This is a genomic window from Streptococcus sp. 27098_8_134 (genome assembly GCF_041431675.1).
Classification (GTDB): domain Bacteria; phylum Bacillota; class Bacilli; order Lactobacillales; family Streptococcaceae; genus Streptococcus; species Streptococcus sanguinis_R.
Genome location: NZ_JAPVYD010000006.1, coordinates 57,672 through 98,489 on the forward strand (window position 1 = coordinate 57,672; position 40,818 = coordinate 98,489).

The 40,818-nt window shown below is 44.1% G+C and carries 45 protein-coding genes and 1 tRNA gene (1 of these 46 cut by a window edge); 10 read left to right on the forward strand and 36 right to left on the reverse strand.

Annotation, left to right across the window (positions count from 1 at the left end):
- From nagA to O3620_RS11585, 11 genes are all read right to left on the reverse strand, one after another.
- On the reverse strand, window positions 1-969 hold the 5' portion of the coding sequence (nagA, locus tag O3620_RS11535; protein WP_032913043.1) for an N-acetylglucosamine-6-phosphate deacetylase. The gene continues 183 nt to the left of window position 1, outside the view; the window shows 969 of its 1,152 coding nt (coding positions 1-969); it begins with the start codon at window positions 967-969; the stop codon falls past the left edge of the window.
- A 238-nt stretch (window positions 970-1,207) separates the two neighbouring features.
- A complete protein-coding gene (gene rbfA, locus O3620_RS11540) occupies window positions 1,208-1,558 on the reverse strand; it encodes a 30S ribosome-binding factor RbfA (protein ID WP_002908941.1) in 351 nt (116 codons plus the stop codon).
- 175 nt (window positions 1,559-1,733) lie between these two features.
- On the reverse strand, window positions 1,734-4,526 hold the full coding sequence (infB, locus tag O3620_RS11545; protein ID WP_002920084.1) for a translation initiation factor IF-2: 2,793 nt from the start codon (window positions 4,524-4,526) through the stop codon (window positions 1,734-1,736).
- A 19-nt stretch (window positions 4,527-4,545) separates the two neighbouring features.
- Complete coding sequence (locus O3620_RS11550; protein ID WP_002893557.1) at window positions 4,546-4,842, reverse strand: YlxQ-related RNA-binding protein; 297 nt, start codon at window positions 4,840-4,842, stop codon at window positions 4,546-4,548.
- Window positions 4,835-5,131: an RNase P modulator RnpM gene (rnpM, locus tag O3620_RS11555; RefSeq protein WP_315686709.1), complete on the reverse strand. Its 297-nt coding sequence runs from the start codon at window positions 5,129-5,131 to the stop codon at window positions 4,835-4,837. Before rnpM ends, O3620_RS11550 begins: the two co-directional genes overlap by 8 nt.
- A 10-nt stretch (window positions 5,132-5,141) precedes the next feature.
- Window positions 5,142-6,398, reverse strand: coding sequence for a transcription termination factor NusA (nusA, locus tag O3620_RS11560; RefSeq protein ID WP_315686711.1), 1,257 nt, complete (start codon window positions 6,396-6,398; stop codon window positions 5,142-5,144).
- 59 nt (window positions 6,399-6,457) lie between these two features.
- Window positions 6,458-6,946, reverse strand: coding sequence for a ribosome maturation factor RimP (gene rimP, locus O3620_RS11565; protein WP_032912391.1), 489 nt, complete (start codon window positions 6,944-6,946; stop codon window positions 6,458-6,460).
- A 199-nt stretch (window positions 6,947-7,145) separates the two neighbouring features.
- Window positions 7,146-7,784, reverse strand: coding sequence for a tRNA (guanosine(46)-N7)-methyltransferase TrmB (gene trmB, locus O3620_RS11570; RefSeq protein WP_002920086.1), 639 nt, complete (start codon window positions 7,782-7,784; stop codon window positions 7,146-7,148).
- Window positions 7,781-8,575 (reverse strand): cell cycle regulator CcrZ, encoded by a 795-nt coding sequence (gene ccrZ, locus O3620_RS11575; RefSeq protein WP_371601758.1) that lies wholly within the window; start codon window positions 8,573-8,575, stop codon window positions 7,781-7,783. The genes trmB and ccrZ overlap by 4 nt, the downstream gene beginning before the upstream one ends.
- Window positions 8,576-8,625: 50 nt before the next feature.
- Window positions 8,626-9,672, reverse strand: a complete 1,047-nt coding sequence (locus O3620_RS11580; protein ID WP_002920087.1) for an ABC transporter permease — start codon at window positions 9,670-9,672, stop codon at window positions 8,626-8,628.
- Entirely contained in the window at window positions 9,669-10,400 is a 732-nt protein-coding gene (locus O3620_RS11585) for an ABC transporter ATP-binding protein (protein ID WP_032913044.1), read from the reverse strand. Before O3620_RS11585 ends, O3620_RS11580 begins: the two co-directional genes overlap by 4 nt.
- 68 nt (window positions 10,401-10,468) lie before the next feature.
- Between O3620_RS11585 and O3620_RS11590 the strand changes: the two genes are divergently transcribed.
- Window positions 10,469-10,879, forward strand: a complete 411-nt coding sequence (locus O3620_RS11590) for an HIT family protein (protein WP_002920089.1) — start codon at window positions 10,469-10,471, stop codon at window positions 10,877-10,879.
- Between the two features lie 9 nt (window positions 10,880-10,888).
- Window positions 10,889-11,176, forward strand: a complete 288-nt coding sequence (locus tag O3620_RS11595) for a hypothetical protein (RefSeq protein ID WP_002896907.1) — start codon at window positions 10,889-10,891, stop codon at window positions 11,174-11,176.
- A 120-nt stretch (window positions 11,177-11,296) separates the two neighbouring features.
- Here the strand turns inward: O3620_RS11595 and O3620_RS11600 are convergent, their stop codons facing one another.
- The 5 genes from O3620_RS11600 to O3620_RS11620 all read right to left on the reverse strand — a co-directional run bounded on the left by O3620_RS11600 (window position 11,297) and on the right by O3620_RS11620 (window position 15,839).
- A complete protein-coding gene (locus O3620_RS11600) occupies window positions 11,297-12,535 on the reverse strand; it encodes an LCP family protein (RefSeq protein WP_002920090.1) in 1,239 nt (412 codons plus the stop codon).
- A gap of 7 nt (window positions 12,536-12,542) precedes the next feature.
- A complete protein-coding gene (locus O3620_RS11605) occupies window positions 12,543-13,064 on the reverse strand; it encodes an N-acetyltransferase family protein (RefSeq protein WP_371601759.1) in 522 nt (173 codons plus the stop codon).
- Complete coding sequence (tsaE, locus tag O3620_RS11610) at window positions 13,057-13,497, reverse strand: tRNA (adenosine(37)-N6)-threonylcarbamoyltransferase complex ATPase subunit type 1 TsaE (protein ID WP_002908925.1); 441 nt, start codon at window positions 13,495-13,497, stop codon at window positions 13,057-13,059. The genes O3620_RS11605 and tsaE overlap by 8 nt, the downstream gene beginning before the upstream one ends.
- 145 nt (window positions 13,498-13,642) lie before the next feature.
- A complete protein-coding gene (locus O3620_RS11615; RefSeq protein WP_002908917.1) occupies window positions 13,643-15,064 on the reverse strand; it encodes an NCS2 family permease in 1,422 nt (473 codons plus the stop codon).
- 145 nt (window positions 15,065-15,209) lie between these two features.
- Complete coding sequence (locus O3620_RS11620) at window positions 15,210-15,839, reverse strand: DUF1361 domain-containing protein (protein WP_083842606.1); 630 nt, start codon at window positions 15,837-15,839, stop codon at window positions 15,210-15,212.
- Window positions 15,840-15,935: 96 nt separating this feature from the next.
- Between O3620_RS11620 and O3620_RS11625 the strand changes: the two genes are divergently transcribed.
- The 6 genes from O3620_RS11625 to O3620_RS11650 all read left to right on the forward strand — a co-directional run bounded on the left by O3620_RS11625 (window position 15,936) and on the right by O3620_RS11650 (window position 21,685).
- On the forward strand, window positions 15,936-16,748 hold the full coding sequence (locus O3620_RS11625; RefSeq protein WP_002908111.1) for a Cof-type HAD-IIB family hydrolase: 813 nt from the start codon (window positions 15,936-15,938) through the stop codon (window positions 16,746-16,748).
- Between the two features lie 217 nt (window positions 16,749-16,965).
- Entirely contained in the window at window positions 16,966-17,985 is a 1,020-nt protein-coding gene (gene adhP / locus O3620_RS11630; protein WP_002916361.1) for an alcohol dehydrogenase AdhP, read from the forward strand.
- A gap of 460 nt (window positions 17,986-18,445) precedes the next feature.
- The gene (locus O3620_RS11635; RefSeq protein ID WP_002893577.1) at window positions 18,446-19,441 is read left to right on the forward strand and encodes a PTS sugar transporter subunit IIB; all 996 of its coding nucleotides are present in this window, start codon (window positions 18,446-18,448) and stop codon (window positions 19,439-19,441) included.
- Window positions 19,442-19,485: 44 nt separating this feature from the next.
- The gene (locus O3620_RS11640; RefSeq protein ID WP_002916362.1) at window positions 19,486-20,292 is read left to right on the forward strand and encodes a PTS mannose/fructose/sorbose transporter subunit IIC; all 807 of its coding nucleotides are present in this window, start codon (window positions 19,486-19,488) and stop codon (window positions 20,290-20,292) included.
- A gap of 18 nt (window positions 20,293-20,310) precedes the next feature.
- Complete coding sequence (locus tag O3620_RS11645; protein WP_002893579.1) at window positions 20,311-21,252, forward strand: PTS system mannose/fructose/sorbose family transporter subunit IID; 942 nt, start codon at window positions 20,311-20,313, stop codon at window positions 21,250-21,252.
- A 70-nt stretch (window positions 21,253-21,322) separates the two neighbouring features.
- Complete coding sequence (locus O3620_RS11650; protein ID WP_002920098.1) at window positions 21,323-21,685, forward strand: DUF956 family protein; 363 nt, start codon at window positions 21,323-21,325, stop codon at window positions 21,683-21,685.
- 186 nt (window positions 21,686-21,871) lie between these two features.
- Here the strand turns inward: O3620_RS11650 and O3620_RS11655 are convergent, their stop codons facing one another.
- The 3 genes from O3620_RS11655 to O3620_RS11665 are packed head-to-tail and all read right to left on the reverse strand — an operon-like array spanning window position 21,872 to window position 23,646.
- Window positions 21,872-22,504, reverse strand: a complete 633-nt coding sequence (locus O3620_RS11655) for a GNAT family N-acetyltransferase (RefSeq protein ID WP_002920101.1) — start codon at window positions 22,502-22,504, stop codon at window positions 21,872-21,874.
- Between the two features lie 13 nt (window positions 22,505-22,517).
- Window positions 22,518-23,096, reverse strand: a complete 579-nt coding sequence (locus tag O3620_RS11660) for an NAD(P)H-dependent oxidoreductase (protein ID WP_002893583.1) — start codon at window positions 23,094-23,096, stop codon at window positions 22,518-22,520.
- Window positions 23,089-23,646, reverse strand: coding sequence for a TetR/AcrR family transcriptional regulator (locus tag O3620_RS11665; protein ID WP_002920111.1), 558 nt, complete (start codon window positions 23,644-23,646; stop codon window positions 23,089-23,091). Before O3620_RS11665 ends, O3620_RS11660 begins: the two co-directional genes overlap by 8 nt.
- A 310-nt stretch (window positions 23,647-23,956) precedes the next feature.
- Between O3620_RS11665 and serS the strand changes: the two genes are divergently transcribed.
- Complete coding sequence (gene serS / locus O3620_RS11670) at window positions 23,957-25,234, forward strand: serine--tRNA ligase (RefSeq protein WP_125402562.1); 1,278 nt, start codon at window positions 23,957-23,959, stop codon at window positions 25,232-25,234.
- A gap of 120 nt (window positions 25,235-25,354) precedes the next feature.
- On the opposite strand, the gene O3620_RS11675 is transcribed toward serS, so the two are convergent.
- The 16 genes from O3620_RS11675 to O3620_RS11750 all read right to left on the reverse strand — a co-directional run bounded on the left by O3620_RS11675 (window position 25,355) and on the right by O3620_RS11750 (window position 38,896).
- Window positions 25,355-26,272, reverse strand: coding sequence for a TDT family transporter (locus O3620_RS11675; protein WP_371601760.1), 918 nt, complete (start codon window positions 26,270-26,272; stop codon window positions 25,355-25,357).
- Window positions 26,273-26,345: 73 nt separating this feature from the next.
- On the reverse strand, window positions 26,346-27,410 hold the full coding sequence (locus tag O3620_RS11680; protein WP_002920118.1) for an acyl-CoA dehydrogenase family protein: 1,065 nt from the start codon (window positions 27,408-27,410) through the stop codon (window positions 26,346-26,348).
- An 18-nt stretch (window positions 27,411-27,428) separates the two neighbouring features.
- Entirely contained in the window at window positions 27,429-27,977 is a 549-nt protein-coding gene (locus O3620_RS11685) for a carboxymuconolactone decarboxylase family protein (RefSeq protein WP_009659051.1), read from the reverse strand.
- Window positions 27,978-28,176: 199 nt separating this feature from the next.
- Window positions 28,177-28,947, reverse strand: coding sequence for an acetyl-CoA carboxylase carboxyl transferase subunit alpha (locus tag O3620_RS11690; RefSeq protein ID WP_002920120.1), 771 nt, complete (start codon window positions 28,945-28,947; stop codon window positions 28,177-28,179).
- Complete coding sequence (gene accD / locus O3620_RS11695) at window positions 28,944-29,807, reverse strand: acetyl-CoA carboxylase, carboxyltransferase subunit beta (RefSeq protein ID WP_002901174.1); 864 nt, start codon at window positions 29,805-29,807, stop codon at window positions 28,944-28,946. Before accD ends, O3620_RS11690 begins: the two co-directional genes overlap by 4 nt.
- 99 nt (window positions 29,808-29,906) lie before the next feature.
- Window positions 29,907-31,274: an acetyl-CoA carboxylase biotin carboxylase subunit gene (locus tag O3620_RS11700; protein WP_002920124.1), complete on the reverse strand. Its 1,368-nt coding sequence runs from the start codon at window positions 31,272-31,274 to the stop codon at window positions 29,907-29,909.
- A gap of 18 nt (window positions 31,275-31,292) precedes the next feature.
- Entirely contained in the window at window positions 31,293-31,715 is a 423-nt protein-coding gene (gene fabZ, locus O3620_RS11705; protein WP_002896886.1) for a 3-hydroxyacyl-ACP dehydratase FabZ, read from the reverse strand.
- Complete coding sequence (gene accB, locus O3620_RS11710; protein WP_002920125.1) at window positions 31,712-32,200, reverse strand: acetyl-CoA carboxylase biotin carboxyl carrier protein; 489 nt, start codon at window positions 32,198-32,200, stop codon at window positions 31,712-31,714. The genes fabZ and accB overlap by 4 nt, the downstream gene beginning before the upstream one ends.
- Before the next feature lie 6 nt (window positions 32,201-32,206).
- Complete coding sequence (fabF, locus tag O3620_RS11715; protein WP_002893606.1) at window positions 32,207-33,439, reverse strand: beta-ketoacyl-ACP synthase II; 1,233 nt, start codon at window positions 33,437-33,439, stop codon at window positions 32,207-32,209.
- Window positions 33,440-33,503: 64 nt separating this feature from the next.
- Entirely contained in the window at window positions 33,504-34,238 is a 735-nt protein-coding gene (gene fabG / locus O3620_RS11720) for a 3-oxoacyl-[acyl-carrier-protein] reductase (protein WP_002920126.1), read from the reverse strand.
- Between the two features lie 12 nt (window positions 34,239-34,250).
- The gene (fabD, locus tag O3620_RS11725) at window positions 34,251-35,171 is read right to left on the reverse strand and encodes an ACP S-malonyltransferase (protein ID WP_002920127.1); all 921 of its coding nucleotides are present in this window, start codon (window positions 35,169-35,171) and stop codon (window positions 34,251-34,253) included.
- Complete coding sequence (gene fabK / locus O3620_RS11730) at window positions 35,164-36,138, reverse strand: enoyl-[acyl-carrier-protein] reductase FabK (RefSeq protein ID WP_002902460.1); 975 nt, start codon at window positions 36,136-36,138, stop codon at window positions 35,164-35,166. The genes fabD and fabK overlap by 8 nt, the downstream gene beginning before the upstream one ends.
- Before the next feature lie 136 nt (window positions 36,139-36,274).
- Window positions 36,275-36,499 carry an acyl carrier protein gene (locus O3620_RS11735; protein ID WP_002893611.1) on the reverse strand — a complete coding sequence of 75 codons (225 nt, stop codon included), beginning with the start codon at window positions 36,497-36,499 and terminating at the stop codon, window positions 36,275-36,277.
- A gap of 55 nt (window positions 36,500-36,554) precedes the next feature.
- Window positions 36,555-37,529, reverse strand: coding sequence for a beta-ketoacyl-ACP synthase III (locus O3620_RS11740; RefSeq protein WP_002916382.1), 975 nt, complete (start codon window positions 37,527-37,529; stop codon window positions 36,555-36,557).
- Window positions 37,529-37,963 (reverse strand): MarR family winged helix-turn-helix transcriptional regulator, encoded by a 435-nt coding sequence (locus O3620_RS11745; RefSeq protein ID WP_032913131.1) that lies wholly within the window; start codon window positions 37,961-37,963, stop codon window positions 37,529-37,531. Before O3620_RS11745 ends, O3620_RS11740 begins: the two co-directional genes overlap by 1 nt.
- A gap of 141 nt (window positions 37,964-38,104) precedes the next feature.
- Window positions 38,105-38,896 (reverse strand): enoyl-CoA hydratase, encoded by a 792-nt coding sequence (locus O3620_RS11750; protein WP_002920133.1) that lies wholly within the window; start codon window positions 38,894-38,896, stop codon window positions 38,105-38,107.
- Between the two features lie 250 nt (window positions 38,897-39,146).
- Between O3620_RS11750 and O3620_RS11755 the strand changes: the two genes are divergently transcribed.
- Window positions 39,147-40,511 (forward strand): aspartate kinase, encoded by a 1,365-nt coding sequence (locus O3620_RS11755; RefSeq protein WP_002901191.1) that lies wholly within the window; start codon window positions 39,147-39,149, stop codon window positions 40,509-40,511.
- A gap of 229 nt (window positions 40,512-40,740) precedes the next feature.
- Here O3620_RS11755 and O3620_RS11760 read toward each other — a convergent pair.
- Window positions 40,741-40,814: transfer RNA gene (locus O3620_RS11760), tRNA-Asn, on the reverse strand.
- Window positions 40,815-40,818 lie beyond the last annotated feature (4 nt).

Genomic DNA, 40,818 nt, shown 5'->3' on the forward strand with positions numbered 1-40,818 from the left:
TTTGACCACATTTTTCAATCCGTCCTTGAGCTTGAGGATAGAGCCAGCTAGATTGCCCGTTGACTTGAGCCGAGCTGTTCCATCCGCCACAACCACTGGAAATTCTCCCAGCATGTAGTCACCATCTTCAAGACCTCCTGCGGTCATACAGTCAGTAATGAGGGCAATATTTTCATGTCCCTTCTGCTTGAGCAAGATGTCACAGGCCTTAGGATCCACATGGTGGCCGTCACAAATCAGTTCCGCATAGGTGTGGGGCAACTCATACATGGCACCAACCATGCCCAGCTCCCGGTGGGTCAAGCCCCGCATGCCATTATAAGCATGCACCCAAACGCTGGCACCAGCTTCGACCGCAGTCTTAGCTTCATCAAAGGTTGCGTTAGAATGCCCCAGAGCAACGGTCACACCTTCATCAGTCAGCGTGCGGACAAATTCCTCTACGCCTTCACGTTCTGGTGCGAGAGCTATCTTATTGAGCAAGCCATTTGCGGCTTTCTGCCAAGCACGAAACTCATCCATACTAGGATCTTTCATATAGGCCGGATTTTGAGCGCCTTTATACTTTTCGGTGAAATAAGGCCCTTCAAAATAGAGACCGCGAATCTTGGCTCCGCTGGCTTCTTGATAGCGTGCACCGATATTTTCAGTAACCGCCAAAAGCCGCTCATAGGACGATGTCAGGGTTGTTGGTAAAAAGCTGGTCACACCGGTAGTCAAGAGACCCTCACTCATGGTATGAAGAGTTCCTTCAATGTTATTGTCCATCACATCAACACCACCAAATCCGTGAATATGAGTGTCCACCAGACCTGGTGCAATCGAGTAGCCACTGTAGTCTATGACCTCTGCATCCTGCGGAACAGACTGCACCAGCTTGCCAAACTTACCGTCAATCAGCTCTAAATAACCGCCCTGACGGATTCCCTGAGGATAGAAAAATTGATCTGCTTTAATATATGTAGGCATAAGACTGCCTCCCTTGTCTTGACTTCTGTATTCTCTGCCATTCAAAGCGGAATTCTGTGATAGAGCTAGCATCTTTCTATAGCTGCTTTCTAACTCCCGCTTTTGAATCTCTGAGTTTTCTTGACTATATTATAACTCTTTCTTTTTTATTTGTAAATGGTATATACCTATTTTTATGAAAAATTGTTATATTAAATTAAAAAACAGAAAACCCAGCCATAACAGCTGAGTTTCTGCTTTATTTTTTATCTAAATCGCGCAGCATCTGGTCGATTTTATTGCCATACTCGATGGATTCGTCCTTGACAAAGGTCAAATCTGGAATCTTGTACATCTTCAGATTGTGGCCCAGCTCCCGCTTGATGGTACCGGTCGCTTTTTCCAGACCGGTCTGAGCTTTTTGATTATCAGAGGCCAGATTGCTCATAATCGTGTAGTAGACCTTGGCCATGGATAGGTCGCCCAGCATTTGGACATCGGTAATGGTTACTCCCTGTACCCGCGGGTCACGAACTTTCTTCTGCAAAATTTCATTGACTTCGCGCTTGATTTCCATGCCCACACGGTCTGTACGAAAATTATTTGCCATGAGATTTCCTTTCTAATTTTTCTCTTCTGCAATATAAGCTAGGCCTAGCCTAGCTTATATTTTAGTTTTAATGAATGAAATTCGATCTAAACTCTTTGTGAAAAAGATGTGGGACTAAAAATATCAACTTCCACCAAATATGATTTCACTGCGAGTTTTTAACCTACTTCTTATCTTATTTCTTAATTTCTTCCATGATATAAGCTTCGATCGTGTCATCTACTTGGATGTCATTGTAGCCATCAATCATGAGTCCACCTTCACGGCCGTTGGTAACTTCCTTAACATCATCCTTGAAGTGCTTGAGGCTGGCAAGTTCCCCATCGTAAATCACGACGCCGTCACGGATAACACGAACCTTGGAATCACGGGTAACTTTACCGTTGATAACCATAAATCCACCGATAGTACCAACCTTGGAAACCTTGAAGGTCTCGCGGATAAGAGCTTCCCCGATGATTTTTTCTTCGTATTCTGGGTCCAGCATTCCCTTCATGGCATCTTCCATTTCTTCGATAACCTTGTAGATAATGCTGTGGAGACGGATTTCGACATCATCAGCTTCTGCCTGTTGGCGAGCCTGAGATGTTGGACGAACGTTAAATCCGATGATGAAAGCATTTGAAGCTTCCGCCAGTGTCACGTCAGATTCATTGATAGCACCAACCGCTGAGTGGACGATGGTAATCTTAACGCCTTCCACTTCAATCTTCTGTAGGGAAGCAGACAGGGCTTCTACAGAACCTTGCACATCAGCCTTGATGATAACATTGACAGACTTAACTTCACCAGCTTTGAGGGTATCAAAGAGATTTTCCAGACTAACGCGATGAGTAGCTTGACGCTGCTTGAGAAGAGCACGTTTGGCACGTTCTTCACCAGCTGCACGCGCAGCTTTTTCATCTTCATAAACCGCAAAGTGGTCACCAGCCATCGGAGTTTCATTGAGACCAGTGATAGAAACCGGTGTAGATGGTCCTGCCACCTTAACACGACGGCCCAAGTCATTGGTCATAGCCCGAACCCGACCGAAAGTATTACCAACAACGATTGGATCCTGCACATTCAGAGTTCCCTGCTGAACCAGAAGGGTTGCGACAGCACCTTTTCCTTTATCCAGACGGGCTTCAATGACTGTACCAATCGCTCGAACAGTAGGATCTGCCTTGAGCTCTTGAATTTCAGCCACCAAGAGGACTGTTTCTAGCAAGCTGTCGATATTTTGATTGAATTTCGCTGAGATTTCAACAAATTCAGAATCTCCGCCCCAAGCTGTTGACATGACACCATGCTCAGCCAATTCACCAATCACGCGCTCAGGATTCGCTCCTGGCTTATCAATCTTGTTGATGGCTACGATGATTGGGACATCAGCCGCTTTAGAGTGGTTGATAGCTTCGATGGTTTGCGGCATAACACCGTCATCAGCCGCTACGACCAGGATAGTGATATCCGTAACAGAGGCACCGCGGGCCCGCATAGAAGTAAAGGCCGCGTGTCCAGGCGTATCCAAGAAAGTAATCTTCTTGCCGCTTTCCTCAATCTGGTAAGCACCGATGTGTTGAGTAATACCACCTGCTTCACCTGTAGCTACGCGAGAGTTACGCAGGGTATCCAAGAGGGTTGTTTTACCATGGTCAACGTGTCCCATGATGGTGACAACTGGCGGACGCTCTACCAAGGCATCTTGGTTGATATAACCTTCTTCTACGAAGAAGCGCTCAATGTCAGCTGTGTCAACTTCCACCTTCTTCTTAGCTTCGATACCGTAGTCCACCATAAGGAGTTCAATAGTATCGCCGTCAAGAGATTGGTTTTGCGTTGCCATCACGCCCATCATAAAGAGTTTCTTGACAATTTCAGCTGGTTCGCGCTTGATCCGTTTTGCAATTTCTGCAACGGTCATTCCGTCTGTATATTCAAATTCAGTTGGCAACTCATGGAACTTACGTTCTGTAACAGGTTTTGGTGCCTGATTATTGTTGCCCTTTCCTTTTTTATTTTTCTTGTTTTTATTCCAATTACTATTTCTTTGATTTCTCACTTGATTTTGACTGCTTCGATTCTTTTGTTGTTTTCTTGGACCTTCTTCTTCGCGATCAAAATCATCGCGCTTCTTATCTGGTCGAGCTTGCTTCTTACGACGCGTATCCACGGCGGCTGGAGCTGGGCTTGGATTCGCTGCTGGTGCAGATGGAGCTGGTGCAGGCTGAACTGGTGCACTTGCTTCTGCCTTAGGCTGCTCCTTGCGGCGATTTTGCCGTTCCAACACTTCTTTAGCTTCTTGTGCTTGCTTAAAGCGTTCCTCGCTGGAGCGAGCGTATTCAGCATTCTGCTCTGCTTTCAAAGCTGCTGCTCGGGCCTTAAAGTCAATCTTTGGTCCTTGAGGCTGTTGGCGGTTTTGACCGTTAAATCCTTGATGATTCTGACCATTGCGGCGGCCATCTTGACCACGATTATCGCGACGGTCATTTGGACGATTGCCCCTATCTCGGTCGTTGCGGTTTCCGCGATTCTTATTTCGATTATCACGGTCCTCACGCTTGCCTTGCTCTTTATTTTGTGGTTTGCGGTTGCCTTGCTGCTTCCGACGCTCTGCCTCTTCCTTGGCTCTCGCTTCACGTTCTGCCTTAAAGTTCCGGCTTTGCGGGCGCTTGACTGGCGCTACCGTTTCTGCTTTCGCTTCTGGCTGAGCTGCTGCTTTTGCTTCTGTCTGTTCTGCCTTGACTGGTGCCGCCTCTTTGGCAGGAGTTTTTTTCGGTGATGGTTGGGCTGCTACAGGCTTTTCTGCAGCAGCTTGAGGTGCGGCTGCTTTTGTAAAGCTGGATTTGATTCGCTCACCAGCGTCAGCTTCTACGCTGGATGAATGACTTTTGACATCCAGTCCCAGCTCCTTCGCACGAGCCACTACCTCCTTGCTTTCTTTTCCCAGTTCTTTGGCGATTTCATACAATCTTACTTTAGACAAATCTTGTCCTCCTCTTCTATTACATAAGAGACCTCATTTTCTTTGTAAAACCAGCATCTGTCACGGCGAGCACTTTTCTGGCCTTGCCAATGGCAGAGCTTAATTCCAGTGTTGAAAACACGGTTGATACTTCTACTTGGTAGTAACGACTTTTATCAGTGATTTTCTTGCTGAGATTAGGAGCTGCATCCTGGGCCAAAAAGACCAGATGTGCTTTTCCCTCCTGGATAGCCTTGACGGTCAGCTCCTCACCAGAAATGATGCGGCCAGCCCGCTGAGCCAGTCCCAGCAAATTTGCAAGTTTCTCTTTATTCAAGACCTAACTCTCTTCTTTTGACCTTATGATCGACATAAGCGATTAACTCATCATAGAAAGCCTCGTCCACTTCCATACTAAAGCTGCGGTTAAAAACCCGCTTCTTCTTAGCTTGAAGGGCTTCTTGATTGTCCAGCTTGATATAAGCTCCACGGCCATTGGCCTTTCCTGTCGGATCGATAAAGACTTGACCTTCCTTGTTCTTGACAATCCGCAGCAAATCACGCTTGTCAATCACTTCGTTGGACACCACTGATTTTCTTAAAGGGATTTTTCTTGTTTTTACCATTCCAGCCCCCTTAATCTAGTTCTTCAGCTTCGCTTTCTAAACCAGCTGTTTCTAGTACAGTTTCCTCTGCTACTGCGTCAAAGTCTGTTGCTTCTGCTGCTGAAACTTCTGTCTCTAGGACATCTGCATCCGCAAGAATTTCTTCTGCTTCCTGAGCAAATCCACCCAGTTCATTGGCTGCTTCCATTTCTTCAAACTCTGTGGCAGACTTGATATCGATTCTAAAGCCTGTCAAATGAGCTGCCAAGCGTACGTTCTGTCCACGACGGCCAATAGCCAGAGAAAGCTTGTTGTCTGGTACGACAACCAAGGCCCGCTTGTTATCTTCTTCGTTAAAGATAACTTGGTCAACCTCGGCAGGAGCAATAGCATTGTAGATAAATTCAGCTGGATCTGCTACCCACTCGATGACGTCGATATTTTCTTCAGTCGGCACCATACGGCCACTCTTTGGATCGTATTTGGCAGGATGGAACTTGCTCGTAATTTTCTTGATATTGGCTCCACCGCGTCCAACGATTGTACCGATGGCATCCACATTAGGGTTGTGGCTGCGAACCGCTACCTTGGTCCGATCGCCTGCTTCCCGTGACACGCTCATGATTTCCACAGTTCCGTCATAGACTTCAGGGATTTCCTGCTCCATCAAGCGCTTGATCATTTCTGGATGGCTGCGGCTGACAAAGACATTGACACCGCGAGGATTATCTTCTACCTTGTAGACAAAGACTTCGATGCGGTCATGAGAGGCAAAGACCTCACCAGGGATCTGGTCTTGCTTCGATAATTGTGCTTCAATGCTACCAAGATTGACATAGATAAAGCGATTGTCAAAACGCTCCACCGTTCCTGACATGATTTCATTTTCATGCTCTTTATAGGTATTGTAGGTGATTGCTCGGGTCTGCTTGCGCATCTTTTCCATGATGGTTTGCTTAGCAGACTGAGCAGCGACTCGGCCAAATTCAGCTGGCGCTTCTTCAAACTTAATCTTATCTCCCAACTCATAGGCTGAACTGATAGCCAAGGCATCTTTGAGACTGATTTCCAAACGGCTGTCAAAGACCTCGTCCACGACTTCGCGAACAGTATAGACACGGAAATCTCCTGACTTTTCGTCAAACTCAATGGCCGCGCTATCTGCCTGACCATAGCGACGACGATAGGCTGAGCGGAGTGACTCAGTTACTGCGTCAATGATATCTTCTTTCTTGATTCCTTTGTCTTCTTCCAAAATGCGGAAGGCCTCTAGCATTTCTTTACTCATTTTCATGTGACTTTTGCCGAAACAAAAGTGTTCCTTTCTTTTCTATATTGCTTCTGCGGCTAAAACTTAACGGCTAATCTGGCTTTGGAAACCAGACTGTAGGGAATTTCGACTTCTTTTCTGCGAGTCTTGTCCAGATATTCCATGTGCAGAACATCCTCTTCAAAGCTCAGCAAGGTGCCTTCAAAGACTTTCTGCTTGTCAACAGCCTTATAGAGACTGACATGGATATAACTGCCGACTGCATCGGATAGCTGTTCCTTGGTCTTGAGCGGACGCTCCAAGCCCGGACTGGTCACTTCCAGAAAATACTGTTCTGGGAAGGGATCTGGTTTGATTTGATCCAAGAGCGGACTGATAATATCCGTCAAATCCGCTGTATCATTGACCGTAATGCCCTCAGGCTTATCTACAAAGACACTGAGAACGTAGTCCCCGCCCATCTTTCCGTACTCAATATCGACTAATTCATAGGGGGCCAGAATGGCTGGTTCAATAACCTCCCTCACCAATTCAACAATCGTTGCGATATGACGACACCTCCTCACAGATAAGAGGCGAAGATACTTCCTCGCCTCTCTTTCCTTATTCATTATTAGTATTATAGCACGACAAGTCCCAGAATGCAAGGGAAATATGCTGTACAAGCTTTTAAAGACGGAATCCCACTTAAAACGATCTTATTTTTAAGCAAAATTCTTTCCTAATAATAAAGTCTTCAAGGAGTATTTCCTAGAAGACTCTTTCTTATTCAAACGCTGCTTCCACCCGATAGATGACTTGTCCCTTGTTAGCAAATTTCTGCTCATACTCAGTCAGGACATTGTCTTCAAAGTCGCTGGCATGCAAGTCTAACCACACGCCCTTTAACTTCATACCATACTGCGAAAAGCTTACTAAGCTATACTCAAAAAGACCACGATTGTCCGTTTTGAAGTGGATTTCTCCATTTTCTGGCAGAATCTGCTGATAGGTCGCCAGAAAGGACTGATAGGTCAGACGGCGCTTTTCATGACGTTTCTTGGGCCAAGGATCCGAGAAGTTCAGATAGAGGCGGTCAATCTCGCCCTCTTCAAAATAATCAGTCAGATCCGAACCGTCCACCCATAGAAGCTTGATATTGGGCACATCCGTTGCTAGCACCTTGTCCAAGGCATAGCTGAGAACCGATTTCTGAATATCAATCCCAATGTAGTTGATATTCGGATTGGCCTTGGCCATACCGGACACAAAGGCTCCTTTGCCGCTGCCAACCTCTACATGAATGGGGTGATCATTGCCAAAAATCTCCTGCCATCTGCCCTTGGCGTCTGCCGGATTCAAAATAACATACTGGGGATGCGCCTCCAGCAGTTCCGTCGCTCCCTTACGATTCCTTACTCTCATTGTCCTCTTCCGTATTTAGAACGGAAGTTTCGTAATGCGTAAATCTCCCGGTTCACATTTTCTAAATCATTGTTTTCATAGTATTTGGCAATCTGCATCAGATAAGAATACTGACCAAACCAGTATAGCTTATTGAAAACAGTCTGATTATACTTATAGCCATATGCGCTCAGCCACTCTTGCCAACCTGAATCAGGCACATAATGGCTCAAAATATGTGCTACATCCATCATCCTGTCTGTCAGGCGCACAGAATCCCAATCCACCAAGTAAATAAGCCCGCTGTCGGTCTCTACACAGTTACTGTGGCGCACATCTCCGTGAACGATGGTCGCATAATCCTCACGAAAGGCCGGCACAGTCTGTCGCAGGTCGCGGATAACTGATTGCAGATATTGATTATTCCTCAAAGCAAGCGGCACTTGATTGAGCCAAGCATTCAGCAAATCAGTCGGCGTTTCCAGTGTATAGCCCAGCTTGGTCAGCTGCGTCATCAACGGGCGCGAGCGATGCAGCCGAGTCAAAATATTGATTACTTGCTTTTTGGACATATCATTTGGGGTCAGAATAGTGCCTGAAAGCCATTCCTGCCCGCTCATTACGTTTCCGTCCGGCATCCGGCGGCTCCACAAAAGCTGCGGTGCGATTTGTTCTCGAGCTAAGCCTGCTAAGATAGGGGTTGTATTCATCTTGACGAAAACGCGCCCCCCGTCCGGATAAGTCCCCATATAGGCCTTTCCGCTCTTACCAGCTATCGGTGTCAGGGTCAGCTCGTTATCAACCAAGTCCATGTTTCCCCTCCGTAAAAAGTTTCTTTATCATTTTACTAGTTTTACCTCTTTTAGTCAACCAATCTCCGTAACTTGAACGGCAGATAGAACAGATAGAGTAGGGCAGTTGCTCCCAGCACGGCCAGCACTGCTGTCTTGTCTTGGAAAAAGAGCAGAGCAGTCAGCACTTCACCCAAAAGGACACAGCTGCCAATAGATGTGATAATTTGTCTTGCTCCCTTCAGCTTTTCCCCTCTTTCTATCGGAAAAAGTTGGGTCAAAAACTGATAGTCAAAAGCTTCATACAAAGCCGTCAGCTGGAAGAGCAAGAGGTAATTGAACAAGACCGCAAAAGCCGCAGCAATCCAAGCTTGACTGACAAAAATCAAGGCCAAAAGAGCTAGAAAGAGTAGTCTTAAGGTTAGAGCAAAGAAGTCTCCATTTCGCAAGTAAGAGCGCAAAAAGAGATTCTGCCAGGTCTTGCTATGCTGCTTGCCCACAAGTCTCGTCAAACCATCCAGATAGGCCCTGCGCTTGACACTGTTTGAAATGCCTTTAACATTGGTAAAGAGAGCAAAGAAGCGCAGAATCGTCTGCTTTCGAGCAGCTTCATAAGCCACCAGAGCCTGCCAATCTAGGCCATTTTCAGTAAAGAATTTCTTGGCCTTAGCCTGAAACAAAAACCATTTCAAGACTAGCATAAAGAGGCAGTAGAGCCCGAAGCCCCAAATAGGCAATCCCAGAGCCAGAAAAAGCGGAGCTAACAGTAGCAATAGCCCAGTCTGTAAGACTGCGTACAAGAGATAGGAACGCAGAATCTGAGCCTTGATAAAAGTCCTGACTTCTGCTTCTCTGACCAAGAGAAAGAGAGCATCCGGCTTTTCCAGATAGGTCGCAATCCGTCCAAAAGGCAGGATAAAGACCGATAGAATAACCAGACTGGCAATAATGGGTAGGTGATTGGTCGGAAAATGCCGCAAAAGCTGACTGTACTGAACACCTAAAAATCCCATAAAAATCAGCAGAAAGAGCACGAAATGATCATTAAAAACATAACGCAGGTACTTCAGGCACTGCTGACGAAAATCCTGCTTTCGTTTAGCAAATAATTCTTTCATAGCGTCGCCTCTTCTGTCAGGGCCAGATAGATGTCATTCAGACTAGCATCCGGCATTTGAAATTGGGCCCGCAACTCAGTCAAGCTGCCCTTGGCCCGTACTTGACCCTTGTGCAAGATTACAAAACTATCGCACATCTTCTCGGCAGAGTCCAGAACATGGGTGCTCATCAGAATGGACTTGCCCTTCTTCTTTTCCTCATCCAAGAGCTGGATAAGGTCTGCAATAGCTACCGGATCCAGCCCCAGAAAAGGCTCATCTACGATAAAAAGGCTGGGATCAACTACAAAAGCACAGATAATCATCACTTTTTGCTTCATCCCTTTTGAAAAGTGAACAGGGAACCAATCCAGTTTTTCCTTGAGTCGGAACATTTCCAATAACTTATCCACGCGCTTAAAAGCTGTTTCCTGCTCAATGTCGTATGCCATAGCTACCGTTTCAATGTGCTCGCGCAGGGTTAATTCTTCATAGAGACTAGGCGTTTCCGGAATAAAACCGATCTTCTTGCGGTAATCGTTGGGATTGGTCCGCAGCTCCAGTCCATCAATCTGAATCTGCCCCTTATAAGGGGTCAGAAGACCGATAATCTCATTGATAGTCGTGGACTTGCCTGCACCGTTGAGACCAATCAGACCAACCAGCTGCCCATTGCCCACTTCAAAGCTGACATCCTTTAAAACCGGGATATTAACATAGCCGCCCGTAAGCTCTTTGATTTCTAACATATTTTCTCCGAATTCTGGTATAATGGTTCTTATATTATAACAAAATCTAGCGAATAGAGGTACCATTTATGGCTGATTGTATTTTTTGTAAAATTATTGCCGGAGAAATACCTTCTTCAAAAGTCTATGAAGACGAGAAGGTCCTTGCTTTTCTGGATATTTCCCAGGTAACACCAGGTCATACCTTAGTTGTCCCTAAAGAGCATTTCCGAAATGTGCTGGATATGGATGCCGACAACACCAGTCAGCTCTTTGCTCGCGTACCTGACATTGCCCGTAAGGTGATGAAAGCCACAGGTGCAGCTGGTATGAATATCATCAACAACAACGAAGAAATTGCTGGACAGACTGTCTTTCATACCCATGTGCATTTGGCACCGCGCTATAGTGATGCAGATGACCTCAAGATTACTTTCGCAGCCCACGAACCAGACTTTCCGGCTCTGGCTGAATTAGCTGAGAAGATTGCACAAGCTTAAGGAGGGACTATGAAACTTTCAAATATTTTCCTATTTATCGGTGCCGCAGCAGCCAGCTACAAACTGGTTGAAAACCGACAAAAAATTCAAGAAGAAATCATTGAAACAACAGATAGTCTAGACAAAGTAAAGGACAGTCTAGCAAATATTCAACGAAATATTGCCATCATTCAAGAGCAAAAAGAGCAAGTCAAAGACATCGCTCAAGATCTTACTTATAAATATAAAGTCCTTGAAAACCAAGCTCAAGTGCAGATCCAGCAAGTCAAAGACATCTGGGAAAAGTACGAGTCGTGATAGAGTAAAGATGGATGATAGGGAACAAAAATTCCAATCAGCCATCGCGTTAAGGGCTTCCTGCCATAACCAAAAGAGACCGAGACATTTTGTCCCGGCCTCTTTTTATATTTAACCTTTTTACTCTGTAGTCGCATTGACTACTGGCTGACTTTGTGGGGTGCTGACACTGACATCTGCAGCTGGGGCAGAGGAAGCCGCTGGAGCAACCGGAGTCGTATTCGTAGTTCCAACTGTTGTATCTGTCGTCGGATAAGAGTAATTCTCATAACCATTATTATAAGTAGGCTGACTATAAGAATTCTGGTAACTGCTATAGCTTTCTGTGCTACTAGATGTACTACTGCTATTGCTGCTTCTTAGACTGTTGCCACCCATAATATCTTCATAGAGAACAGCATTGGTCTTCAGACTCTTAACTGTTTCCAAGCCCAGAGACTTGCGGATTAGATTCTGCATGCTCAGCAAATGCTCTGACGTCACCAGCTGATAGCTTCCACCATCAGGCAAGGTCGCATCTTCTCCACGTAGCTGCTCAGACTTAATGTTCTTAAAGGCATCCTGATAGCCTAGCAGTTGAGGAATGCTTTTTGAATCAAGCGCGATATTGGTCTGCATGTTGCTGCTGACAGCTTTTAAAATAGCCTGATAATGGCTGACACTGTTGAGACTGAGAACTTTTTCAACCACTTTCTTAATTACTTCACGTTGACGCTTTTGGCGGCCATAGTCACCCTCTGGATCCTGATAGCGCATGCGAGCATAGACCAGCGCCTGATCACCATTGATGGTTTGCTTGCCAGGTTCCACCTTAGCAGTATACTCAGGCTCATTATCCTCAATAGAAATTGGGAAGTCAAAGGTATTATTGACCTCAATACCGCCTACTGCGTCTACTAGTTGAACCAAGCCCTGCATATTGATCATCACATAGCGGTCGATGTGGATATTCATCAAGCCCTCAATAGTCGAAATGGCTAACTCTGCTCCGCCTGTCGCATAGGCAGCATTCAGCTTGGCTTCAACTGTTTGACCATTTTCATCAATCTGAGTCAGAATATCACGTTCCAAACTCATCATGACTGTTTTCTTAGTCTTTGGATTGACGCTCAGGAGAATCATGGTATCGCTGTTCCCGACCCAAGTATCCTCGCGGGATCCGCTCCCTGTATCTACACCCATCAGTAAGATAGTCATGGGCTTAGTCGCAGAAATAACATCTGTCTCATTTCCCAACCCCTTATAAGTCTTGGACAGTTCATCTGTTGACTGACCATAGATCGTCCAAGCATAAGTACCGATACCAGCTGTCGTTACGACAAGGAGACTGAGAAACATCATTATAATCTTTTTAAACATATCTTTTTTAGTCTATCAGTTTACCCATCAGGTAAACATCAAGAAATTTCCCTTCTTTTAAATAGGCTCCTCTTCTTTGTAAGCCTTCAATTTCAAATCCTAAATCTTTATAGAGATGAACTGCTCGTTCATTTCTAACCTGAACACTCAATTCCAAACGTCTAATAACTTGAGAATCTTCTGCCCAAGTCAGTGCCTCTTCCAGCAATATGCGTCCCAGTCCTTGGTTCCAGAAAGCCTTCTTCACCACAACAAAGACTTGACCAATATGGCGAATTCGCTCATGGAAATCGGCTGTGATGCAGACAAGGCCAGCAATCTGACCATTTAAAAACGCCAACAGATAAAGCTGATTACTAGAAGCAGCCTGATGCTCAATGAATGAAGCCATCTCATCTTTATTCATCAAGATTCCAGCCTCATCAAGCGTCATATAATCTGACTCAGACCCGACCTGATTGAGGAAGGCAATCAGCTCAGCTGCATCTGTTTTTTCCGCTTCACGCAAGCACAATTCATATTCAGTCATTCTGCAGTCCCTCAAGTAGCTCTTGGGCTCGCTTTCCTTGGGCTTCAAAAACCAATTCACGCCCGTCTTCCTTTTTCAAGAGGCTTAATTTGAGATAGTCTTCAGGCAGATTTTCTCCCAGCAGCTCCCCCCATTCAATGACCGTCACACCCTCCCCGAAGAGAAAGTCATCCAAATCAATGGAATCTGGATCGTCTCCGATGCGGTAGACATCCAGATGATAGAGCGGCAAGCGCCCCTCGTATTCCCGAACAATGGTATAGGTTGGACTTTTAATCATCTGACTGATGCCTAAACCTAGAGCCAGACCCTTAGTAAAGGTTGTCTTCCCTGCTCCTAAATCTCCCGTTAAAACCAGTACATCCCCTGCCCGAAGCAATTTGCCCAGACGCTGACCCCACTGGATTAATTCTTCCTCATTATGACTAAACATTCTCTTATTATACCAGAAAAAATTTTTTTCTGCTTAATTTTGCAAAAGAAAAATCAGCTACTAAAAGCCGATTTTTTATACTGAAAATATAGCCTATTTCTATATAAAGGGTACTAAACTCAAGGAAATCCAGCAATGTTTAGACCTAATTTAAAGCCAGATTAACGAAATTCAAAATAAAGAGAAGATCCAAAATCCAAATCATAGAATGTACATCCTTGGCTTGACCTTTGAAGATTTTGACCAAAGTGTAGGTGATAAACCCAGCTGCTATCCCGTGAGTGATAGAATAGGCAAATCCCATAAAAATAGAAGTAAAGAAAGCTGGAATAGCCTCCGCCATATCATCCCAATGGATATTTTTCAGACTAGCCAGCATCATAATCCCCACGATAATGAGAATCGGTGCAGTTGCAGCATTAGGAACAATAGCCAAGAGTGGGCTAAAGAAGCTTGACACCGCAAAGCAGATGGCTACGACCAAGGCGGTCAGACCTGTTCGGCCTCCAGCTCCGATACCAGCTGCAGACTCCACATAAGTCGTCACGTTAGAGGTTCCAGCAATGGCGCCAATAGAAGTTCCGATGAGATCCGAGTAAAGCGCCTTATCCAAACCTTCTGATTCATGGTTTTCCCCAGAAGTCGCCACAATCCCGACCTTTTCGCCTGTACCGATTAAGGTACCAATGGTATCAAAAATATCTGTCAAGGAGAAAGCCAGAATGGCCATACATGTCTGAGGCCAGCGAGCCGAATCTGCTAAGAGGGCACCCAGACCTTTCGGACCTACTGCCACCCCAAAAATCTGCCCCAGTTCACTAACAGCAGTGCCAATGTTATTCTGCCCAAAGTCAATGGCTGACAAATCAACCAAGCCAACCAGAATAGCTACCACTGTCGTTACTAGGATGGATAGGATAACACCACCCTTGATATTTTTCACGATAAAGAAGATTGTGATGGCCAAACCGACCAGGGCTACTAGGACCGCTGGATTGTTAAAGTCTACCAGACCTGGAGTTGCTGCTGAATTAGCCGTAATAGCCGCTGCAGCCTTATCTGCTCCCTTGCCAGCTACTGTATAATTGCCCGGATCGATTGAAAACTTGAGCAAGCCGGCATTTTTAATACCTACATAAGCCAGAAATACTCCGATCCCAGCTGAAATAGCTGCGCGCAAGGAGCCAGGAATTGACTCGATGATCATCTTACGCACCTTGGTCAGAGTGATAATGAGCGAAATAATTCCGCAGATAAAGACCATAGCCAAGGCTTCCTGCCAAGTGTAGCCCAAGGCAAAGACGACCGTAAAAGTGAAAAAGGCATTCAACCCCATACCCGGCGCCTGCGCATAAGGCAGGTTGGCAAAGAAGGCCATCATCAAGGTGCCGGCAACAGCCCCGATAATCGTAGCTAGAAAAACACCCTGCTTAGGCATACCTGTCTGAGCCAACATAGCCGGATTGACAAATAAAATGTAGGACATGGCAAAGAAAGTCGTCAGACCAGCCAAAACTTCTGTCCGGACATCTGTCCCTTTTTCGGTCAGTTTGAAAAATTTATCCATTTTTCAATAAATCTCCTTTTGAGTAAAATTTCTAACATCTAGTTCAATAACAAATAAAAACATATTGAATTTCGTTTATTTGCGAACGATATTTTAAATTATAATAAAAAACATTCACTTTTTCAAGGTGAATGTCTCACTGTTCTTATTTTTTATTATCTCTCATCAGAAATACCAAACTCATAAACTGCAAAAAAGTAAAACCAAGAATGAAAGGCAGTCGATCAGGCTGCAAAGTTTGCAAGAGCTTCTGTAGAACCATCTGAGGATGAAGCAATAAATCCCAGCTATTGAGGCGATCATAACGTCCTATGTAGATAGCCAGACTGGACACAGCCGACAGAGCTGCCGTCAGCAACAAGTCCAAATACCAGTTAAGCTTCCAGCCTTCCTTGATGACATACCAGCTCTCCATCCCACAGAAAATCGCGAATAAAATACTGGAAACAAAAGCTAAAAAGAGCATGAAAACACTTGGCTTACTCAGAACATCTGCCACCCAAGTCATGTGAATCAAATCTGTAATCATATAGAAAGTGTTGGGGAAGAAAAGCAACCACAAGAGGAAAAGAAGAGGATAGATCCATTTCTGTTTCTTGAATAAAAGTGTCAAGACAGCTACATCATAGCTGATTAAGGCCAAGGTCATATTCCAAATGAGATAGGTCGGACCGCCATTTAGAGATTGGATATAGATAAAAAAGGCAATTATCAGAAAAAGAGCATGAATCATGATCGGTTTACGCATACGAAAAGCTCCTCCTTGGTGTGTCATAATTGTGACTGATTAGAGCACCATTATAACATAAGTCGTGTTATTTACACTGAATTCTGTTATAATAGTCTGTATTATCACTGAAAAGAGACTCACATGACAAAAAAAGTAATCGCTGTGGACTTGGACGGCACCTTGCTGGATTCTAACAGCAATCTGTCGGACTTCACTAAAGAAACTATCAAAAAAATTTCCCAAAAGGGCCACAAGGTCATTATCACAACAGGACGGCCCTACCGAATGGCTTTGAAATATTATAAAGAATTAGAGCTCAATACGCCCATGATCAACTTCAATGGCTCTTTGACTCACATTCCAGAAAAGAAATGGGACTTTGAAAAATCGCTGACGCTGGACAAGTCCTTTCTGCTGGATATGGTTAAGCGTAGGGATGAGATTGAAGCGGATTTCATTGCCGGCGAATACCGCAATAAGTTCTACATCACCAATCCCAATGAAGAAATTGCTGATCCCAAGCTATTTGGCATCGATGCTTTTAAGCCTGAAAATCAGTTTCAAGCCAACTTGGTAACGGAGAATCCTAACGCCATTCTCCTGCAGACGCGAGCAGCTGATAAATATGCTCTGGCAGAGGAAATGAATGCTTTTTACCAGCATGAACTTGCCATCAACTCTTGGGGCGGACCGCTCAACATTCTCGAGTGTGCTCCAAAAGGGGTCAATAAGGCCTTCGCCCTTCAATACCTGCTTAATGTTCTCAATGTAGATCGTAAAAATTTGATTGCCTTTGGCGATGAGCAAAATGATACTGAGATGCTGTCCTTTGCTGGCACCGGCTATGCCATGAAAAATGCCAATACTGACCTGCTGCCATACGCCGACCAGCAGTTGTCTTTGACTAACGACCAAGATGGCGTCGCCCACGAGCTAAACAAACTCTTTTTATAAAAGTAGACAATTAGGCAAACTCTGTTCGAGAGTTTGTCTTTTATTTTTTGTATTCTCTCGACCTCAATCATGCTCAAAAGCTTTAAAAATCGGAGCTTATCCGCAGTACCATAGTTTTAAAGGTTACTTTTACTTGAAATTGTAAGCGTTTGCCATTTGTTTGAGTTTGTGATATAATTAACATAATTGAAAACTAAATAACAGGAGGAAACTACTTATGAAAGCAGTTGTTGTAAATCCAGAAGGAACCAATGTCCAACTCATCGAAAATAAGGAACTTCGTCCTCTTGAAACAGGGGAAGCTCTCGTTGACATTGAATACTGCGGTGTCTGCCATACAGACCTTCACGTCGCGCATGGTGACTTTGGCAAGGTACCGGGCCGCGTTCTAGGACATGAAGGTATTGGTATTGTCAAAGAAATCGCTCCAGATGTAAAAAGCCTCAAAGTCGGAGACCGCGTCAGTGTCGCTTGGTTCTTTGAAGGCTGCGGCGCTTGTGAATACTGTACAACTGGCCGCGAAACCCTTTGCCGTACAGTAAAAAATGCTGGTTATTCTGTTGACGGTGGGATGGCAGAGCAATGTATCGTTACAGCCGACTATGCTGTCAAAGTTCCAGAAGGACTGGATCCTGCCCAAGCTTCTTCTATCACTTGTGCCGGTGTAACTACCTACAAGGCTATCAAAGAAGCCCAGCTGCAGCCAGGCCAATGGACAGTAATCTTTGGAGCAGGTGGTTTGGGTAACCTAGCGGTTCAATATGCCAAGAAAGTCTTTAATGCCCATGTAGTCGCTGTTGATATCAACAATGACAAGCTCGCTCTGGCCAAAGAAGTTGGTGCTGACATCGTCATCAACGGTCATGAAGTTGAAGATGTCGCTGCTCTTATCCAAGAAAAAACTGGCGGTGCTCATTCTGCCGTAGTAACAGCCGTTTCTAAAGTTGCCTTCAACCAAGCTGTTGACTCTGTTCGTGCTGGCGGTCGGGTAGTTGCCGTTGGATTACCATCTGAAATGATGGATCTCAGCATTGTCAAAACAGTTTTAGATGGCATTCAAGTCATCGGTTCCCTCGTTGGTACACGTAAGGACTTGGAAGAAGCCTTCCAGTTTGGTGCTGAAGGATTAGTGGTTCCTGTCGTTAAAAAACGCCCTGTTTCAGATGCAGTGGATGTCTTTGACGAAATGGAAGCGGGTACCATTCAGGGACGTATGGTCCTTGACTTCACACACTAATACTTTAAAGCATTTCAGTCCCAACATTTACCAAGCTCTTGGAAACATATGATGGGCAGACTTAATATTATTAGAAACTTTTGCCATTATAGATGGAGGCTAAAGACATAAGATGCGAATTCTTGTCTTTGGTCCTCCTCTTTCTTTTTTGATAAATAAACACTTTCTCAAACAAAATTCTCTTCTGTCATTTCAAAAGTCTCTTTCATATTATTTCAACGTTTTTTCATATATTAATCTGTTTTATTTTCTGTTTTCCTAATTTATTAAAACATTTCTATAGCTAAGGTTTGCTTATACCTATATTTATCAGGGTTCCAGCAAATACTGACATTTTTGAAAGAAAAAGTCGTTTTTAGGAACAAACGCTTGCATTTTTCATGAAAACGTTTTATAATAAACTTGCCTTAAAGTTTTCTTAAAACTTAAGTCAAACATTTTATAAGGAGGAATGTCAATAATGAGTATCGGAATCATTATTGCTAGCCACGGTGAATTTGCTGCTGGTATTCATCAATCAGGTTCTATGATTTTCGGTGAGCAGGAAAAAGTACAAGTTGTAACTTTCATGCCCAACGAAGGACCAGATGATCTCTATGCAAAGTTCAATGACGCTGTGGCTTCGTTTGATGCGGACGATGAAGTGTTGGTCTTGGCTGACCTTTGGAGTGGCTCTCCATTCAACCAAGCTAGCCGTGTCATGGGTGAAAATCCTGACCGCAAGTTCGCTATCATTACAGGCTTGAACCTGCCTATGCTGATTCAAGCTTATACAGAAAGGATGATGGATGCCAACGCCGGCGTTGAAGCTGTTGTTGCTAACATCATCAAAGAAGCTAAGGAAGGAGTCAAAGCTCTGCCTGAAGAGCTGAACCCTGCTGCTGAAGAAGCAAATGCTCCTGCTGCAGCTGCTCCAGTTGCCCAAGCAGCTATCCCTGAAGGGACTGTAATCGGCGACGGCAAGCTCAAAATCAACCTTGCCCGGATCGACACACGTTTGCTGCACGGTCAGGTAGCAACAGCTTGGACACCAGATTCAAAAGCAGATCGTATTATCGTTGCCTCTGACTCAGTAGCTCAAGATGAACTTCGTAAAGAATTGATCAAGCAAGCTGCACCAGGTAATGTCAAAGCCAATGTTGTCCCAATCGACAAATTGATTGCCGTTTCAAAAGACCCTCGCTTTGGCAACACACATGCCTTGATTCTGTTTGAAACTCCTCAAGACGCCCTTCGTGCTGTTGAAGGCGGTGTGCCAATCAAGACCCTTAATGTTGGTTCCATGGCTCACTCAACTGGTAAAACGATGGTCAACAACGTACTGTCAATGGACAAGGAAGACGTTGCCACTTATGAAAAACTGCGCGACCTTGGCGTTGAATTCGACGTACGTAAAGTACCAAATGACTCTAAAAAAGATTTGTTTGATTTGATTAAGAAAGCCAACGTGCAGTAGAATCAAACGTTTTGCTTTTATTAATTTACGAAAGGATTTAGAACATGTCTATTATTTCTATGGTTTTAGTAGTCTTTGTTGCCTTCTTAGCTGGTCTAGAAGGTATCTTAGACCAATTCCAATTCCACCAACCGCTGGTTGCTTGTACCTTGATTGGACTGGTAACTGGTAATTTGGCTGCTGGTGTTATGCTGGGTGGCTCTCTCCAGCTGATTGCTCTTGGCTGGGCTAATATCGGAGCTGCTGTAGCACCTGATGCTGCCCTCGCTTCTGTTGCCGCTGCCATCATCATGGTACTGGGCGGAGACTTCTCAAGCAAAGGAATCGCTGTAGCACAAGGTGTTGCTATTCCACTTGCTGTTGCTGGTCTCTTCTTGACTATGATTGTCCGTACTTTGTCAGTCGGTTTGGTTCACGGTGCAGATGCTGCTGCGAAAAAAGGAGACATTAAAGGAGTTGAACGCGCTCACTTTATCGCTCTTTTCATGCAAGGAGCACGTATTGCTATCCCTGCAGCACTTCTTTTGATGATTCCTGCTGAGTCTGTTAAATCTGCTCTTGAAGCTATGCCAGCTTGGCTATCAGAAGGTATGCAAATCGGTGGTGGTATGGTCGTAGCCGTTGGTTATGCCATGGTTATCAACATGATGGCAACTCGTGAAGTATGGCCATTCTTCGCTATTGGTTTTGCTTTGGCTGCTGTCAGCGAACTCACTCTGATTGCCCTCGGTGCAATCGGTGTCGCTATTGCCCTCATCTACCTTGCCCTGTCTAAAAAAGGCGAAAATGGCGGTGGCGGAGCAACAGCCTCATCTAACGATCCAATTGGCGACATCCTAGAAGACTACTAAGAAAGGAGACACACTATCATGACAGAATTAAATACTGTAAAACCTGATGAGTCAGGAAAATTGACTCTTTCAAAGGCTGACCGTCAAAAAGTTTGGTGGCGTTCTACTTTCTTGCAAGGTTCTTGGAACTACGAACGTATGCAAAACTTGGGCTGGGCTTATTCACTGATTCCAGCTATTAAGAAACTTTATACTAAAAAAGAAGATCAAGCTGCTGCTCTTGAGCGTCACTTGGAGTTTTTCAACACTCACCCATATGTTGCAGCTCCAATCATCGGAGTTACACTTGCGCTTGAAGAAGAAAAAGCAAATGGTGCAGCAATTGACGATGCGGCTATCCAAGGGGTTAAAATCGGTATGATGGGACCTCTGGCTGGTATCGGAGACCCTGTCTTCTGGTTCACAGTTCGTCCTATCCTTGGAGCACTTGGGGCATCTCTTGCTTTGACTGGAAATATCATTGGTCCACTTATCTTCTTCTTAGCTTGGAATGCTATCCGGATGGCTTTCCTCTGGTACACACAAGAATTGGGCTACAAGGCTGGTTCTGAAATCACTAAAGACATGTCTGGTGGTATCCTTCAGGACATTACCAAAGGTGCTTCAATCCTTGGTATGTTTATCTTGGCTGTTCTGGTTGAGCGCTGGGTATCTATTAAGTTTGTCTTTAACGTTTCATCTGTTAAGCTAGATGATAAAGCATATATCCATTGGGACAAATTGTCTAGTGGCTATAAAGGTATCCAAGAAGCCTTTGCTCAAGTAGGTCAAGGACTATCTCAAACCCCTGAAAAAGTTACAACTTTCCAACAAAACTTGGATTCCTTGATTCCTGGTTTGATGGGACTGCTTCTAACTTTCGCTTGTATGTGGTTGCTTAAGAAGAAAGTATCCCCTATCACTATCATCATCGCCCTCTTCGTAGTTGGTGTACTAGCTCACGTTGCTGGTTTGATGTAATCAAAAAGAAGGTTTCGGCCTTCTTTTTATTGTGGTATAATAGCTATATTATTTAAAAGGGAGTTACTCTATGGCACAGTCACAAAACAAAACAGTTGAGTTTAATACCACTGGCGTTTCCTATCTTGGATTAGGCGGAAAGGTTGGGAAATTTCTAATCGGCGAGACAGCTCTGGAGTTTTACGCTGATGCCAATGTAGAAGATTATATTCAGCTGCCTTGGACTAGCATCACTACTATCGGTGCTAATGTTTCTGGCAAAAAAGTCAGCCGCCACTTTGAAATCTGGACTGACAAAGGAAAGTTTCTCTTTGCCTCCAAAGACTCTGGTAAGATTCTCAAAATTGCGCGAGAACATATCGGCAATGATAAGGTCGTTAGATTGCCGACTCTGTTACAAAAAATTGCTGGAATCTTTAAGAAGAAAAAATAGGGTTGAAAAAGTTTCTGCCCTATTTTTTATATTTCCGACTAAGACAAAACCAGCTTGTACCACCAAAATGGAGCTAGCACAAAAAATTGGAAAGTGAATCAGTCTGAGAATGCACTATTTCAGTCCCTTGAAATGATAGGGTGGGGTAAGCTAACATTATCAATGCAAGAGCGCATCATTATATTTTCAAAAAGTATAAACATCAGCTATTTTTTTCTCAAAAGTCCATGTCTTGACACCTTCAACATCACGGACATCTAGCTGTTTAAATCCGTTCTTTTTGTAAAAACGGCAGTTGCTTTCTGTATGAGTAATCAAAGTAAGCCGCTGGCATTTCTCTTCTTTTGCAAGCAACTCAAGTCCTTTTGAGATAAAAAGACCACCAACTCCCTGCCCTTGATAATCGGGCAGCACACCCAGTAGTTCAAGATAAAGAGTTGAAACACTCCTTTTCTTAGCTTCTTTACTGCCCTCCCCAAAGACTTTTTGAAAGGCTAAAAGCTGGGGAATATATTGCCACATCCTCCATGCTCCTGCCCGCAAAAAGGAAAGCATACCGACAGGATGGTTACCGAGCTTATGAATGGTAGCGACCGCCATAAGACGCCCGTCCATTTCAGCAAGCAGACAAATATGATGACGCATCGCTGCCTTAACCATAACTGCATGCAATCTATTTAGAAAATCAATATAAGACTGGCTGCTGCCAAAGAGAGGGCGGAATTTTTCTCTATAGACCTCATGCTCAGCAAAAGCAGCAGTTAAAACTGAGACTGCAGCAGCAAGATCCCTTTCATCTGCTCTTCTAAAACGAATCATGATAACTACCTCTTCAAATCTTTTCTGCTAATTTTTCTAAAAAAGCCTGCCGTTTTTCAGCTGTAGACTGAGAAATATTCCCGAAATTCAACCAACGGCGCTGTCTAGCACCGATAGACTTAAAGGTATGGCCCAACATGGCTTTCTTGACGACATCACCACAGAAATACTTAAGATAGAAGGTCGGTGCTGCAGAGGTAGTAATAGCTAACACCTCTTTAATATTGGTCAAACGACCAACTAACTGGCGAGTTTTGCTCTCCTCGTAAATCTTATTTTTCAAAAAAACCTTATCTTCAAAGCCCTTGACAATAGCTGGCATATCCGCCCACCAGATAGGAAAAATCATGATAAGGCGGTCACAGGACGCAAGAGCTTCCTGATATTTTAAAACTAGTGGGTCTAGTGCCTGCCCTTTATTAAAAAGCGCTAGCTCTTCCTTGGTATAGACTGGATTAAAACCATCCTCATAGAGATCAATCAGTTCATAGGTCTGACCTTTCTTCTCCAACAAGTCCTGAACCTGCTCTAAAATAGCATGGTTAAAGCTTTTATCATAGGGATGTGCATAAACAATGAGATTTTTACTCATATTTGTAACCTCCTAGTAAATCATTGAACATTGAGCGATAAACTTCCTCATCAAAAGGCTCCAAGCCTTTGGCAATAAAATGCCCATAGCCTGTGATGAAGGTGTCCAGCTTGAGCAAAAGAATCTTTTTCTCTTTTTGACTCTCAATAGGCAGCCGATCCAGATAAACCACTGTCTTATTCCCGATTTCCAGAAGCTCACCTTTCCGGTAAGCCTCTGTCGCTACAGGGCTGAAAAAGAGAAAATCCATCATCTGACTGTTAGTTTCATATTCCGATAAAAGAAAGAGTCCTATCTGCCAAATGCAATCCAGAGGATCAGAGACTCCATCTAGATACTGCTCCTCTAAACGCTTAAGGTGCTTCTGGTTTTCCAAAAGACAGACCTGATAGTAAAGTTCCTCCTTATTCTCAAAAGCCTTGTAAAAAGCGCCAGTCGTAACCCCCAGCAGAGATGCCAGTTTCCTCAAGGGGATATTCTGATAGCCATACTCTCTGATAAGCTGGCTTGCCTTCTCAATCATACGGTCGCGCGTTGTTTGTTTTGCCATAAGAACTCCTTTAGATAACTACGTTACCTTTATTTAAAGATAACATAGTTATCTTTTTCTGTCAAGATTTTTCCTATCCTGGGATTTACATTTTCCGGAAAATCCTGTATAATAGTCGAAACGGATAAGTACTATTGGGCACTTTTCAGAAAGTCTGCGGTGGCTGTGAGCAGATAAGGAGAAAATAGGAAATTCTACCGTTAGTTTAAAAATGAATAATTAAGCAAGTGCACTTTTGTGAAGTTGGATGGAACCGCGGCTCTGCCGCTCCAACAGTTTCATAAAGCGCTTTTTATTTTTGGAGGTCCCTATGTTAGATTTAAAACGTATCCGTACAGATTTTGATTCTGTAGCTGAAAAATTGGCTACGCGAGGTGTTGACGCTGCTACGCTTAACCAAATGAAAACCATTGACAAAGAACGTCGGGATTTATTGGTAAAGGTCGAAGAACTCAAGGCAGAGCGCAATACTGTTTCTGCTGAAATTGCCCAAGCTAAACGCAACAAAGAAAATGCAGATGACAAGATTGCTGCCATGCAAAAACTTTCTGCTGAGGTCAAGAACTTAGACGCAACCTTGGCTGAGCTAGACGCTAAGTTGACCGAATTTACTACCACACTGCCTAATATCCCGCACGAAAGTGTTCCTGTTGGAGCAGATGAGGACGAAAATGTCGAAGTTCGTCGCTGGGGGACACCGCGCCAATTCGACTTTGAAGCCAAGGCTCACTGGGATTTAGGTGAGGATTTGGACATCTTAGACTGGGAGCGTGGGGCAAAAGTTACTGGTGCTCGTTTCCTCTTCTATAAAGGCTTAGGAGCTCGATTAGAGCGCGCTATCTACAACTTTATGCTGGATGAGCATGGCAAAGAAGGCTACACAGAAGTCATCACTCCCTACATGGTCAACCATGATTCTATGTTTGGAACTGGGCAATATCCTAAGTTCAAAGAAGATACGTTTGAGCTAAGCGATACCAACTTCGTTCTGATTCCGACTGCTGAAGTTCCGCTGACCAACTACTACCGAGATGAAATTTTGGACGGAAAAGAATTGCCAATCTATTTCACAGCTATGAGTCCGTCATTCCGCTCCGAAGCTGGCTCTGCTGGTCGTGACACGCGCGGTCTCATCCGCCTGCACCAATTCCACAAGGTTGAAATGGTGAAATTTGCCAAGCCAGAAGAATCTTATGAGGAGCTGGAAAAAATGACTGCCAACGCTGAAAACATCCTGCAAAAGCTGAATCTGCCTTACCGCGTTGTAGCACTTTGTACTGGAGATATGGGCTTCTCTGCTGCTAAGACCTACGACTTGGAAGTTTGGATTCCGGCTCAAAACACCTACCGTGAAATCTCTAGTTGCTCTAACACAGAAGATTTCCAAGCTCGTCGAGCTCAAATCCGCTACCGTGACGAAGCAGATGGCAAGGTCAAACTCCTTCATACTCTCAACGGTTCTGGACTGGCTGTCGGACGCACAGTAGCAGCTATCTTAGAAAATTACCAAAACGAAGATGGCTCTGTGACTATTCCAGAAGTTCTGCGTCCGTACATGGGTGGATTAGAAGTTATAGCGCCAAAATAAAAAGCAGATTATCCTGATACTTTGCCTGTATCATTAAGTCTAAGTTCAGACTTATTTTTCTAAAATTAAAAAAATCCGAGATCAACTCAGAGAAAATCAAAAACAGAGTTTCAAAGAGTATCATCTCGGATTTTTTGTTATCTTTCTGGCTCGCAATGAGACTGCATAGTAAAAACAAACATAGAGGACGATTACGAAAGCTAGCAGAGCTTCTGCATGACTTAGCCAAACAAGCCAGGTCCAACCTAGATAATCAAGTCCCAGTCTCAGAGCAAAAGCTGTATTGACAAGAGGAAAGGTCAAGGCTGACCAGCTAAACTGAGGCCCCAGTCGGAAAATGCGAGGTAAAAGCCATAGGACCAAGAGATAAAAGGACTGCGATAAGAGGATCAGCAAGGCAACAAACCAACCTTCAGCATCAGAACCAGCTAAACGAATATAGCTTCCCAGCAGGAGCGAGAAAGGCGCACAGTAAATGGCCCACTGCGGCTTTAAAGCATCTGGCAGCCTTTGTGACCGCCTAACCTTGTAAAACAAGGGATAGAGAATCAAACTCAGTAGCAGAGCAAAAAACCAAGCCAAATAGCCCAAAAGCAGCTGATGAACTACACCCTGGGTCAAGCTTGCCATGGCCAATCCAACATAGAGAACCGTCCAGCTCGGGGTCAAAGATAATCCCTCAGCCTTAAGCACATACTTCCATGTAAAGATAGCTATTAGAACAATATGCAGCAACAAGGCCATGTACCAAAGCAACTGACCCATCCAAAGTAAACCAAGCTTGTTTAGGTAAGCAGCTAATAGCATACTGGCCATAGGATAAGTCGCAAAGCTCGATAAGAAAGGGGCCTTTTGCAAATCCTGCCAATAGTCCGAAAATGACAGTACTAAAGCCAGTGTCAGATAAAGCCAAAGTATCAATGCCAGACCATTCAAGAAGTGGAAAAAGATAGAATGGTAGTTCAGTAACAGATTAGCTAAGCCAAATAGGCCAAGAATCAACCCAGATAAGAGAATGGGCGGTCGTTTGCTGTTCACGAAGCAACTCCTTTTATAGTAATGTCATGAAGTCCCTTTTCAATGCCAATTAGACGTTTGTTTGCTATCATTTCTATGAAACTTCTAAAATATGCCGCAGCTGGACTGCACTCGGTGAGACAATAGGAAGAAAAGCTCCTTCGTTCCAACGGCGGATAAAGCCTGAAGTAGAATTACTCAAATATCCTCTGCCTCCACTAGCCTGCAGCTCCAAGAGCAGACTTTGGGCTACCACATCAACTATATCAATTCGCAGCTGGAAGAGCTCCTTAGGACGCTCAACAAAATAACCAGGCTGGAGAAGACCTCTATAGAGCTGATCCTGAATCGCAGTCAGAGCAGCCACTTGCTCCTCCCACTCCTCTCTCAAAATAGAGCGGACTGACAGATTAGCTTCGACCTCCGCCAGCGATTTCTCCGCTAGGCCAAGAGCCAGACCAAACTGATAACCTAGAAAAGCTGGGCGATTTTCTGCCAAAAAGGCCTGGGCATCTTGAACGAGAATCCATTCCTCTTGTAAAGGCACATGGTTGAAAGTCAGGGCAGCTGTATTTCCCCCTTGCAAGGATACAAACGCTAAATCCGCCGAACGGGAGAAATTCTGCGCGTCAGACGGCACAGCTAGAACCAGAGGCTGGCGGCTCCCGTCTTCGAAACCGGCAACAAATATACTGAGGAAGCGATCCGCGCGAGCATTGGTTACCCAAGGCAGACGTCCTTTCAGATAAAGCTGCCCATCTTCTTCCACAATAGAGACATTTAACTCCTCTAGGTCCGACAGGAATTTAACAGCATTGGACAAGGCTGTCGCACCTGCATATTCCCCTGACAAGAGCCCTTCCAAATAGTGGTCTCTAAAGTAGGGATTAGGAGATTCTAAAATGTTATCAATAAAGGTCCTTTGCCCCCAAGAGATAAAGGAAGCGGTCAAGGAATGGTGAGCCAGCTCCTTGAGCACTTCAATCACATCCGTATCATTGCCACCTCGGCCTCCCAGCTCTTTTGGAACGCCAACCCGAAAGGCTCCTTCAGCGGCGATACGCTCAATCAGTTGGTTGCCTGCTGCACAGGATTCTTTGTCAATTTGATCAGCATGGTCATCCAACCAGTTGATAAACTCTTCTGAAAAAAATGTCATTTGCTACCTCCTCAAAGACTAGGCATAAGGCTGTAATTCCGGATTAATTGGCGTATTGGCCAAATTATTGGCATAATTGCAAAGGGTCGCAAGGCTGACACCCAGAACTACATCTAGAGCATTCTCATGTGTATAGCCTGCTTCTAGGAAGTCTGCTAACGCCTCATCTCCGACCCGTCCCTTGGTATTGATGACAGCAATGGTAAATTTAGCAAGCGTATCTAGCTTCGGATCTGTATCAATCGGAGTACGATTGCGCAGAGCCTCCAAAAGATCATCATTCATTTGAATCTGCTTGATTGAAAAAGCTGTATGACCCGCTACACAGAAAGCACAGCCGTTGGTAACTGCGGCCGTTATCTGCACTACTTCACGCTCAGTCGGTGTCAGGCTGTTACGGCGATTGATAGCTCCAACCGTCCGATAAGTTTCCAATGCTGTTGGTGCATTGGCCAAAAGACCGATAAGATTAGGAATGTAGCCACCGTTATCTTTTTGAACAGTTTCCAGGACTTCTTTTACCTCGGCTGGTGCGGACTCAATCGTGTGGATAGTAAATTCTGACATATGAAACCTCATTTCTTTTAATTAGAAACTATCTTAACATAGGACCAATGGCTTGTATAATATATATTTTATATAAGTCCTATAAAGAGAATATAATGCAATTTTTCAAACTAAAATATATTTCCCTCGTAAGGTAGCTCCACATCAATTCCAAACAAGAATCCGAAACGAGAAAAAGAAGCCTTTGGGCTTCGATTTTTTAATATTTCCTGAATCGCTGGTAGCGATTTTCCAGTAATTGTTCCAAGGGAAGCTGAGACAGATTATCCAACTCAGCAGCGATTTCTTCTTTCACTGCAGCCAGTAATTCATGGTTGTTAAAGCCTCTTTCAGGAATAACCTTATCCACCACTTCCATCTGCAAGAGCTCATGTGAAGTAATTTTCATTAGCTCTGCCGCTTCCATAGCGCGGCTACCGTCTTTCCAGAGGATAGAAGCAAAGCCTTCTGGACTAAGAACTGCATACATAGAGTTTTCCAGCATCCAGACCTTGTCTGCTACAGCCAAAGCCAAGGCACCACCAGAGCCCCCTTCACCAATGATGATGGCAATAATCGGTACTTTAAGATTGCTCATTTCCATCAAATTGCGGGCAATAGCTTCCCCTTGACCACGCTCCTCAGCACCGACACCAGGATAAGCACCTGCCGTATTGATAAAGGTTACCACAGGACGGCCAAATTTTTCCGCCTGCTTCATGAGGCGTAGGGCCTTACGGTAGCCTTCCGGATGCGGCTGTCCAAAGTTTCGGCGCAAATTATCCTGCAAATTGCGGCCTTTTTGAATACCGACCACCGTTACAGGCTGACCCTTTAGCGTCCCAATACCGCCAATCACCGCACCGTCATCTCGAAAAGAGCGATCCCCATGCAGCTCGACGAAGTTATCAAAAATTCCTTGTGCAAAATCTAGCGCAGTCAAACGAGCCTGATCACGCGCTTCTTTAATAATCCGAGTGATTTTTGTCATGCTTGACCTCCATGGAATGCTAATAAGGTAGCAAGTGTATCTCTCATATCACCACGCTTGACGATGGCATCCACAAAACCATGCTCCATGAGAAATTCAGCCTTTTGAAAATCATCTGGCAGCTTCTCACGAACCGTGGACTCAATAACTCGACGCCCAGCAAATCCAACCAGAGCCTGTGTTTCAGCCAGAATAATATCACCCTCCATAGCAAAAGAAGCTGTGACACCACCAGTCGTCGGATCTGTCAAGACGGTCAGATAGAAGAGACCTGCTGCAGAGTGCCGCTGAACAGCCGCTGAGACCTTAGCCATCTGCATCAAGCTCATAATACCCTCCTGCATGCGGGCACCGCCAGAAGCCGTAAACAGAACGACTGGTAATTTATGCTCTGTTGCATACTCAAAGAGACGGGTAATTTTTTCACCCACAACTGTCCCCATAGAAGCCATGATAAAGTTTGAATCCATGATTCCAAGAGCCGTTTTATGCCCCTTGATACTAGCTGTTCCAGTCAGAACCGCCTCATCTAAGCCTGTCTTCTCTCGGGTAAGAGCCAATTTTTCTTGATAATTAGGGAAGTTTAGAGGATCCTTGGTTTCAATTCCAGTGAACATCTCCTCAAAACTATTCTCATCTACGGTTAGGTTTAAGCGCTCATGAGCAGAAATACGGAAATTATAGCCACAGTTAGGGCACACACTGTCATTTCCAAGATCCTTTTGGTAAATGGTATGCTTACAACCCGGGCATTTCGAAAAGAGTTCGTCTGGTACCTCAGGCTTTGCTTGAGGCTTTTCCCGACTCGCTCGATTAGGATTGATACGGATATATTTATCCTTCTTTGAAAACAAAGCCATCGTTTACGTCTTCTCCTTTTCAAGATTTTATACTCAGGCACATCAAACAGCAAGAGCCGCCGTCTTTCGAGTTTACAGAGTAGCTCTTACATGTCTCATCTATTGTTTCTCTTGATAAGCCGGAAGGAACTTCTCCATGAGAAAGGCTGTGTCATAATCACCAGCAATCACATTAGGATCTGAGATTAAGTCCAATTGGAAGCCACTGTTGGTCACAACACCGTCAATTTCTAGTTCATAGAGTGCACGCTGCATCTTCATCAAAGCATCAAAGCGATTTTCCCCGTGAACAATTATCTTCGCAATCATGCTATCGTAGTAAGGGGGGATGGTGTAGCCAGGATAGACGGCTGAATCCACGCGCAGCCCCACTCCACCGCTTGGCAGATAAACATTTGAAATCTTACCAGGACTCGGCGCAAAGTTAAAAGCTGGATTTTCAGCATTGATCCGACACTCAATTGCATGCCCTCGGATTTCAACATCATCCTGACTGAAGGACAGTTCTTGACCGTTTGCAATCTTGATTTGCTCTTTTACAATATCCACACCAGTGACAAACTCGGTGACTGGATGCTCAACCTGCACCCGAGTGTTCATCTCCATAAAGTAGAATTCACCCTTGGCTTCATCAAGCAAAAACTCAATCGTTCCGGCATTTTCATAGCCGACAGACTGAGCAGCCCGAACAGCTGCTTCACCAATCTGCTGACGCAGGGTTTTCCCAATCGCCACGGATGGACTTTCTTCCAGCACCTTCTGATTATTACGCTGCAAAGAGCAATCCCGCTCGCCCAAGTGGATCACATGCCCCTGCTGATCTGCCAGAATCTGCACTTCAATATGGCGCGCTGGATAGATTACTCGCTCCATATACATGGCACCATTACCAAAGGCTGCTTTTGCTTCGCTAGAAGCAGACTCAAAGGCTGCTACTAAATCCTCAGCCTTTTCAACCTTACGAATGCCCTTTCCGCCGCCGCCAGCAGAAGCTTTAAGCATGACTGGATAGCCAATCTTTTCGGCGACTTCCAAGGCTTCTTCAGAGGTATGGACTTCTCCATCAGAACCTGGGATAACCGGTACTTTCGCCTTAATCATCTGAGCCCGAGCATTAATCTTGTCCCCCATCAAGTCCATAACAGCACCTGAAGGTCCAATAAACTTAATGCCGACTTCTTCGCACATGGTCGCAAATTTGGAGTTTTCACTCAAAAAACCAAAACCAGGATGAATGGCTTCTGCACCTGTCAAGACAGCAGCAGACAGGACGGCGTTCATATTTAGATAAGAATCTGTGGACTTGGCTGGACCGATGCAGACGGCCTCATCAGCCAATAGGGTATGGAGTGCTTCCTTGTCAGCCGTTGAATAAACAGCTACCGTATCAATTCCCAACTCGCGAGCTGCACGAATAATTCTGACCGCAATTTCCCCACGGTTAGCAATTAAAATTTTACGAAACATGGTGAAAGCTCCTTTTATCTACTGGCCAATCGCAAAGGTCAAAGTACCGCTGGCTGCAAGTTTTCCATCAACTTCTGCTTTCGCCTCTACAACCGCAATGGTTCCGCGGCGCTTGACAAACTTAGCTGTCATAATCAGTTGATCACCTGGTACAACTTGCTTCTTGAACTTAACCTTGTCCATGCCAGCGTAGAAGACCAGTTTGCCCTTATTTTCTTCTTTGGACAATTCCAGCACGCCGGCTGTTTGAGCTAGAGCTTCCATAATCAAGACACCTGGCATAACAGGATATTGAGGGAAATGTCCGTTAAAGAAAGGCTCATTGACTGTCACATTTTTCAGAGCAACAATCTCATCTTCGCTAACTTCCAAAACACGATCCACCAAAAGCATTGGGTAGCGGTGCGGAAGTGCTTCTTTTATTGCATTGATATCAATCATTTGATGCGTACCAGCCCTTTCCCAAATTCAACCATTTCTTCATTCTCAACTAGAATTTCTGTAACCTGACCATCTTTAGGTGCTGGAACTTCATTCATGACCTTCATTGCTTCAATTATCATTAGGGTTTGACCTTTTTTAACTTGGTCTCCAACAGATACAAACGGCGGCTTGTCTGGACCAGCTGCTAAGTAAGCCACCCCAACCAAAGGACTTTCCACAACATCACCTTCAGCAGCAGGTGCCGGAGCTTCTGAAACTGCTTCTGGCTCTGCAGGCGGAGCTGCTTGAGGAGTTGGCTCAATCACAGGCGCACTCGCAGCCTGCAAAGGTGCAGCAATTGGAGCAGCACTTGCTGTTGGAACCGCAGCCTGACCTTCATTCTTACTAAAAGTCAGCTCATCGCTCTGATTTTTGTAAGAAAACTCACGCAGACTAGACTGGTCAAACTGTGCCATTAAATCTTTAATTTCATTGATATTCATAGGTTTTTAAGCCTCCCAGCGTTTAAAGGCAAGAACGGCATTGTGGCCGCCAAAGCCAAATGTATTAGAAATCGCATAAGGGATTTCCTGTTCCTTACCTTGACCGTAAATAACGTTGGCTTCAATATAGTCTGGCAGCTCTGTTGTACCAGCTGTTTTTGGCACATAGCTATGACGCATTGCTTCAATCGTCGCAATAGCCTCAACTGCGCCCGCCGCTCCGAGCAGGTGTCCTGTAAAGGATTTAGTTGAAGACACCGCTACATCTTTACCAAAGACAGAAACAATGGCTCCGCTTTCGCCTTTTTCGTTAGCAGGGGTTGATGTACCGTGAGCATTGACATAAGCCACATCTTTTGGCTCAATTTCAGCTTCTTCAACCGCTTGTTTGATAGCCTTGATAGCGCCCAAACCTTCTGGATGCGGAGAAGTCATATGGTAAGCGTCACAAGTATGACCGTATCCTACCACCTCAGCCAAGATAGTAGCTCCGCGTTTCTCAGCATGTTCCAAACTTTCCAGAACTAGCATACCAGAACCTTCACCCATGACAAAACCATTGCGGTCCTTGTCAAAAGGAATAGAAGCACGCTTAGGATCCTCTGTGGTAGAAAGAGCAGTCAGAGCCTGGAAACCAGCAATCGCAAATGGTGTAATAGATGCCTCTGAACCACCGACCAGCATCACATCTTGATAACCGAATTTAATCGAGCGGAAAGCTTCACCAATCGCATCGTTTGCTGAAGCACAGGCCGTATTAACAGACTTACAGATACCATTGGCTCCAAAGCGCATAGCCACATTTCCTGCCCCCATATTTGGCAGGGCTTTTGGTAAGGTCAAAGGTTTGATACGTTTAGGACCTTTTTCATGCAAGCGAACAACCTGCTCTTCAATTTCCTGAATCCCACCGATACCTGAAGCCACAATGACACCAAAGCGATCCTTATCCAACGCATCTACATCTAAGTGAGCATTGTTGACCGCTTCTTGAGAAGCATAAATCGCATAAAGTGTGTAATTATCATAACGATTGGTATCCTTTTTGACAAAGTATTTATCAAAAGGAAAATCCTGAATTTCCGCCGCATTGTGAACACTGTATTCACTATGATCAAATTTAGTAATTGGACCGATTCCAATATTGCCTTCTTTTAAATTATTCCAGAATTCTTCTGGAGTATTCCCGATAGGTGAAGTTAAACCGTATCCTGTTACAACAACTCGATTAAGTTTCATATTGAGCTCCTTTATTTAGATGAATCAACTGATTTTCTACTCGTTAATATTCAAAAACTGTGACTTACTGCATAGTAAAGCCACCATCAATTGTGATGACTTGACCCGTCAGATATTCTTGACCCGCCAAGAAGAGAGCAACATCTGCTACTTCTTCCGGAGTACCAAAACGCTTCATCGGAATGAGTGCCAGAGACGCCGCCTTTACTTTTTCTGGAAGTACATCTGTCATATCAGATGCGATAAAGCCAGGGGCAATGCAGTTCACACGGATATTACGCGCTGCCACTTCACGGGCTACTGACTTAGAAAAACCAATCAGACCGGCCTTGGAAGCTGCATAGTTTGCCTGACCGATATTTCCTGCCAAACCAACGACACTCGATAGGTTGATAATAGCACCCTGACGAGCTTTTGTCATCGGTTTCAGGACTGATTGTGTCATATTGAATGTTCCAGTCAAGTTCACTTTCAGCACCTGCTCAAAATCTTCTTCCGTCATTTTCAGCATGAGCTTATCACGTGTAATACCAGCGTTATTGACCAATACATCAACAGACCCCAGAGCCGCAACAGCTTCTTCCACTATCCGCTGAGCATCCGCAGCTTTAGACACATCCCCAATAACAGCTACGACTTTACCAGAATAGCCGGCAAATTCAGCCAAAATATCATCAGAAATCCCGCTTAGTCCGTTTAAGATAACATTAGCTCCGACACTGGCAAATTTATGCGCAATTGCCAGCCCAATCCCACGAGCGGACCCTGTAATTAACACATTCTTGTTTTGTAATTCCATGATGATTCCTCATTATTTTTCTAGAAGAGCATTCAAACTTTCTACATCTTCAACTTGGCGTACATCCGCAGATTTATCAATTTTCTTAATAAAACCAGATAGGACTTTGCCAGGACCGATTTCGATAAATTCAGTCACACCTGCTTCCTGCATTTTAGCAATGCTGTCATAAAAGCGTACTGGCTCCATTACCTGACGAGTCAAAAGCTCTTTGACTCTTTCTTTTTCCATCACAGTTGCTTCTGTATTTCCGACTAATGGCCGTACAAAATCTGAAAACTCAACTGTTTCCAAGACTTCTGCCAATCGTTCACTGGCTGGCTTTAAAAGCGCTGTATGGAAAGGTCCGGATACATTGAGCGGGATTAAGCGCTTGACACCAGCATCTTTCAAAAGCTCTACAGCCTTATCTACCGCTGCGACTTCACCGCCAATAACAATCTGACTAGGCGTATTATAGTTAGCTGGTGAGACTACACCAATAGCGCTTGCTTCTTGACAGACCTCTTCAATGAGAGAAACCTCAGCATTTAAAACTGCGACCATTTTCCCAGAGCCAGCTGGAGCAGCCTCTTCCATGAAGCTACCGCGCTTAGCAACCAAGGCCACTGCAGTCTTAAAATCAAGAGCGCCCGCAGCCACCAAAGCAGAATATTCTCCAAGCGAGAGACCTGCTACCATATCAGGCTCGATTCCCTTATCAGCCAAGAGCCGATAAATAGCTACTGAAGTTGTTAAAATAGCCGGTTGCGTGTAGTGAGTTTGATTGAGCTTTTCTTCATCTTGATCGATCAAAGCTCGGACATCATAGCCTAGAACTTGGCTAGCTTCATCAAAAGTTAACCGCACAAGCTCATACTGATCATAAAGCTCACGCCCCATTCCAAGGTACTGCGCTCCCTGACCGGCAAAGAGAAAGGCTCTTTTAGTCATTTCTAGTTACTCCTGCCCAACGTTTTGCTTCCTGCTGAATCTTCTCAGCAGCACCATAGTAGATATCTTTGAGGATTTCTTCGACTGTTTCTTCCTTACTGATTAAACCAGCAATTTGACCAGACATGACGGAACCATTTTCCACATCTCCGCGAACAACCGCATTGGCCAAAGCACCAGCACCCAGATTTTCAAAAACAGTCAAATCTGGATTTTCTTGCTTGAAGGCTTCTTTTTCTGCCTTTTCGAAATCACGCGTCAGCTTATTCTTGATAGCACGAACCGCATGGCCGAAATGCTGGGCAGAGATAGTCGTATCAATATCACGAGCCTTCAAAATCATGTTCTTATAGTTCTGATGGGCATTGGATTCCTTAGCAACGACAAAGCGAGTTCCGACCTGAACGGCCTCCGCTCCCAGCATAAATCCAGCCGCAGCTCCAGCACCATCTGCAATACCACCAGCAGCAATAACCGGGATGCTGACTGCTTCTGCAACCTGACGAACCAAGGACATGGTAGTCAATTTCCCGATGTGGCCACCGGCTTCCATACCTTCTGCAATGACTGCATCCGCACCGATTTTTTCCATCCGCTTAGCCAAGGCCACACTTGGCACAACAGGGATAACTGTAATCCCCGCTTCATGGAAACGAGCCATGTGCTTGCTTGGATTACCTGCACCAGTTGTTACTACTTTTACTCCCTCTTCAATGACGAGATCAACAATGTCGTCCGCAAAAGGAGACAGGAGCATGATATTAACACCGAAAGGACGGTCTGTTAAGGACTTAATCTTATCAATATTAGCCTTTACTACTTCCTTAGGTGCATTTCCGCCACCGATGATACCAAGACCACCAGCTTTTGAAACTGCACCAGCCAAATCACCGTCAGCAACCCAGGCCATTCCGCCTTGGAAAATAGGGTAATCAATGTTCAATAATTCTGTAATACGTGTTTGCATAATACCTTCCTTTTATCATTGCTTAAGTAATAGCTTGATCTCAAACTACCACACGCTAGATGTATTTTCTTTACTTTGACAGTCAAACTATTACCTAAACAAGAGAGAATATCTTTCGATACTCTCAGTTACTTGCTTATTTAGTTTTTTCTTCTACATAAGCAACCAAATCACCAACTGTGTTCAAACCTTCTTCAGTTTCGATTTGGATGTCAAATGCATCTTCAATTTCTGAAATCACTTGGAACAAGTCCAATGAATCTGCTTCAAGATCATCAAAAGTTGACTCAAGAGTAACTTCTGATGGCTCTTTACCAAGTTCTTCAACGATAATTTCTTGTACTTTTTCAAATACTGCCATGGATAGACTCCTTTAAAAATAAAATATTTTTTATCATGTGTTTCCACTTGATTAACTAAATTGTAACAATAAGCGTGCCCCATGTCAAACCTCCACCGAAACCTGACATCAAAATTGTCTGATTTCCGTTCAGTTTGATCAGTCCTTGCTCCACACACTCAGATAATAAAATCGGGATGCTAGCAGCGCTAGTATTGCCGTATTCCATCATGTTGGCTGGAAGTTTCTCCCGCGCAACACCAAGCTTCTTAGCCATTTTATCCAAAATACGGATATTGGCCTGATGCAGCAACAGAAAATCCAAATCTTCCGCTGAAAGCTGACTGCTTTCAATGGTTTCCCTGATAGAACGAGCAACATCACGAATAGCAAAGTCGAAAATAGCTCTACCGTCCATTGTCAGAAAAGGCTGATTCTCACCCTTTTCAGAAAAAGGTGAAGACAAACCGATTTTTCCGCAGGTCAGACTATCTCCGCGAGATCCGTCTGTAAACTGACTTTCTGCCAAAAAATGCTGTTCTGAAGCACTTTCCAACAGTACACCGCCAGCACCATCTCCAAAGAGAACCGCTGTTGAACGATCCGACCAATCTACCGTCTTAGAGAGAGTTTCACTTCCTATGACTAAACCCTTTTGATAACGACCTGAAGAAATAAACTTTTCCCCAGTAGATAGGGCAAAGATAAAGCCACTGCAGGCCGCTGTCAAATCAAAGGCAAAGGCATTGTTAGCACCGATGTTTGCCTGTACTCTCGCAGCCGTTGAAGGCATTAAAGAATCCGGCGTAATAGTGGCAACAATGATAAAGTCCAGGTCCTGAGCAGAAATTCCTGACTTTTGCAGCAAATTCTTTGCTACTTTTGTAGCTAAATCACTGGTCGTTTCATCTGACGATAAATGGCGTTTTTTAATCCCAGTTCGACTTGAAATCCACTCATCACTGGTATCCATAATCTCGGCTAGATCATCATTGCTGACAACCTGACGGGGAGCATAATGAGCCACCTGGCTAATCTTAGCATAGTTCATTATTTCAAATCCTCTAGGAAACTATATAAATTTTGCAGGCCCTTTTGCATCACTTGTCTCTCTTCTGGACTCATCCCATCCACTACCTGCATGACCAAGCGGTTGTGGAATCGCTTGTGAAGACGATACAAAAGCCGTCCATTCTTTGTCAAATTCAGATGCACCACACGACGGTCAACTTCCGACCGACGCCGCTCAATATAACCCTTACGCTCCAGATTATTCAAACTAGTCGTAACAGTTCCCAAAGTAACCATCAATTCTCGTGATATATCACTTGGAGTAGCATTTGGGGTTGTACCGATGACATCTATCGTATGCATTTCCTTAATGGAGACGTCGTTGAAGCGACTGCTTCTTAGGCTCGATTCTTCAATAACCAAGACATTATTGAAAATAGACGTTAAGTAATCATTTACTAACTGAAAATTCAAAACCATACCTCCTTAAGAAAATACTTTGACAATCAAATTTTATCAGATAGAAAAGTAATTTGCAAGCTTTTTTGAAAATTAATTTGATTTTCAAATATTTTTGTAAACAACTTGCAAAATAAGCACCCTTGAACCAATACATTATTTACCAGTGAAGTTTGGACGACGCTTCTCAGAATAAGCCCGAACCCCTTCTTTGAAATCCTCTGTGAAAGCCAGCGATTTCTGCAATTCCAACTCTAGTTCTGCATACTCAGACCAGCCGCTAAACAAACTCTTCCAGACCATTTCTTTCATGGCTCTGTAAGAATTAATAGAACCGCGCTTCAGCTTTTTCAGCAACTGCTCGGTTGTTTTTTCCAATTTCTCTGCTTCACAGACTTTATAAAGTAAGCCATAATCCAGAGCTTTCTCTGCAGTCAGAGCTTCCCCAGTCATAACCAGATGAGTCGCCCGAGTCACCCCGATAGCACGAGTCAGTAAGTAAAGACCGCCAGCATCTGGCGCCAGACCAACCCCAACAAAGGCCTGAATGAAACGGGATTTTTCAGTGGCAATGCAGAAATCTGCTGCAACGACCATATTAGCAGCTGCACCAGCAACAGGGCCATCAACACTCATGATAACCGGCTTAGGCAAACGCTTCATAGCAAAGGAAATATCATTCACCAGTTCCGCGATTTTCACCAAGGATTGGACATCATCATCACTGACAGCTCTCTGCATCTCAGCCAAATCCCCACCCACTGAAAAAACCTTGCCATTAGCATTGATAACTAAAAATTTGACGGACTCATCCTTAGCAGCAAGTTCAATAGCCTCTAAAATTTCCTCGCACATAGGAATATTAAAGCCATTTGAAACTTCAGGGCGATTAAAAGTAATCGTTGCTACCTCATCTGCTACGTGATAGAGAATTCCATTAAATGTCATTTCAGCTCCATTCCCGACCCGATTTCAAATCAGCCGTTTTGTTTTATTCTTAAATAATTTGATATTCAAATTATACACAACTTATATTTTATCATAAAATATAAAAGAAAGGAAATAAAAAATGGGAAAAATTAGATGGTCTTCAAATTTAAAGTGTAAAAGCAATATTATGGATAAAAATAGTATAAAAACAGCGTTTGAATAATTTTCAGAATTTTGTTATAATTTTTAAAATAAGATAGGAGAACCTATGAAAGTTGTAAAATTTGGCGGAAGTTCACTGGCTTCTGCGACTCAATTAGAAAAAGTTTTGAATATTGTCAAATCTGATCCTGAACGTCGGTTTGTTGTAGTATCAGCGCCAGGAAAACGCCACGATGACGATATCAAAGTAACCGATGCTCTGATTAAATACTACCGAGAGTACATAGCAGGAAATGATGTCACACCAAATCAACAGTGGATTATCAATCGCTATGCAGATATGGTGGCAGAACTTGGTTTGAAACCAAAAGTTCTGGAGAAAATTTCCAAAAGCATCACAAGCCTTGCAACTTTGCCAATTGAAGATAACGCATTTCTTTATGATACTTTTCTTGCTGCAGGAGAAAACAACAATGCCAAATTAATTGCAGCTTATTTCAGTCAAAATGGCGTTCCAGCTAGCTACGTTCATCCGAGAGAAGCAGGACTCGTCGTTTCCAGTGAACCTGGCAATGCAAGAATTCTTCCTTCCAGCTATGATAAGATTGAAGAACTCAACAATTCTGATGAAGTTCTAGTTATTCCTGGTTTCTTTGGTGTAACTCAAGATGGACAAATCTGTACTTTCTCTCGCGGAGGTTCTGATATTACGGGCTCTATCATTGCTGCGGGAGTCAAAGCAGATGTCTATGAAAACTTTACTGATGTTGACGGAATCTTTGCTGCCCATCCCGGCATCGTTCACAAACCACATTCCATTCCTGAGCTAACCTATCGGGAAATGCGTGAATTGGCCTACGCTGGCTTTACAGTTCTCCATGATGAAGCTCTGCTTCCAGCTTACCGCGGCAAAATCCCGCTGGTTATTAAAAATACCAACAATCCAGAACATCCTGGAACACAAATTGTTCATAAACATAGCAAGGATCACCTCCCGGTCGTTGGGATTGCTGGAGATGCTGGCTTTGTCAGCATTAACATGTCCAAGTACCTGATGAACAGAGAAATCGGCTTTGGTAGACGTGTCCTTCAAATTCTAGAAGATTTGAATATTGGTTGGGAGCACATGCCTACAGGAATTGATGACCTTTCCATTATCTTGCGCGAGCGCGAATTAACTCCTATCAAAGAGGAAGAAATCCTTCGCCAGCTTGTTCAAAAAGCAGAGGTTGATCATGCAGAAATCGAACACAACCTTTCCATTATCATGATTGTCGGCGAAAAAATGAAAAGCCATATCGGGGTTACTGCCGCTGCAACTAAAGCTCTTTCAGAAAATAACATCAACATTCAAATGATGTCCCAAGGCTCAAGCGAAGTATCCATCATGTTTGTTGTTGAAAAAAATCAAGAAAAAGCTGCTATTCGTGCACTTTACCGAGCTTTCTTTGAACCCCAAACTCTAAAGTAAGTCCAGATTTAGAAACCATTTTTATCAAACAAACTCTGATCAAAAAAGCAGAAACTAGTCACTGACTAACTTCTGCTTTTTTCATTCAACTATAAAGAATACAAAGTCAAACTTTAGAATACACTAAGAACTAATAGAAGTTTCATAGCTCATCAATAAGACTATAGAATACCTTGTCTCCAGTATATTCTATCACTAAAAATAAAAAGAGGTAAAAACCTCTTTGAAACTCCGCCAGTAGGACTCGAACCTACGACATCATGATTAACAGTCATGCGCTACTACCAACTGAGCTATGGCGGATAAC

Bases quoted from the DNA above. Each gene is read 5' to 3' on its own strand.
- rbfA (WP_002908941.1), bottom strand. From the start codon at position 1,558: ATGGCAAATAATTTTCGTACAGACCGTGTGGGCATGGAAATCAAGCGC.
- rnpM (WP_315686709.1), bottom strand. From the start codon at position 5,131: ATGGTAAAAACAAGAAAAATCCCTTTAAGAAAATCAGTGGTGTCCAAC.
- nusA (WP_315686711.1), bottom strand. From the start codon at position 6,398: ATGAGTAAAGAAATGCTAGAGGCCTTCCGCATTTTGGAAGAAGACAAA.
- trmB (WP_002920086.1), bottom strand. From the start codon at position 7,784: ATGAGAGTAAGGAATCGTAAGGGAGCGACGGAACTGCTGGAGGCGCAT.
- ccrZ (WP_371601758.1), bottom strand. From the start codon at position 8,575: ATGGACTTGGTTGATAACGAGCTGACCCTGACACCGATAGCTGGTAAG.
- O3620_RS11580 (WP_002920087.1), bottom strand. From the start codon at position 9,672: ATGAAAGAATTATTTGCTAAACGAAAGCAGGATTTTCGTCAGCAGTGC.
- O3620_RS11585 (WP_032913044.1), bottom strand. From the start codon at position 10,400: ATGTTAGAAATCAAAGAGCTTACGGGCGGCTATGTTAATATCCCGGTT.
- O3620_RS11590 (WP_002920089.1), top strand. From the start codon at position 10,469: ATGGCTGATTGTATTTTTTGTAAAATTATTGCCGGAGAAATACCTTCT.
- O3620_RS11595 (WP_002896907.1), top strand. From the start codon at position 10,889: ATGAAACTTTCAAATATTTTCCTATTTATCGGTGCCGCAGCAGCCAGC.
- O3620_RS11600 (WP_002920090.1), bottom strand. From the start codon at position 12,535: ATGTTTAAAAAGATTATAATGATGTTTCTCAGTCTCCTTGTCGTAACG.
- O3620_RS11605 (WP_371601759.1), bottom strand. From the start codon at position 13,064: ATGACTGAATATGAATTGTGCTTGCGTGAAGCGGAAAAAACAGATGCA.
- tsaE (WP_002908925.1), bottom strand. From the start codon at position 13,497: ATGTTTAGTCATAATGAGGAAGAATTAATCCAGTGGGGTCAGCGTCTG.
- O3620_RS11615 (WP_002908917.1), bottom strand. From the start codon at position 15,064: ATGGATAAATTTTTCAAACTGACCGAAAAAGGGACAGATGTCCGGACA.
- O3620_RS11620 (WP_083842606.1), bottom strand. From the start codon at position 15,839: ATGACACACCAAGGAGGAGCTTTTCGTATGCGTAAACCGATCATGATT.
- O3620_RS11625 (WP_002908111.1), top strand. From the start codon at position 15,936: ATGACAAAAAAAGTAATCGCTGTGGACTTGGACGGCACCTTGCTGGAT.
- adhP (WP_002916361.1), top strand. From the start codon at position 16,966: ATGAAAGCAGTTGTTGTAAATCCAGAAGGAACCAATGTCCAACTCATC.
- O3620_RS11635 (WP_002893577.1), top strand. From the start codon at position 18,446: ATGAGTATCGGAATCATTATTGCTAGCCACGGTGAATTTGCTGCTGGT.
- O3620_RS11640 (WP_002916362.1), top strand. From the start codon at position 19,486: ATGTCTATTATTTCTATGGTTTTAGTAGTCTTTGTTGCCTTCTTAGCT.
- O3620_RS11645 (WP_002893579.1), top strand. From the start codon at position 20,311: ATGACAGAATTAAATACTGTAAAACCTGATGAGTCAGGAAAATTGACT.
- O3620_RS11650 (WP_002920098.1), top strand. From the start codon at position 21,323: ATGGCACAGTCACAAAACAAAACAGTTGAGTTTAATACCACTGGCGTT.
- O3620_RS11655 (WP_002920101.1), bottom strand. From the start codon at position 22,504: ATGATTCGTTTTAGAAGAGCAGATGAAAGGGATCTTGCTGCTGCAGTC.
- O3620_RS11660 (WP_002893583.1), bottom strand. From the start codon at position 23,096: ATGAGTAAAAATCTCATTGTTTATGCACATCCCTATGATAAAAGCTTT.
- O3620_RS11665 (WP_002920111.1), bottom strand. From the start codon at position 23,646: ATGGCAAAACAAACAACGCGCGACCGTATGATTGAGAAGGCAAGCCAG.
- serS (WP_125402562.1), top strand. From the start codon at position 23,957: ATGTTAGATTTAAAACGTATCCGTACAGATTTTGATTCTGTAGCTGAA.
- O3620_RS11680 (WP_002920118.1), bottom strand. From the start codon at position 27,410: ATGACATTTTTTTCAGAAGAGTTTATCAACTGGTTGGATGACCATGCT.
- O3620_RS11685 (WP_009659051.1), bottom strand. From the start codon at position 27,977: ATGTCAGAATTTACTATCCACACGATTGAGTCCGCACCAGCCGAGGTA.
- O3620_RS11690 (WP_002920120.1), bottom strand. From the start codon at position 28,947: ATGACAAAAATCACTCGGATTATTAAAGAAGCGCGTGATCAGGCTCGT.
- accD (WP_002901174.1), bottom strand. From the start codon at position 29,807: ATGGCTTTGTTTTCAAAGAAGGATAAATATATCCGTATCAATCCTAAT.
- O3620_RS11700 (WP_002920124.1), bottom strand. From the start codon at position 31,274: ATGTTTCGTAAAATTTTAATTGCTAACCGTGGGGAAATTGCGGTCAGA.
- fabZ (WP_002896886.1), bottom strand. From the start codon at position 31,715: ATGATTGATATCAATGCAATAAAAGAAGCACTTCCGCACCGCTACCCA.
- accB (WP_002920125.1), bottom strand. From the start codon at position 32,200: ATGAATATCAATGAAATTAAAGATTTAATGGCACAGTTTGACCAGTCT.
- fabF (WP_002893606.1), bottom strand. From the start codon at position 33,439: ATGAAACTTAATCGAGTTGTTGTAACAGGATACGGTTTAACTTCACCT.
- fabG (WP_002920126.1), bottom strand. From the start codon at position 34,238: ATGGAATTACAAAACAAGAATGTGTTAATTACAGGGTCCGCTCGTGGG.
- fabD (WP_002920127.1), bottom strand. From the start codon at position 35,171: ATGACTAAAAGAGCCTTTCTCTTTGCCGGTCAGGGAGCGCAGTACCTT.
- fabK (WP_002902460.1), bottom strand. From the start codon at position 36,138: ATGCAAACACGTATTACAGAATTATTGAACATTGATTACCCTATTTTC.
- O3620_RS11735 (WP_002893611.1), bottom strand. From the start codon at position 36,499: ATGGCAGTATTTGAAAAAGTACAAGAAATTATCGTTGAAGAACTTGGT.
- O3620_RS11740 (WP_002916382.1), bottom strand. From the start codon at position 37,529: ATGAACTATGCTAAGATTAGCCAGGTGGCTCATTATGCTCCCCGTCAG.
- O3620_RS11750 (WP_002920133.1), bottom strand. From the start codon at position 38,896: ATGACATTTAATGGAATTCTCTATCACGTAGCAGATGAGGTAGCAACG.
- O3620_RS11755 (WP_002901191.1), top strand. From the start codon at position 39,147: ATGAAAGTTGTAAAATTTGGCGGAAGTTCACTGGCTTCTGCGACTCAA.